We start from the raw sequence: 57671 nt of genomic DNA on the forward strand, positions 1-57671 counted from the left end.
GAAGTGGCTAAACGCGGCGGACTGTAAATCCGCTCCTTCGGGTTCGGCAGTTCGAATCTGCCCCCCTCCACCATTAATGGGCTATAGCCAAGCGGTAAGGCAACGGACTTTGACTCCGTCACTCGTTGGTTCGAATCCAGCTAGCCCAGCCATTTAGAGCCATTAGCTCAGTTGGTAGAGCATCTGACTTTTAATCAGAGGGTCAGTGGTTCGAGCCCACTATGGCTCACTCTATAGCATTTCTCTTATGAGAAATGCTTTTTTTGTGTCGAAAAATAAAATTTCTGAAAACCTTTAAATGCTAATAAAATAAAGAAAACTTAAAATAATTTATATACATTTTTATGCTTAGAATAATATGTAAATGACTATATAAGGACTTTTTATGAATTATAAATCACTATACTGGTTTTATATGTAAAATGACGATTTTATAAAAAAATTATGATATTACATTAACTTGAAACATAAAGCGCTTTCGATTATTCTAGTAACAGATGAAAACAAAGGGGTTTTTAGCATGAATAAAAAAATAGAAATAATTGGAGCACCTTCAACATATGGTCAAAGGAAATTAGGGGTTAACTTTGGTCCCGATGCTATACGATATGCAGGTATTGTTGATCGTATTAGAGCGATAGGGTTATCCGTTGAAGATTCTGGTAACATTGAAGTACCATCAATTGATTTAGATAAGTTTAATTCAGAGCAAGAAGGCTTACGAAATTCAGATGAAATTATTACTGTTTCTAACAACTTAAGTGAAGCTGTGTCAAATAGTATTGAAAAAAATAATTTCCCATTAATTCTTGGAGGAGATCATTCAATTGCTATAGGTTCAATATCTGGCGTAAGTAAACATTATGATAACTTAGGGGTTATATGGTATGACGCACATGGAGATTTGAATGTACCTGAAGAATCACCATCAGGTAATATACATGGTATGCCATTACGTGTGCTTGCTGGAGACGGAGATGAGCGTTTAGTTAACATTTCAAATTATACACCTAAAGTGAAGCCAGAAAATATCGTTCTTATAGGAATGAGAGATTTAGACGATGGCGAGCGTCGTTACATAAAAGAAAATAATATTAAAACTTATACTATGGCGGAAGTTGATAGATATGGTATTAAGCAAGTTATGGATGAAACGGTAGAGTATTTAGAATCCAAAACAGACGGTATACACTTATCATTAGATGTCGACGCGTTGGATCCAGTTGAAACACCAGGCACAGGTACTAGAGTCTTAGGTGGTTTGACATACAGAGAAAGTCATTTTGCATTAGAGTTATTACATAACTCAAAGTGTGTGACTTCTATGGACATAGTCGAAGTTAACCCATTAATAGATCATACGAATGATACAGCTAAACAAGCGGTTTGTTTAGTAGGTAGTTTCTTTGGAGAAACGCTTCTATAATTAGTAACGAAACTAATATGGATTTTATCCATGTTAGTTTTTTTAATTTTTATGATAAAATTAAATACTAAATATGACAGTTGGCTTTATGATTGGTATAATATATAACATGGGAACAGATAACCGGAGGAGATGTTATGGATTTATCCAACTTTTTTGATGACTGGAGTACAGTGAAAATAATTGCTAGTGTACTCGATTTGCTCATAGTATGGTATGTACTTTATCTTCTCATTACAGTTTTTAAAGGTACCAAAGCCATTCAACTATTAAAAGGTATTGTGGTAATAGTTATTGGTCAACAAGTGAGTAAAATGTTAAATTTAACAGCCACAGCCAAATTGTTTGATTTAGTTATTCAATGGGGTGTGTTAGCTTTAATCGTAATATTCCAACCAGAAATTAGACGTGCATTAGAACAACTTGGTCGTGGAAGTCTATTTAAACGCTATTCAACTAATTTAAATAGTGATGAAGGAAAACTTATATCTTCTGTATCCAAAGCAGTGCAGTATATGGCAAAACGACGTATTGGTGCATTGATTGTTTTTGAAAATGAAACAGGATTACAAGATTATATTGAAACAGGTATTGCTATGAACTCGGAAATATCGCAGGAACTTTTAACAAACGTGTTCGTGCCTAACACTCCTTTACATGATGGTGCGATGATTATACAAGAAAATAAAATTGCAAGTGCTGCAAGTTATTTACCATTATCAGATAGTGCCAAGATTGCTAAAAGCTTAGGTACAAGACATAGAGCTGCAGTTGGTATTTCTGAAGTGTCCGATGCTTTTACAGTTATTGTGTCTGAAGAAACAGGATCCATTTCTGTTACATTTGATGGTAAATTAAGAAAAGATATTTCTAACGAAGCTTTTGAAGAATTATTAGCTGAACATTGGTTTGGCACACACTTTAACAAGAAAGGTGTGAAATAATATGTTAGAAAGTAAGTGGGGATTGAGGTTAATCGCACTTGTATTAGCGTTAGTATTTTTCTTATCAGTGAATAATATGTTTGGTAATATTTTTAATGCTGATAACTTAGGACAGAAATCTTCAGAAACGATTGAAGACGTACCTGTTCAAGTGAAGTATGACAACACATCATTGTATGCAAGTGAAGCTCCAAATAAAGTAGATGTTGAAATATCTGGGCCACAATCTCAAGTACTGAAGGCTGAAAATGGAGAAAGTATCAAAGCTGTATTAGACTTGAGTGAGGAAAAAGCAGGTAAGCATACTACACAATTCCAAGTGAATGGGTTAAATAAAGATATTGATTATAATGTAAAACCGAAAGAAGCAACTATAAATCTGGAAAAGAAAGTAAGTAAAACATTAAAAGTAGAACCAGATGTAAGTAATAATGATTTGGATTCTGAATATAAAGTTAGTGAACAGAGCGTGTCACCAGAAACTGTTAAAGTGACAGGCGGTAAAAACCAAATTGATAAAATTGCTTATTTAAAAGCAACATATAAAAATAAAAGTGAAATTTCTAAAAACACGACAGATGTTGCACAAATTACTGCATTTGATAGAAACTTAAATAAAATTGATGTGATGGTTCAACCAAATGAAGTTAATCTAAGTGTGAAAGTAGAAGACTATAGTAAAAAAGTGAAAGTAAAAACTAAAGCAGTAGGCTCATTATCAAACGGTCGTGAAGTAGATAATATCAAATTAGATAATGAGGAAGTTGAAATTTATGGTAATAAAGAAGATCTAGAAGATATTGATGAAATTACAGCCAATATTGATTTGGATAATGTGGCAGGTTCTACTGAAAAAGATATTACGTTTGAAGTACCTGATAAGGTTACTAAAGTAAGTCCTAAAGATACAACTGCAACAATTACAATCAAATAGATTTTTTTAAATAAAGGAGATATATAAAATGGCAAAATATTTTGGAACAGACGGCGTAAGGGGCGTAGCTAATAAAGAACTTACCCCTGAACTGGCATTTAAATTAGGACGCTACGGTGGTTACGTATTAGCACATAATGAAGGGGAAAAGCACCCTAAAGTGCTTGTTGGTAGAGATACACGCGTGTCTGGAGAAATGTTAGAATCTGCTTTAATTGCAGGACTTATTTCAATTGGTGCAGAGGTAATGCGTCTAGGTGTTATATCAACGCCAGGAGTTGCTTATTTAACTCGTGCAATGGAAGCTGATTTAGGTGTCATGATTTCTGCTTCTCATAATCCAGTTCCAGATAATGGTATCAAATTCTTCGGTTCAGACGGTTTTAAATTATCAGATGACCAAGAACAAGAAATAGAAACACTTTTAGATCAAGAAAATCCTGATTTACCTCGACCAGTTGGAGAAGATATCATTCATTGCTCTGACTATTTTGAAGGTAGTCAAAAATATATCAGTTATTTAAAATCAACAGTAGATGTAAATCTAGACGGTATGAAAATTGGCTTAGATGGAGCGAACGGTTCTACTTCATCATTAGCGCCATTTTTATTCGGAGATTTAGAAGCAGATACTGTGACAGTTGGATGTAATCCAAATGGTTATAATATAAATAAAGAGGTTGGTTCAACACATCCTGAAACTTTAGCAAAGGAAGTTGTAGAATCTGAATGTGACTTTGGACTTGCTTTTGATGGTGATGGAGATAGACTTATCGCTATTGATGAAAATGGAGAAATTGTTGATGGTGATCAGATTATGTTTATTATCGGGCAAGCGATGTCTAAGAATCGTGAACTTAACAACAACATGATTGTTTCAACAGTGATGAGTAATTTAGGTTTTTATAAAGCTTTAGAAAATGAAGCTATTCAATCAAACAAAACTAAAGTTGGAGATCGTTATGTAGTTGAAGAAATGAGAAGAGGCAATTATAATTTAGGTGGCGAACAGTCTGGTCATATCGTTCTTATGGATTATAATACGACAGGTGACGGTTTATTAACAGGTGTGCAATTGGCAAGTGTTATTAAAATGACTGGTAAAAGTTTAAGTCAACTTGCAGGCCAAATGAAGAAATATCCTCAATCATTAGTCAATGTGCGTGTTACAGATAAATATCGTGTAGAAGAAAATATTGATGTTCAAGAAGTAATGACAAGAGTAGAAGTGGAAATGAACGGCGAAGGCCGTATATTAGTAAGACCTTCAGGTACAGAACCACTTGTGCGTGTTATGGTCGAAGCTTCAACTGATGAAGATGCACAACGTTTCGCGCAAACAATTGCAGATGTTGTACAAGATAAAATGGGATTAGACGAATAAACAAATTCTAATTTTGATAAAAAACAAAAAAGCTGGCAACAAGAGTTTTAATCTTGTTGCCAGCTTTTTGTGTTGCTATTATACAGCAATTTTAAAATATTAAAGTACGTTGTATGCTTGAACAATTTCTGTAGTTAATTGTTCATCGATTTTAGCATAATCTTTTAAGAATGTTTCAACACCGTGTGCTTTAATATAATCATTTTTTTCTACTGTTTCTGGATCGTTCGTGTCATCATATTTTAATAACAACGCAGCTGCTTTAACTAAACCATCATGCGCTAAATTATTTTGATATAAATAATTTAATGGCTTAATGATACGATCTTGAGGTCCTATTTTACGGATTGTGCCACGACCGACACGTGTAACTTCGTCCGATAAGTTAGGGTTTTTAAAACGACTAATAATTTTTTCAACATACTGTGCTTGTTCATTTTCTGTGAAATCAAATTGACTTGTAATATACTGGCTTGTTTCTTTAAGAACTTTATCTAAATCATGTTTAATATGCTCATCGTTAACAGCATCTAATACTGTAGGTTGATTAAAATATCGACCGGCATATGCTAAGTAAGCATGCCCAGTATTTACAGTTAGCAGTTTTCTTTCAATATATGGTGTTAAGTTATCTACATATTTAATGTGATTTAATTCTGGACCGAACCATGCATCCTTTTCGATAACCCACTCATAAAATGGTTCGACCACGACATCTAAAATATTTTCATTTTTTTGCATTGGTACGATTCTATCAACTGCTGAATTAGCAAAATGGATATGGTCGTCTAAAGGTCCAGTTATATCTAGAATAGCTTTTTTCAAAGTGTTCGTAGCCATAATAGCATTTTCACATGCCACAATATTTACAGGTGTTTCTTTTTCTTTTAAATAGGGCGCAAATGATTTAGCAATAATTGGTAAGATATTAACACCAACTGCAGTTGTAATTAAGTCTGCTCCTAGTACTGCTTCTTTCAAACTGTCGGAAAGGGAACCTGAATCAATTGCATCAACGTTATGCACGCGAGTTGTTGTTTGAGATTCATCAGCTAAAATTACATCATATTCTTGTTTTTCATCTAAAGCATTGATAATATCAGCGTTCACATCTGCAAATGTTACTTTAACGTCATTATCTGCTAAGATGTAACCGATAAAACCTCTGCCTATGTTACCTGCGCCAAAGTGTAATGCTTTCATTATGCATCAGCCTCCTCAAAGACTTGTTTAATTTCTTCTGCAGATGAAGCTTTAACAATACGCTCTACATTTTCTTCTTCACTAAACGTAATTGCAATTTTAGAAAGTAAGTCTAAATGTTCACCGTCTTTACCTGCAATTCCGACCACGACTTTAACTTCTTCGCCATCCCAATCGACACCTTCAGGAATTTGTATTAATGTCAAACCTGATTTTAAGACGCTTGCTTTAGCTTCGTCAGTACCATGTGGAATTGCTAAACCATTACCCATGAAAGTCGTAACGACTTGTTCACGATCTTTCATTGCTTGAATATATGCTTCTGTTACGGCACCACTTGAAACTAAGGCTTGTCCTGCTTTTTCGATTGCTTCGTTTTGGTCTTTCATTGATTGGTTAATAAAAATGTTTTCATTACTGAATAATTCGCTCATTTTCTTCACTCCAAGTTTAATAGATTTTGTAATTGTATAAGATAACTTTGCTTTAAAATATCTAACAATTGTTCTGGATGTTGCATAAATTCATCAATACTGTCTAAATGTTCAACCATTTTTCCTGATATATCACTGACAAGCTGTGACATCGTATCATCATGTGGTACAAACATATTTAATAAATAATTTACTGATAGATCGTCATTTTGATTACTTTTTAGCATGATAGGTTCATTCAAAATCGTAATTAAGATAAAAGGTTTTTGAATTATTTCATTCTTTAAATGAGGTATGGCTATCGGATATGGTTCCAAGACAAATCCTTGAGTGTCCATATGATGCTTAATAAGTTCAGCGAATGACTGACCATCTGTAATAATTTGATGTGATAATAATGTTTCGGTTAAATATGTAGTCCAATTAGAAACGCTTATATAATCAAAACATACTGAATCAATAAGTTCTAAACCTTTCCTGATATAAGATAGTTTAACTTCAGGGTCTGTTATATTTTGATGTGTATAATCTAACGTGTGACTTGGTTGTATATCTTTTTGCATGTTTAGAAATGCAGCAACATGATTAATATCTGAATCAGGCAATAGTGGATTTACAGTGATATAAGGTGTTGTAATGTCCAAATCTACCGTCGTGATAATTGCATCAAATTGTCTTGGATCTAATTCATTTAAATCTCCAACAGAAGCTTGGGTCGTTTTTTGAATCTCACTGAATGTTTGCTGTAACCGCGTAGCTAGTAAGCGGCTTGTACCAATGCCGCTACTACAAACGACTAAGACGCTATAAAATGGACTTCCTTGGTTTTGAATAGCGCCACCAAAGTGCAGCACAATAAATGCAATTTCACTATCTGGAAAATTAAAATTCGGCCAAATATGTGATAAACCTCGATGTACACTTTCAAAAAGTCTAGGGTATTTATGTTTAATCATTTCTGTTAATGGATTATATGTCTCAATGTTTGCGTTCAATCGATTGATCGCGGGGATAAGATGCAATTTCAATCCCTCGCTCAGAGTATCCCAATCTTTAAAGTCTTGTTGTGAATATTTAGCTACAGAGTGGATAAGTTGATCTATACGAGCTTCATCCTTATTATCTTTAAACACTTCTACGGATTCCTTACGTTTTGAACCGCGTAAATGGATCGTAATAAAGGTTATTTCTGCTTGATTGAACTGAACGCCATAAATATGTTCTAAATGTAAGGCGAGTGCAGCAGCTACTTTATGTTCAAACGAATTTTTAACATTATTATAGATATCATTATTTAGAGCAACGTATTCACCATTGAGCATACGATCGATACTTAATACGATATGCACAGTCAATGTAAGATAACTAGATTCAGTCAATGAATAGGGGAGTTGATCTAAATGATCCATAAGTATACGTTCTACTTGGAAAATTTTATCCATATCTACCATCGCCAGTTGAGATTGGTTAATGGATTGATAAACAAAATGATTTTCAATTACTGAATAGACACTCGTACTATTTAAATTATTGACCATAAGTTGACTTAATAATTCACGTTTTTTTGATTCAGCACCACTTAAATGAATACCTTCACCACGTTTTTTCTGTAATTTTAATTGATATTGATCAAGTTCGATGTCTAATTCATCCAAAAGTTTGGTTAACGTCTGTGTAGATACACCAATTTCATGTGCTAAGCCATATTGCTTGATAGGTTCTTTGGCTTGAATCAATGCATATAAAATAATAACTTTTTGTTCTTCTTGAGATAAATCAATCGTATTTTGTTGTGAAAGTACATGTTTCAGTGAGGTAACTGCATGCTCATCTGCATCCAATTGTATACCTCTTTTAGTCACACGTTCTAATTTAATATTAAAGGTATTTATAAAGGACTCAATTGATTTTAACTCTCTATGAATAGTACGAGAGGATACAGCTAGATGTTGAGCAATGTCATAAATCGTGACATATTGACCGTGATATTTAATTAACATTTCGATAATTTCTTTTTCACGTGTACTCAAAAACATAGTCATACCCTCCAGTGTTATTCTATATAATTTTAATTAATTTTCATCTTGCTTAAGATTTTCAAGTAATTCATCATATCTAGGTGAATTTAAGAAGTTGTCTACTGAAATATGAATTGCATTAGGTGCTTGTTTAATTGCTCTATCAGTGAGTTTCTTCTGTGTAATAACAAGTTGTGCATCATCAGATAATTGATTGATTGCTGTATTTGAAACATCCACATCTTGTATACCAGCTTTTTTAAATTTATTACGTAACATACTTGCACCCATAGCACTTGAACCCATACCAGCATCACAAGCGAATATAGCATGGTTTACTTTACTATAATCATGCGCATGTACATTTTCTGTATCATAATTATCTAATAAGTCTTCTTCAGATTGTGCTTCACTGTTTTCAGTATCTGCAGATGTACTAGCAGCACCAGTACCACTTGCTCCAACACTATTATTATCTTTATTCCCTGTTAGTTTAGAAGATACACTTGATTTTTTACCTTTAGTAGATTCCATTTTTTCTGTGGCAGCTTCTAAATCTTCATCAGGTTCTTTTGTGAATTTCAAGATCATGGCAGCAACGATGAATGAAACTAAGGCTGCGAGTAATACACCGATAAGCATGTGTAAAAATTCGCCTTTAGGTGCGTTCAGAACATAAACGATGAATGAGCCAGGTGAAGCGGGACTCTTGAATCCAAAGTCGAATAGTGAATAAGTTGCAACGCCTGTCATACCACCTAAGATTACAGCTATGAATAGTAACGGACGCATCAATACGTAAGGGAAGTAAATTTCATGAATACCACCTAAGAAGTGGATAATACCAGCACCGTAAGATGTTGCTCTTGCAGTTCCGGTACCAAAAATCATATAAGCAACTAAAATACCTAAACCAGGTCCAGGGTTAGATTCAATTGTATATAAAATGGATTGACCAGCAGAAGCTGCCTGATCGGCACCAAGTGGTGTAAATACACCATGGTTGATTGCATTATTTAAGAATACGATTTTTGCAGGTTCTACTATAATACTTACTAATGGAAGTAAATGCGCATGTACTAACGTTTCAACTGCTAATGAAAGGATGTACATAATGAATTCCATAATTGGTGCTAAAAGTTTGAAGCCTAGGATTGTCATTATAAAACCTAAAATACCAGCAGAGAAGTTATTGAATAACATTTCAAATCCTTGTGGTGTTCTCGGTTGAATAAATTCGTCAGTTTTTTTCATTAACCAACCAACGAGAGGTCCCATAATCATTGCACCAAGTAACATTGGTGTATCTGGTAAAGCAACGATAACCCCCATTGTTGCTACAGCAGCAATAATACCGCCACGCATTTCATGAATTAAACGTCCACCGCTATAAGCAATAAGTAACGGAATTAAGTATGAAATCATTGGTCCAGACAATTCACTCAACTCTTTATTTGGCCACCAACCACCATCGATGAAAATAGCAGCGATAAAACCCCATGCGATAAATGCACCAATGTTTGGCATAATCATACTACTAAGAAACGAACCAAATGCCTGGACTTTGCGCCCAATACCTTTGTTTTCTTTAGTCTCTGTTTGTGACATAAATTGCACCTCTTTTTCTCTTTTTATTTATATGTTCATTGTATGGTTGTTCACATTAATAAACAACTTAAAGTAATTTCAATTTTGTCATAGAGTTTTTGACAACTATATGACAGTTATCTATTATGAAAAATCAAGAGGATTACGTAGTGTGGCAACATATAAATAAATTTTTAAGTGGTTGTAAAAATAATATTAATAAATGATTTGCAATAAGTATTGTTTACATTGTACAATAATATTTATTGAGGGAAAGGAGGACAGTTAAATCGTTTGTTCAATTATAGCGCCTGTGCAAGTGAAGGGATGAAATGTTAATTATTTAAGGTTTATAACAGAAATCTTAATAGACATGATATCAGTACTTGTAGACGAGGAGGATAGTTATCGAACCATCGGCGGATGCTATCCCGGATGTGGCTCATTCGTGAACTTATTAAGGAAAACATTAGGGCAACCTAGTGCACAAAGTTAATAAGATAGCCAAAATTAAAATACTATTATAAGGTGTATGGGACTAATATGCCTATCTTAGACATGGATTTGCTTTTAAAAACAAAGGTACTAGTCCGTTTATGATGGCATATACGCAATTGAACAGGTTCGTACACGCTGAACGTTCCTTGCCCATCACCATTACATTGGAGGAAAGTTAAATGTGTGGAATTGTTGGATATATTGGGCATGATAATGCCAAAGAATTGTTATTAAAAGGTTTAGAAAAATTAGAATATAGAGGTTATGACTCTGCCGGTGTTGCAGTAGTAAATGACAAAGGTAATTCAGTATTTAAATCTAAAGGACGTATTGCTGAGCTTAGAAAAGTTGCAGATAGTGATGATACAGACGGTAATGTAGGTATCGGACATACACGTTGGGCGACACATGGTGTGCCGAATCATGAAAACTCACATCCGCATCAATCAACATCAGAACGATTTACACTTGTGCATAACGGTGTAATTGAAAACTATGAAGAACTTAAAAATGAATACTTAAAAGATGTTTCATTTATCTCAGAAACAGATACAGAAGTTATTGTGCAATTAGTAGAATATTTTTCAAATACAGAACTTGCTACTGAAGCTGCATTTACAAAAGTAGTTTCTTTATTAGAGGGTTCTTATGCACTTGGCTTAATCGATAGTGAAGATAAAGATAAAATTTATGTAGCTAAAAATAAATCACCATTATTAATTGGCGTAGGTGATGATTTCAATGTAATTGCATCTGATGCAATGGCTATGTTACAAGTTACGAACCAATATAAAGAAATTCACGACCATGAAATTGTTATCGTTAAACGTGATGAAGTTATTATTAAAGATCAAGACGGCAATGTTCAAGAAAGAGATGCATATACTGCACAAATTGATGCAGCTGATACTGAAAAAGGTGTTTATGACCACTATATGCTAAAAGAAATTCATGAACAACCAGCAGTAATGCGTCGTATTATTCAAGAATACCAAGATGAAGAAGGTAACTTGAAAATGGATGAAGACATCATCAAAGATGTTGCAGCGGCGGATCGTGTTTATATTATTGCTGCAGGTACAAGTTATCATGCAGGTTTAGTAGGTAAAGAATTTATTGAAAAATGGGCTGGCGTTCCTACTGAAGTTCATGTTTCTTCAGAATTTGTGTATAATACACCATTACTTTCTGAAAAACCATTATTTATCTATATTTCACAATCGGGTGAAACTGCAGACAGTCGTGCAGTATTAGTTGAAATGAACAGATTAGGCCACAAATCATTAACAATTACGAATGTTGCAGGATCAACGTTATCACGCGAATCTAACCATACATTACTATTACATGCAGGTCCTGAAATAGCTGTTGCTTCTACGAAAGCCTATACAGCACAAATTGCAGTACTTTCCATTTTTGCAAAAATCGTAGCGAGAGCACGCGGTAAAGAAGTAGATGTAAGTTTATTACGTGAATTAGCTAAAGTAACAACTGCAATCGAAGCCATTGTGGACGACGCAGATGTTATGGAACAAATTGCAACAGATTTCTTAAAAACTACTCGTAATGCATTCTTTATCGGTCGTACAGTAGACTATAATGTGAGTCTAGAGGGTGCTTTAAAACTTAAAGAAATCTCGTATATCCAAGCAGAAGGGTTTGCTGGCGGAGAGTTAAAACATGGTACGATTGCTTTAATAGAAGAAGGGACGCCTGTTATCGCATTAGCAACGCAAGAAAAAGTTAATTTATCTATCCGAGGTAATGTGAAAGAAGTTGCAGCACGTGGTGCAAACCCATGTATTATTTCAATGGATGGCTTAAACAAAGAAGACGATACTTACGTTATTCCAAAAGTGCATGGACTGTTAACACCATTAGTTTCTGTAGTAACGATGCAACTTATTTCTTATTACGCATCATTACACAGAGATTTAGACGTAGACAAACCACGTAACTTAGCAAAATCAGTTACAGTAGAATAAAAAAATTAAATTTTAAATCTTTGTTTATATATTAAAAGGCTGAATTCGTTTGTGATTCAGCCTTTTTATTATGCAATAAACTTAATAAAATATATTGGTCTATTAAAAAAGTATTAGGAACAAAATAATTATAAACAATTGTGACGTAACTAAAACAAAAGTAATGTTATTCTTGTATAATAGAAAATAATAAATATCATACAAAAACACATAAAAAGTTGTAAGTGTTACAATATTTGAATTTATAATTTTGAGGGTTTTGAATGATTAATAAGTAACATAATAGGAGCGTACTAAAATGAAGAAAATAAAATATTTAGTCTTACTTTTAATGTCTGTTTTTATTGTTGGTTGTGCCAACGGAGAAAATACATCTTCTGCCGATAAAGATACAGATGCTAAGGTAGTCACAAATTTAAAAAGTGAAAAAGAAGAAACAACTACCAAGGTAAAGGATGAATCAAAATCAGAGGAACCTCAAGTAGAAGGGGAAACGACAACTGAAGCTAGTGATGATAAGTTCCCGGGCTACGAAAAAATTAAAGTCGATGGTGGTGATTTGTCTGGGAATCGTGAGGCGAACGTCGTTGTTGATATTGGTTATGGCGATCGAAAATATTGGGCATTTACTAACGAACACGGGCAATTGACGCGAGTTACCGCAGATGAAATTAAAGTACAAGATGATGAGACAGAGGATGTGTTATCATCTGGTAGATATTATGCTGATGAGGCAAAGGTGCCTGGTGTTGAAAGTGATGTCTTAGACGAAGGACACATTATTGCTGACTCCCTTGGTGGCGTGTCGAATGCTTATAATATTACTCCGCAAGATAGTACTTTAAACCGACATGGTGATCAAGCTTATCTCGAAAAGACTATCCGAGAAGCGGACGGAGCTACTGATTTTGAAGCTAATATTACCTATCCTAATACCGAAACGCAAATTCCTTCTAGCTATCAATATACTTATACTATAAATGGAAATGAAGTAACTGATTCCTTTGATAATGTGAACCCTGATGAACTAAATGAGTCACTTGGATTAACTGGTAATAAGGAACCTGAGTCCGAACCAGCAACTTCAACTGGTGATGAAGAATCAGTTGCGGACGTTGATTCTGATGGTGATGGACAAGTAACAATTGCAGAAGCAGAAGCTGCAGGGTTCAATATGCCAATAAATAGTGATCATTGGTTATATGCGCATATGGACGATCGAGATAATGATGGGGTCGTAGGTGAATAGTATTACATTGTTTTGTGAAATATTAAATGAATGATGTAAGTTTAATTTTACAATGATATATTAGTGACTATTAAAGAAAATTTTGTTGCTGTAATTGAACGTATTACTTCCTAAAAGGCTGGTTGCATTTGCAAACCAGCTTTTTATTGTTGAAAGGTATATATTAGCCATATTATTTTCAAATTATAAGACGTTCTATTATGCTAAGATTAATACAAAATTTATTAAGAGAAACTAAGAGATGTTTTTAAAATGACGAAACTGAAAATATATACTATGGTATTTGGCGCTGTTTATCCGCATCTGATAAAGAAAGTCAAAAAGATGAAGCAGAGGAAGTCAATTGCTGTATGACAGTATATACGGAAGCACAATTGACAGTGATGGCATTGATTATGAAAGAAATTTGATACTTAGATAAAATGATTGATGAACTTGCTAAAGGTAAAACTTCAGAAAATGTATTTAGCGTTGCTCAATCAGAAAATGATTTACGTAAGTGTTTTAAAAAATCAATTGAAGTATATAGAATAGGGGCGATTTCATGCTTATTGAGTTGAAAAATGTTGCAAGAAGAAAACAAGGGAAAGAAATAATTAAAAATGTGACTTGGCAAATAAATGAAGGTGAGAAATGGATATTATACGGATTAAATGGTGCAGGTAAAACAACACTACTAAACATTTTAAATGCTTATGAACCACATACATCAGGGGGGCTATCATTATTTGGTATGCAACCAGGAAAAAAAGGTTATTCTGCAGATAATGTACGTGATCAAATAGGATTTGTTTCAAGCAGTTTAATGAATCGATTTCAAGATGGAGAAATTGTACTAGATGTAGTCATTAGCGGTATTTTTAAATCGATAGGCGTTTATAAAGAAGTGAAATCGACTCATATTGAAATGGCTAAGCTATATTTAGAGCAAATGGGTATGCTTCAATTTGAAAATCAATATTATGGTTATTTATCAACAGGTGAAAGACAAAAGGTATTGATTGCTAGAGCATTAATGGGTAATCCTAGATTGCTTATTTTAGATGAACCTGCTTCGGGATTAGACTTTATAGCACGCGAAGATTTGCTCAGTGCACTTGATAAATTATATAAACAAAATCCAAAACTTGCGGTGATTTATGTTACACATTTTGTTGAAGAAATCACACAAAATATCCAACGTGGCTTTTTATTGAAGGATGGTACATGCTATAAACAAGGAGAAATACAGTCTGTGTTAAACAGTGACATTTTAAGTGATTTTTTCAATAGAGATGTGAGTGTGGTTTATCAAAATCACCGCTACTCACTATTTTTAAAAGGATAACGCGTTGCGGAAAATGAAATATAATGCCATAATTTAATACGATAACATGTGATGGAGGATTTTTTAAATGGATAATGTGAGAGCAATATTTTTAGATATGGATGGTACGATTTTACATAAAGATAACCGAGTAGATACGGAAACAACTGAAGTGATTCAACAGTTACGAAACCTTGGTTATAAAGTATTCTTAGCAACTGGTAGAGCACATGATGAAATTCATTATTTGGTACCCGAAACTTTTGAAGTAGATGGCATTATAAGTTCGAATGGAACGTTAGGTGTAGTGGAAAAAGAGACTATTTTCAAACATGGACTTTCTTATAATACAGTAAGTGAAGTTATTAAACGTGCAAAACAAGAAGCAATATATTATGAAATCTTCCCATTTGGAAGTGACCGTGTCGTGCTTAAAGAAGACGCATCATGGGCGAAGGCGTTATTTGAATCACCAACACCACCAGGCAAAGTAGGAGAAAGTGAATGGATTTCTAGAAGAGAGTCGTTAAAAGGCAAAGTAGATTGGGAAGACGCCATTCCTAATACGTCATTTTCAAAAATATATTTATTCTCACCTGATTATGAGAAAATTACTAATTTTCGTACTCAATTAATCGAGGATAATGCAGCATTACAAATCAGTGTATCAAATTCATCACGCTTTAATGCAGAGACTATGGCTTTTAATACAGACAAGGGTACAGGCATTAAAGAAATGATTGAACACTTTGGCATTAATCAAGAAGAAACTTTAGTAATTGGTGATAGTGATAATGATAGAGCAATGTTTGAATTTGGACATTATACTGTGGCTATGAGAAATGCGAGACCTGAAATTCAGGCTTTAGCAAACGACATAACATCTTTAACAAATGAAGAAAATGGTGCGGCAGCATATTTAAAAGAACATTTCATAAAAGATTAAGCTGATTAATTTAATTCTAGATATAACAGATTTAACTGTTCATAAAATAATTAACATAAAACTGATAGGTTTTCCTGAAAAGGTTATCTATCAGTTTTTTAACATATTCAAGAATTTTATAATACACGATACAAATAGGAAGTACATAATAGGGCTTTAAAACTCAATGGATAAATAAACGGTATGATTGTATCGAAATATAAAAATTGCCAATGTAGTCATTTTAAATGCTACATTGGCAATTCGTGATTGTGACATATATTATTTATCTGTTTTGTTAATTTGATCTTTTAAATCTGAAGTTTTATCTTTTGTAGTATCTTGAATAGTATTACTTTTATCGTTTAAGTTAGTTTTTGTATTATCTTGGATATTATTACTTTTATCACTTAGATTAGATTTTGTTTTTTCAGTGGTGTTAGTTACACTATTTTCTATTTTTGAATCATTGTTTGATTGTTTTTTAGATTTTTTTTTGTCTTTTTTAATTTCAGCTTTATCTACATCTTCACCATTGCGGTTATAATATTGAATAATCGCTAATATATTCATATAGTAAACGATTAATCTTACGACAATGACTATAACAGATACAATGTAAATTAAAATCGTTGCGATAGTTTGTGAAATGCCACCTGTTGAAATTGAAATTAATTGACTAACAGGGTTCGCAAGGATAATAACAATTAAGTTTAATAGTAATATACCAAGGTAGAATTTAAACCAAGTTTTCTTACCATTTTTAACACCTTTGAATCCACGTTTAACAGCTGCCCAAGCACCGACACTAGGATCTTTAACAAATGCTACAGTAAAGTTAATAATTACAATAGCAAAGAACCAATAAATGAATGATTGGATAAAGACTGTAATCGTTGCTGCAATAACTTGGAATGTTAGTGAAAGACCAAGTGCATGATCAGAACTACTTAATGGACCTTGTAGTGCTGTGAATAATTGCATGATACCTAAATTAAGCACTTTAGATATGAGTAAATTAAGCGCGAATAAAATTAGAATAAATAATAAAGTGAATAAAGCTAATTTTAAACTTTTAAGATATTTACCTTTTTTAAAGACTGAGAATAAATCTTTTAATTTAACCTTGTCTTTATTTAATGCTTTGTCTATAGTGTATATAGTTCCAGCTATTAATGGGTAACCAATTAATAAAAAAAGCAATAGTGGAATCAGAATTGTTAGTATCAACATGAACATTGAACCACCAATTGGTTGTTGCATTGACATCGCCATTGCGAATTTATAAATTGCGGGTTGAACTGGTATAAACGATAAAATTGTTAAAGCAAATAATATGATAAAACTTACAATTGAAAACAGTATTGTTTTAGCATTTTGCGGTTTTACATTTTGCAAAGCTAGTTTATGATATTTAAACAAATTTTAAGCACTCCTTTTTAGTGATAACAATACGATATCAAAAAAATGAAGATTTTAAAATTAATAGGTAACAAATTGGCTATAAAATGTTAAAATATCCTAATGAGAAAAAGTTGAAAGGAGATATCATCATGAAATTTGCAATTATTACTGATGTACATGGAAATTTTGATGCATTGGAAACCGTTTTGGATGATATTGATAGAAGAGAAGGAATCAATAAAATATTTAATCTAGGCGATAATATCGGAGTAGGGCATGAAACAAATAAAGTGCTTGATGAAATTTTCGATAGAGATGATATGGAAATCATTGCAGGTAATCATGATGAAGCGGTTATGTCAATCGTAAATGATACTCCTTATCCAGAAGACTTAAAGCACAAATTCTATGAGCATCATCAATGGATTGAAAGTCATTTAGATGAAGGTTATTATGACAAATTAGATGAATTACCACGCGTAATAGAGAAGGTTTTTAATAATAAAAAAGTATTGTTTATTCATTATGAAATTGCCAATGAGAAATTAAATACATCTATTGATGGGCAACCTTATAGTCCAATCGTTGAGCCAAGCGAAGAAAACGTAAAAGCATTATTTGAAGACAAGGATGCTGATTTAATTGTTTTTGGACATAATCATACAGTGCATTTTTATGACGACAAATCTACTGTGTATTTTAACCCTGGTTCTGTAGGACTTAATAATGGGGCTTATGCAGTTTATGGCATTATAACGATTGATGAAAATGAATTCTCATGTGAACGTGTTAAAATTCCATATGATAATGAAGAATTCATTAGAGGCTTTAGTGAAAAGCAAGTACCAGCAAAAGATCTAATTTTTGATAAGTTTATTTAAAGTATCACCGGTTTATTAAAAAAATATAAGGTTTCATAAGTGAAAAAGTGATTTTCTAATTGTATTTGGAAAATCACTTTTTTAAATATTAAATTTTAATGTGAGTGTGAATGATGTGTTGTTTGCTTTGAATAAATTGCAGAACATAAAATATTATTATCATGCAGATGATCAGTTGTTTCTAGTTGTATGGTCATATGCTGAATATTTAGGTGTTCTAATTTATGTTCTAATCTATTTAAGAGCACTTCACCATCTTCAATAGTCATAGTATTTGGCACCACAGCATGACAACTTAAAGCATTCATTTCGTTTGAAATAGTCCAGATATGACAATCGTGTATATTTTTAATTTTTTCTTCTTCTGTAATCATGGAAAAGACTTGATTCAGATTAACATCACTTGGCGTACCTTCCATCAAGATATTGAGAGAAGATTTTGTTATGCCCCAGCTACTTCTAATAATAAGTACAGATACAATGATACTTGCAATAGGATCGGCAATTGTTAAGTTGAAACTCCAGATAAGCACAGCAGCTATAATTGCACCTACTGAACCTAATAAATCTCCAAGTACATGGAGAAATGCGCCACGCATATTAATATTATGCGATGTGTCTCCACCCTTAAACATTAAATAAGCAACTATAATATTAACTATTAGTCCAGTAACACTAATTATAAACATTTCTGTGGATTGAACCTCTTGGGGATTAAAGAAACGACCGATAGCTTCAACAATAATAATGATACCAATAACGAATAATGTGACACCATTAAATAATGCAGCCAATATTTCAAATCTTTTATAACCAAATGTTTTATGACTATTAGCATGTCTTTCAGCATAAATAAATGCAAGAAGCGCTACACCTAAAGAGATAGTATCACTAAACATGTGTAGGCCATCAGAAAGTAATGCCAAACTATTAGAAACAAAGCCGCCAATAATCTCAACAATCATAAAGGTTCCAATAATTAGAAAACTAATAAGTAATATTTTTTTGTTGTTTGTGTGTACATGACCATGTGCATGATTGTGTCCATGGTGTTCAGATTCAGACATGTCAAACGCCACCTTTCATTACTATTGATGTGTTGCGTGATGTATCGCTTGTTTTAATAAGCTAGTAACATGCGTATCATCCATGGTGTATATCATAGATTGACCATCACGATTTGCTTTCACTAAATGAGCTTGTTTTAGTACACGTAATTGGTGAGAAACATTTGATTGGCTCATATCTAATTTGTGAGCGATATGACCGACACTGTTTTCACCTTGTGATAATAAGTGCATTATACGTAAACGATTGCCTTCACTTAATGCTTTGAAAATTTCAGTCACTTTATCAATTGTTTGTGAATCTAAGGATTCATTCATTATGTAACGCCTCCTTATATTAATGCATGAACATTTATTCATATATTAATATAAATGGATTTAATTGTCAAAGTATAATTCGCTTTAGTTTTAAAATCCTACAGAAGTGGTAGACTTTCAAGTAGTAACTACATTTAAGGAGGCAATAATTTATGAGTATATTAGTAATTGGAGCAAATGGTGGCGTTGGCCAACATCTAGTAAATCAATTAAAAGAACGCGGTGAAAGCTTTACAGCTGCTGTGAGAAAGCAAGAACAAGTAGACGCGTTAAAAGATAAAGGCATAGATGCAACTTTAATAGATGTAGAAATGGATGATATCGAAACATTGACTGAAAAGGTTAAAGGATTTGATAAAGTTGTCTTTTCTGTTGGATCTGGTGGAAACACAGGCGCAGATAAAACAATCAGTGTGGATTTAGATGGTGCAATTAAATCAATTAAAGCAAGTGAAGCCAATAACGTAAAACAATATGTGATGGTTTCAACTTATGATTCTAGAAGAGAATCGTTCGAAGCGAGTGGAGGTTTAAAATCATATACAATTGCAAAGCACTATGCTGACGAATATCTTAAACAAGCAGATGTAGGTTATACAATTGTGCATCCAGGCGGTTTATTAGATGATGCAGCTACGAATAAAATTGAAGTAGGTGCATTTTTTGAAGGTAGAGGATCAATTCCTCGTGAAGATGTAGCATCTGTATTAACTGAGGTTTTGACTTCAGATGATTACTTAAATACTGAGTTCCAAATTGTTAGTGGCAATGAAGCAATTTCAAACGCTTTATCAAATTTTAATAAATAATTATCAATTATAGAGCTGGTTTTAGAAGCCAATTTACATGAAAGTGTAAATTGGTTCTTTTTTTATTTGAAATATATAGCTTATAATATAAATGAATAGCAAAAATTTGATACAATGATAGATATCGTTTGGAGGTAATTATGAAAATTTCAAACACGAAAATCTATGAACAAATCGCTGACATTATTTTAGAAAGTATAAAATCAGGGGAGTATCAAGTAGGTGATAAGTTACCTTCTATACAAAAACTTGGTCAACAGTATGGTGTAAGCGTCGCATCAGTGCGAGAGGCATTAAATGCTTTAAGAACAATTGGCATTATAGAAATGAAACAAGGATATGGCACATTTATTAAGCAAATAGAACCTACCTTTTTTGAATTAGGCGATAAGTTCACGTCGTTAGATCAAATTACAGAACTTTTAGAATTAAGGGAAATCGTAGAAAGTGCTACGGTAGAAAAGGCTGCCATATATCGCAATGAAGCAGATTTAGTGGATTTAAAGAAAGCATTGGATGAAATGGGTGAAGCGGTAACAGATGGCACATCTGGTGAAAAAGCAGATTTACAATTTCATCTTTCAATTGCAAAGGCAGCAAAAAATTCATTGCTAGTTGAGCTATTAAATAACATTTCTGAATTAATGCAAGATTCAATGGAAGAAACAAGGAAGATCTTTATTTATAGCAAACAAAAAACAATGAATAAATTACATGAAGAACATGTGGTTATTTATAATGCAATCATAGAACAAAATGCTACTTACGCAGTTAAATCCATGGAATCTCATTTATTAGAAGTTAAAGAAACTATTTTAGCTAATTTTAAAGAGCAATAATATTTGGTAAGTATTTAGAAGTGAGGCGAAAAGCTAATTTTTAAAATTAGCTTTTGTTGTGTGAATCTAAGTCGGCAAAGATGACTAGAAATAGGAATAAAAGTGCTGAGACTTTATAAAAAGCTTTAATATAAGCGTGTTTTTTAATAGTTAGCTACTGCAAATACAACAATGTGACTGAGACATGTATTTATGTTTCAGCTTTTATTTATATTTATTAAGTTTATTACACATGCTTTTCACTTTAGGTTGTTGTGCAATAATAAAAGTCCAAACTTCCATAGTTTGGACCTTATCGCAAATTTTATATTTTTGAAAAAGTAATCAGCTTTTTCAAGTACATCATAATAAACTTTTAATTACCTTATATGTAAAACAAATAGAGTCTGTTTTCATGACTCTATAGTAATTATAATATTTTTAGGTATATAATGGCAAGTATTTTTGTGAAAATTTTACAGCAATAATATAATTATTCATTACTATGCTAAAACATGTAATTGAGCCAAATAAAACAATCTATTATGCTTTATAAAAAATTGATATAATAACAAGTGGTTTTAGTATCATTGAACGCTGAATTAGGCGTTTATAACGCGTATCGTTATATGATACAATCTTTATAGCTCAAATAAAAAATACAAAACTATACATACAAATTTCCGTTGAAAGTATTTTATATAGAAATACTTAAAATTTAAATGAAGCAACTTAAGAATTTGGAGGTGTGATTAATGCCATTATTTTTAAAACCAATTTTCCATGAAAAAATATGGGGTGGCAATAGATTAAAAGAATTAGGATATGATTTACCAAGCGATTGTATTGGAGAAGCATGGGGGATATCAGCGCACCCAAATGGCAAATGTGAGATATTAAATGGACCCTACCAAGGTCAGACTTTAGACCAAGTTTGGAATGACCATAGAGAATTGTTTGGTGATTTTCCAAGTAAGGAATTCCCGTTAATGACTAAAATTGTTGATGCTAAAGAAGCACTGTCAGTACATGTTCATCCAGATGATGCATATGCTTATGAAAAAGAGAATGGTCAATATGGAAAGTCTGAGTGTTGGTATATAATCGACGCTAAAGAAAATTCAGAAATTATCTATGGACTTACTGCAGAGACGAAAGAGCTGGCCATAGATAAATTAAATGACGAAGCGTTTAATGGATTATTTAATAGAGTTAAAGTTAAACCTGGAGAATTTTATTTTATTCCTGCAGGTACAATCCATTCCATAGGCGCAGGTATTCTTGTGTATGAAACGATGCAATCTTCAGATGTAACGTATCGCGTGTATGATTTCGATCGTGAATATGACTCTGGGAATAAACGCAAACTTGACCAAGGAAAAGCTAAAGATGTCATTGAAATAGCCAATGATAATATAAACATTTCTACAGACACTGAAATCGTAGAAAATCACAAACGTACACAACTCGTATCTAATGATTTTTTCACAATTGTGAAATGGGAAATTTCAGGGACACTAAATTATATGAAACCAAGAGAGTTTGTTCTCGTATCAGTACTTAAAGGTGAGGGACAAGTGATTATTGATGGTGAAGTTTATGATTTAAATCACGGACAAAACTTTATTCTAACTTCAGACGACTTAGATACAATATTTGAAGGAGACTACGAACTAATAGTAAGTTACTTATAGAAAAATGGAGTGTTTTGAAATGTATAAATTTTTGTATATCTCATTAGTTTGTGGAATATTGGCAAGTGCAGGCATATTTTTAAAATTACCAATTTTTCCTTCTATGGCATTTCCAGTCATTATAGGGATAATTGGGATAATTTCAGCATTGGTCACGATTCCTAATAAAGAGATAAGCGGTTTATTAAAGCTAGGCGGGGTTATGATTAACATTATGCCGATTATGGCTGCGTTTGCCGTAGCGCAATAGCTAATAAGTACAGTATCTTTACATTATTGTAGAAGATACTTTTTTTGTGATTTTACAAAAAGTATAAACAGAATAAAATTATTTCGAAATATACTTTACGAAGTATCTTATGATTAATGATTTGTATTTGCTGTAAGTATTTAGCTGAAAAGATTTAAATAAACATTATAAAATATAATCTTTGTTTTTACAGTTTTATGTCAAAAGAAATATGCTAAAATGGAACTAAATTAGGAGGTGGCAAGTGTGAACAAAGTGCGAGGAATCATGATGACCTTGGTAATTGCAATGGTTGCAACAATATTAGGAAGTGAATTTCCAGTCATTGGCGGTGCGATTTTTGCTATTATTATAGGAATTATTATCAATAATATAATTTTAATTCCAAAAAAATATGAAGCTGGTATTAAATATAGTAGCAAAAAGATTTTGCATTACAGCATTATTGTGCTTGGGTTTACATTGAGCTTTCAATCTATTGGAGCAATTGGATGGAAATCTTTACCAATCATTATCATTACTTTACTTGCTGCCTTTATAACTGTGTTCTTCTTAATGAAGATATTTAAAATTAATGAACATTTAAGTATTCTAATAGGGGTTGGAACAGCAATATGTGGGGGATCAGCAATTGCTGCAACAAGTCCTGTAATTAAAGCGAAAGAAAGTGAAGTAGCATTCGCTATTTCTACAATATTTTTATTTAATTTAATAGCAGTATTTATATTTCCACCATTAGGCCATGTATTAAATATGGGGCAAACTGCATTTGGATATTTTGGAGGAACAGCTATTAATGATACTTCAAGTGTGATTGCTGCAACTTCAAACTATGGCAATACGGCCTTAGAAACGGGCGCAGTTGTAAAATTAACGCGTACGTTAATGATTATACCGGTGGTACTCTTTTTTACATATAGAACGATACGTAAAGAAAAAGCGAAACAAACTGATACATCTATCGCTAAAATATTTCCATGGTTTATTGTATGGTTTATCGTAGCATCTTTAATAAGTACTGTTTTTAATTTTTCACCTACAGTGATACATGTATTCCAACAAATTTCATTGTTTTTAATTACAATGGCAATGGCTGGTATTGGATTAAGTGTTGATTTCAAACAATTTAAGCAAGCAGGTATAAAACCGGTAATGCTTGGACTAGTAACATGGATAGTCGTCATTATTTCAAGTTTAATTACAATGAAGTTGATAAACTTATTGTAATATTTGTTTAGAAGGAATTTTTTGCATATAATAGTAAGATAGAATTTTTATATGAGATAAGGAGTATCTAAATGGCAGAGGAAACAAGTTATTTTTGGTTAAACTGCGGATATAATCGCTGGAACCATAATGAACTATTAGTAGGTCAAACGACATTATTTGAATCAGGTGCACAATTTAATCCTTCACAAGGTTTCCGATCATTTAAACAAGCTAAAGCAGGAGACCGTGTTATCTTTTATCAAGTACAAATGGATACTGGTTTATTAGGTTTTGGAGAAATTATAAATGTACAAACAGGTGCTCAAAATAAAATTCGCGTTCATTTTCAATTACAAGAACAGCTTAAACCATTAACTGCAGATTATTTGAAAAGAAGCGAACAATTAGAATTTAGAATGAGAAACATGAAAGAAACTTTATTCAATCAAATTACACAAGATGAATTTGAATTAATTGTGAGTTTAGGTAAAGGAGAAACAAAAATCCCTCGCTACTTTTTTATATCTGAAGAACAAGAGTTTGAACCTGAATCATACAATACAATATATACGCACACATATAACGGTATTAAACGAAATGGTTATCATTTTTACACGCAACTTGAAATAGGTGATCAACTTATTTTTTATAATAAAAATAGAGATCAGTCCGTCATTGGTGTAGGAGAAGTGAGCAAGCATATACATGAAAAAGCACCTATACCTGGAAGAACAAACAGTACTGCAATTGAGATTTATTTTGAAAAAGAAATAGACCCTGTCTCATTGGGTACATTAAACAAACATCCTAAATTAAAAAATTTATATTATCTTCAAGAAAACGCAAAACAAGCTATTGCTAGCATGTCTAAAACACAATTCGATGCGATTCGTGAAATAAGTGAAAATGATGGTATGAAATCACAGTTTGAAGCGGTTAAAAGTGGACAGATGATTGATGAACATACTGAAGATTTAAAGCCGTTGATTTTACTCGTAGTTGATAAAGGCGAAGGCTTAAAGGCTGCTGAAGATTTATTACAAAAAACGAATGCGAAACCAGTTATAACTTCTGGTCATCCTGACTTTTCTGAAGATATGTTGTACGGTAAATATTTACCAAATGAAACAGGTGCACTGTACTATAGAGAAGGATTCATAACGAATCTTATGCCACGTACAGATAAAAGCTATCTTGTTATAGATAACTTTAATCGCATTGATCCAGATATATTCCAAACATATATTAATGTGCTAGAAGGTTATGAAGTAACATTACCACGCTATAATAGAGACGGTAGTATGGTTAAATGGTCTAGAAAAAAAGATTCGTTTTATCATTTTAATCCAAATTGGCATATTGTGGGTATCACATATGATGATTTAAATGAAATTAAACAAAAATATACTGAGCAATTTTTGAAATACACAAGAATCGTGAAAGTAAATCAAGGATAATCTTTAAGTCATAGTGTATTTAAAGTTAAATGATATAACATAAGCTATGGACATAGCCATACTTAAAATAGAAGCACCAATTCATTATGTTTTTTTAGTGGATTGGTGCTCTTTTTTTAATGCTTAGTGTTCATAGTGTTAGTCCTATCGAGTTTAAAATGTCCACATCGGTTATAATTAAAAGATAAATGTCAATCAAACTAGAAAACGAGTGATATAATGATTTGATTTTATAATTTTAGGATATAATAATAATGTGGAGAAATCATATTTACTTATGAAGTGACAATAAATATCTTACTGTTAGGGGTGAAGTATATGCCAATAATATATTATGATGCCAATTGTGTATATTGCTATAATTATGCAATTTGGTTAATACAAAATGGGTTATCAAGACGTTATCAATTTGCGGAATTACAAGGTGAAATAGCGCAAAATTTATTTGAGAATTATCCTAAAACAAAACAATACGACAGTGTTATATTACAAGAAGGGGATTATTTCGAATATAAATCTGATGCAATCACAACTCTAATCACAACACTGACAAATTATAAATGGATCGGGATATTGCTACATTTGACACCTAAACCACTTAGAGATTTAGGATATCAATTCTTTGCTGATAATAGAAATAAAATGTGGAAAACGCATTGGCATCAGCCTAATGCTTATGAAAAATCATTTTTTATTGATTGAATAGACGGAGGAAGCAAATATGGAGAACATTGTTGTAATAGGGAGTTCATCAATTGATTTAGTAGTGAAAACAGACGTTTTACCACAAGCGGGTGAAACAGTTATGGGTAATTCATTTTTTACAACTACAGGTGGTAAGGGTGCTAATCAGGCTGTTGCAGCAGCTCGTTTGAGTGATAAGGTCTATATGATAGGCGCTGTAGGCGATGATGATAATGGGAAAAAGATTATAGAAAATTTAAAACAAAACAATGTAGATACAACTTTCATAGACAAAATCGAAAATGAAACTTCTGGAACAGCGCATATTACACTATTCGAAGATGATAATCGAATCATCGTTGTGCCTGCTGCTAATAATCATGTAACTCCAGAAAAAGTGTTGCCAAAGCTCGATCACTTTGGTGTAGGAGATATTATTTTGATGCAGCATGAAATACCAGAACAAACAATTAAAGAAGTAACTGACTACGCAGTTAAACGTGATATAAGAGTAATATTAAACCCAGCACCATTTCGTAAAATTGATAAAGAAATCATAGACAAAGTGACTTGGATTACGCCTAATGAGTCAGAAAGTGAACTTCTATTTGAAAATAAAGTAGTTGAAGCACTCAAAGCATATCCCCGTAAACTCATTGTAACCAAAGGGGCAGCAGGTGCTATGTTTTATAATGATTCTCAACAGCTTATTAAAGGGTATAAAAAGCAAGTCATTGATACTACAGGGGCTGGAGACACATTCAATGGTGCTTTAGCTGTTGCACTAATTGAAAACAAGACTTTGGAAGAAGCGGTTGATTTTGCTAATTTAGCTGGTAGTTTTTCTGTGACTGGATTAGGTGCTCAAGGGGCAATGCCATACAGAAACGAACTGGATTAATTTCCCTTAACTTGGGTATAATATAGTGAAGTTATGAAACGACAACTCAGATTATAATAATTATAATTTATAAATAAGAATCGCTTTACAGATTGTAATGATTATTATATAATAATATATGTAATCAATGATTTGAGTTGTCATTCTGTAATGATAAATAAACTTAAAGGAGAGATTTTAGCATGGCAAACAGTAATAAAGATGTAGTGAAAGTATTAAATGAACAAGTAGCAAACTGGACAGTAGCATTTACTAAATTACACAATTTTCATTGGTATGTAAAAGGACCTAATTTCTTCTCATTACACACTAAATTTGAAGAATTGTATGATGAAGCAAGTCAGTATATCGATGATTTAGCTGAACGTATTTTAGCAACAGGTGGCAACCCAGTAGCAACATTAAAAGAAAGTTTAGACCTTGCAATCATTGATGAAGCTGGCAAAGGCTATAAAGCTGAAGAAATGGTAGAAGAACTATCTAAAGACTTTGAAAATATTACAAAACAATTAGAAGCAGCAATTGAAATTGCTTCAGCTGCAGAAGATGATGTAACAGAAGATATGTTCATTGGAATGAAAACAAATATAGATAAACATAACTGGATGTTAAAATCTTATTTAGGAAAATAAGATAATACAGTCTTATAAACGATTAAATATTATATTTTGACTGAGTAATAGATTAGCGTATAAATAATCTATTACCTAGCCAAAAGCACTGATCTGTTTTTTAATGGATTGGTGCTTTTTTATTTTATGTTTTTAAAAATGTAAAATAAAGATATATACAAGAAACGTTTTGTCGTTTATCTCCTTTTGACTTTTTCGGTTCAGACTTTGTAGGAACAATAATTGATAAGCGAACATCAGTGAAAGATTTTGATATAGGAGATCGTGTGATTCCCAATTGTGCTTTTCCAGAACAACCTTTTCCTGCTGTAGCTCCAGGAGTAGTAACCAACGAAGCTTCTAAGGGATGGCTAAGGCTACATAAATCTAAATTAATAACTATTCCAAATAAAATGTCAGATGAAATTGCTTCAGGTTATTCTATAGGGGGACAAATTTATACCAGTATGGTTAGAAGAGTGAATTTAAAAGATAATGAACGTGCTTTAGTTTTAAGCGCGCGTTCAAATACTTCTATGTTTATCATAAATAATTTACTTGCTAAAAATAGATAGAAACAACCTAATTGGGAGCACATAGAGGGACTAGGTGATTTTGATGTTGTTTTTGATCCTTTTTTTTAATATTCACTTAGAAAAGGATCAAAAACAACTAAATACTGGAGGACGATATATAACTTGCGGCTATAAAAATCAAAATTAAAATTTTCAAGACGAGTATGATAAATTTAATGTGAATAATCTATATGAAATAATGTTGAAAGTTATGATTAATAATATGTCTATCATAGGAAATTGCATTGGTACTAGTGAAGATTTAGAGAAATCTTTAGATGCTTTTAATCCAGATACTTTTATTATTCCTACATATAGCAAGTACGATATTAAAGAGGGTAATAAGTTTATAGAAAAAACTTACAATGATAATGGGCGATTAGGGAAATCAGTACTTATATATAGTTCATAACCTTGAAAAAAATTTTTATAAATGGTAAGAGTCTGTACAATAGAATGGCTTAACCATATTATTGTATTATTGTAACAATTCTAGTAGAACATTCTATTATTTACTCGGAATTTTTATATCTTATCAATTTTTCCATAAAAAAACAGGTCCTTCAAAACATGCGTTGTTTTGAAGGACCTGTTTTATTGAAATATCAATTACTCAGCCATTTCGAGTGCGACTTCCATCATTTGTGTAAATGAATTTTGACGTTCTTCCGCTGTAGTTGCTTCATCACGTAATATATGATCACTTACTGTGAATATGCCTAAAGCTTTTTTACCGGCGTAAGTTGCATTTAAATATAATGCAGCAGATTCCATTTCTATACCTAAGATGCCCATACGTTGCCATCTTTCGTTAAACGTTGGATCTGCATTGTAGAAAGTATCAGATGATAATATATTTCCTACATGTGTAGTTGCCCCAATTTCATCCGCTTTTTGTTTTGCTTTTAAAACTAAATCGAAATCAGCTAAAGGTGCATAATGACCTGGAATATTATATTGCTCTACATAACTAGAGTTTGTAGAAGCTCCTTGGGCAATAATTATATCGTAAAGATTAACGTTTTCTTGTAATGCACCACAAGATCCAATACGGATAATTGTCTCAACATCAAAGAAATTATATAGCTCATAAGAATAAATTCCAATACTAGGTACGCCCATGCCAGATCCCATTACGGATACTTCTTTCCCGTTATAAGTGCCAGTATATCCAAACATATTTCTAACTTCGTTGAATTGTTCAACATTTTCTAAATAGTTGTCAGCTATGTATTTTGCTCGAAGCGGATCTCCAGGCATTAATACTGTTTTTGCAATTTTAGTTCCATTGGGTTGAATATGAGGTGTGGATTTTGTCATAATCATCTTCTCCTTTATGTTCTTTTATCAATTTAAAGATAACATTTGTTTATTATTTTTGCGAATTTTTGTAGTATAGATAATAAGAGAGTGTTTATAAAGATATCCATTTAATTTTGCTTTATAATAATAAGTGAAATGAATGTTTATTGTAAACAAAAATTAGGAGGATTTAATATGAATTATGCAAAATATATAGATCATACATTACTTAAACCGGAGTCGACTAGAGCTCAAATCGACAAAATTATCGAGGAAGCTAGAGAATTCAAGTTTAAATCTGTGTGCCTTAATCCTACACATGTAAAATATGCAGCTGAAAAACTTAAAGATACAGACGTATTAGTTTGTACTGTAATTGGATTCCCTTTAGGCGCGTCTACTACAGAAACGAAAATGTTTGAAGTTGAAGACGCTGTGAAAAATGGTGCATCTGAACTTGATATGGTTATCAATGTGGGTGCCTTAAAAGATGGACGTTATGAAGATGTACAAAAAGATATTGAAGGCGTTGTAGGCGCTGCGAATGGCAAAACAGTTAAAGTAATTATTGAAACATGTCTATTAACAGATGAAGAAAAAGTTAAAGCAAGTGAACTAAGTAAAGCAGCGGGTGCTAACTTTGTTAAAACATCAACAGGTTTTGCTGGTGGCGGTGCAACTCCAGAAGACGTGAAATTAATGAAAGATACTGTTGGAAATGAACTAGAGGTGAAAGCTTCAGGTGGCGTGAGAAACCTTGAAGATTTCAACAATATGCTTGAAGCTGGCGCAACACGTATTGGTGCGAGTGCAGGCGTTCAAATTATTCAAGGTTTAGAAAGCGATTCTGATTACTAGAATAGTTAACAAGTAAAAAAGGGAATATATTATTGAGTTTGTATTATACACAAACAGGGGAGGCCAACTCATATGAGAATGGTAGATATTATTGAAAAAAAACGTGATGGACAAGTACTTACAAAAGAGGAAATTGAATTTTTTATAAATGGCTATACAAATGGTGACATACCAGATTATCAAGCTTCTAGTTTAGCAATGGCTGTGTTCTTTCAAGATATGAATGATGAAGAAAGAGCTGCATTAACTATGGCAATGGTTAATTCAGGTGATGTCATTGATTTATCAGATATTCACGGTACTAAAGTAGATAAGCATTCCACTGGTGGAGTTGGAGATACAACTACATTAGTACTTGCCCCTTTAGTTGCAGCTGTAGGTGTACCTGTAGCTAAAATGAGCGGAAGAGGACTAGGTCATACAGGTGGTACGATTGATAAATTAGAATCAGTTGAAGGTTTCCATGTTGAAATCAGTGAAGAAAAATTTGTTAAATTAGTTAATGAAGCTAAAGTTGCTGTAATTGGACAAACTGGTAACTTAACACCAGCAGATAAAAAATTATACGGTCTTCGTGATGTTACTGGTACCGTCAATTCTATTCCACTTATCGCTTCATCAATAATGAGTAAAAAAATTGCTGCAGGTGCTGATGCAATTGTACTTGACGTTAAGACAGGTAATGGCGCATTTATGAAGACGCTTGAAGATGCTGAAGCTTTAGCACATGCCATGGTAAGCATCGGTAATAATGTAGGTAGAAATACAATGGCTATTATTTCAGATATGGGTCAGCCTTTAGGACATGCTATTGGTAATGCCTTAGAAGTGAAAGAAGCGATTGAAACACTACAAGGTAAAGGTCCTGTTGACTTAACTGAACTTGTAATGACTTTAGGTTCACAAATGGTTGTAGTGGGTGGTAAAGCGAAAGATTTAGAAGAAGCACGTGAATTGTTAGAAAAAGCAATACAAGATGGTTCTGCTTTAGAAAGTTTTAGAATATTTTTAGAGAATCAAGATGGAGATGGCACAGTGGTAGACGACGTATCAAAATTACCACAGGCTAAATACCAAATAGAATTGCCAGCGGAATCATCTGGTTTCGTGACTGAAATTATAGCGAATGAAATGGGCGTTGCTTCGATGATGTTAGGCGCAGGTAGACAAACAAAAGAAGATGATATCGATTTAAGCGTTGGCCTTGTATTGCATAAAAAGGTTGGAGACAGAGTCGATGAAGGTGAATCGCTATTAACAATACACAGTAATCGCCAAAACGTTGATGATGTAATAGAGAAATTAAAGCAAAGTATCACAGTAAGTGAACAAGGTGCAGAACCAACATTGATCCATAAAATTATTACTGAATAGGAGTTGAGACAATGACTACACCATTTAAACGAGTACACTTAATTGTTATGGACTCAGTAGGCATAGGGGAAGGTCCTGATGCAAAAGCTTTTAACGATGAAGGCAGTCATACATTAAAACACACGCTAGAAGGTTTTAATCAACCATTACCTAATCTTCAAAAATTAGGCTTAGGTAATATTGAGCCACTACCTGTAATTGAAAAAGAAGCAAATCCGCAAGCTTTTCACACTAAAATGAGTGAAGCTTCAGTAGGTAAAGATACGATGACAGGGCATTGGGAAATTATGGGATTAAATATCATGCAACCTTTTAAAGTATATCCTGAAGGGTTTCCTAAAGCATTGATAGATGAAATCGAGTCTATAACTGGTCGCAAAGTAGTGGCTAACCGCCCTGCTTCTGGAACGCAAATTATAGATGAATGGGGAGAACATCAAATGAAGACTGGAGACTTAATTGTCTACACTTCAGCTGATCCAGTGCTCCAAATTGCTGCCCATGAAGATATTATTCCGTTAGAAGAGCTTTATGATATTTGTGAAAAAGTAAGAGAATTGACTAAAGATCCAAAATATTTAATTGGTAGAATTATTGCCAGACCTTATCTTGGTGAACCAGGTTCCTTTAAAAGAACATCTAATAGACATGATTATGCTTTAAAACCTTTTGGTAGAACAGTCATGAATGAATTACAAGATGGTGGCTATGATGTCATTGCCTTAGGAAAAATAAATGATATTTTCGATGGTGAAGGTGTGACTGAAGCGGTTCGTACAAAAGATAATATGGACGGTATGGACAAATTAATAGAAACAGTGCAACGTGATTTTAATGGACTAAGCTTTTTAAATCTTGTGGATTTTGATGCCTTATTTGGACATCGTCGTGATAAAGTAGGTTATGCACAAGCGATTAAAGATTTTGATGAGCGCTTACCTGAACTAATGGAGCATTTGCAAGAAGATGATTTAGTAATTATCACTGCTGACCATGGTAATGATCCAACTGCTGAAGGTACAGATCATACAAGAGAGTACATCCCAGTTTTAATGTTTAGTCCGAAAATTGCTGAATATCATGAATTATCGGTAGATGCTACATTTAGTTCGCTAGGTGCAACGATTGCTGACAATTTTAATGTGAAATTACCAGAGTACGGAAAAAGCTATTTAAAAGAAATGGGCGTTGAATAATGAAAAAAATAATTAGAATTTTATTTGGCATTGGTTTTAGTATAGCTGGCGTACTTCATTTTAAAGATGAAGAAAATTTTAGAAATATTGTACCTGAATATTTACCCTTTAGAAAAGCAGCAGTTTTAATCACAGGTGTGTTTGAAATAGTGTTTGGTTTATTATTATTAATCAAGCAGCCTTCGACATGTTTGAAAAAAATGATAAATGCTTTTTTGTGGGCTGTATTCCCAGCTAATATTTACATGGCACGTAATAATTTACCACTTGCTGGTAAGCAATTACCTAAATGGGCTTTGTATGGTCGTTTACCATTACAATTGATCATGATAAAAATGATTAGTAAGCTGTAATAGTTTAAATAAAGAAAGTGGCTGTTAGTATCCTTATTGGAAAGCTAACAGCCACTTTTTTATGCAATATAATTAAGTTAGGGATTTAAATGATGTCACTGTCACCTTAAGCTTATTTATAGATTCGTATTATTTGTTTTCTCCGTATATATCTTTCCATACTGATTTTTTATCTAAGAAAGTTTGCGCAATTTCTTTGGCACCTTCAAGAGAATGACTTGCTGCCCAGCCACATTGTACTTCATTACAAGCAGGTACTTCTGTAGCATTTAATACATCATTGATTGTTTGTTCGATGATGTTTAAGACATCATCATAATCATCATGATTGATGAATGAGACATAGAAGCCAGTTTGACAACCCATTGGGCTAATATCAACTACTTTATCTGAATGATTTCTAATATTCTCGGCCATTAAATGTTCTAGAGAGTGTAAACCAGGCATCTCCATATGCTTTTTGTTTGGTTGTTTGAAACGGATATCATATTTATGAATAACATCACCGTTAGCCCCCTCCATTTTGCCAGCTAGTCTGACAAATGGTGCAGATACTATTGTATGATCTAAATTGAAGCTTTCAACGTTCATTTTTGGCATGTCATATCCTCCTAATATTTTAAGTAAGTTAATTGTAACAAGACCGCAATGTATTTACAATTTCTGAAACGGGTATAAATATAAAGTGGTAAATGATAATTTATTTTAAAATTCAGAAAAGGAATGACAGAATACGACAAACCCGATAGAATAAATAATAATTAAACACGATATAATTATTAAGCATGATATGTGGTGTTATCTATAAAATTACTTAATGCATAGAGTTTGGAAGTTGACAATGATGTGGTAATTCAGGAGGTAGAGTGCAAACGATGGAGAAAAGACAAATTATTTTAGATTATATAGAAAATGAAAATCATAAATACTTAGAAATGAGTCATCAGATACATCAAAGACCAGAATTAGGTAATGAAGAGATTTTTGCTTCGAGAACTTTAATCGAAGATTTAATAGCGCACGATTTTGATGTAGAAACAGATATAGCAGGACATGCAACAGGATTTATTGCACGATATGACTCAGGTATAGAAGGACCCACAATCGGATTTTTAGCAGAATACGATGCTTTGCCAGGCTTAGGACATGCTTGTGGCCACAATATTATAGGTACTGCGAGTGTATTAGCGGGTATTGCATTGAAACAAGTTATTGATAAAATTGGTGGTAAAATTATCGTCTTAGGTTGTCCAGCAGAAGAAGGTGGTGAAAACGGTAGTGCTAAAGCGACATACGTTAAAGCAGGTGTCATAGATGAGTTGGATGTTGCGCTCATGGTTCACCCTGGAAATGAGACATATAGAACGATTGATACATTAGCTGTCGATGTTTTAGATATAAAATTTTATGGTAAAAGTACGCATGCATCTGAAAATGCAGATGAAGCAAAAAATGCTTTAGATGCGATGATTTCTTATTTCAATGGGGTAGCGCAATTAAGACAACATATCAAAAGACGCCAACGTGTGCATGGTGTGATACTTGACGGTGGTAAAGCAGCGAATATTATACCTGATTTTACACATGCTCGTTTTTATACGAGAGCTACGTCGCGACAAGAGCTCGATGTTTTAACTGAACGTGTTGGACAGATAGCTAAAGGCGCAGCGATACAAACAGATTGTGACTTTGAATTTGGACCAATACAAAATGGAGTCAATGAATTTATTAAAACTTCTAAATTAGATGATTTATTTGCGAAATATGCTACTGAAATGGGTGAAGCAGTTATAGATGATGATTTTGGATATGGATCTACGGATACCGGTAATGTCAGTCATTGTATACCAACGATTCATCCTCATATCAAAATTGGTTCACGAAATTTAGTTGGTCATACACATCGTTTTCGTGAAGCAGCTGGTAGTACTCATGGCGATCAAGCATTAATTAGAGGTGCAAAAATTCTCGCTTTAATGGGGCAAGAACTCATAGAAAATAAACCATTGTTTGAAGAAATTATCGAACAATATCAATATACAAAGGGGCACAAAAAATGACAAATCAAAGTTCTCTAAGACCTACATTAACACTTAGTGATCTTTATGATTCACATATTGTTTATACTTCTAGACCATCTTATATATCAAACCCGTGGTTGGAACCCGAAGTACATCAATCTAATTTTTTGACTGGTAGAGAGCTGATTATTGCTAATGAGATGCCTGTAATCGTACATGAAGCAAGCGTAACTGATAAATTAAAAATGCTATTTGAAGCAATTGGTAAACCTATGCCTACAAATATTCTTAAGTTTCAAGATCAAAGCAGCTATGAACAATTAATACAAGATTTGGCGCATGATTATAAAAAAGTTTACTTTCAGTACATTCATGGTGAAGATATTTTGGATAAAAAGTATTATGCGTTGGATAAAGATGTTTTCGTAGCTTTAAATAATAAAGCACGTATACCAGAATGGACAAATCATAAATATCTACCTACTAGAGAAGTTGTTGATATAGATAATTTCGTAGAAGCTGTAGCAAAATGGGAGTATCCATTTGTATTGAAACCTGGAGATGACCTGCCAACAGCGGGTGGGTATGGTGTGATGATTTGTTATAATGATGATGATTTAGAACAAGCAAAGTTGCGAATTGAAAATGCTAAAAGCGAAACCGATACGATAATCATCGAACAAAAAGTAGAAGCAATTGCAAATTATTGTGTTCAATATGCATATTCAAAGTATACTGGCGTGCGTTATATTGGTACTTCTGAACAGTTAACCAATGAATATGGATATTATAATGGAAACGAAAATGTACAAGATGTACCTGATGCTGTAATTCAAGCGGGTAAAGAGATTATGGAAGTCGGTGTATCGAAAGGTTATTTTGGAATAGCTGGTTTTGATCTATTGTTAGATAGCAATGGTGGCATTTACGCTATAGATTTGAATTTTAGACAGAATGGTTCAACAAGTATGTTGTTGCTAGAACCGTTTCTTCAAGAAGGTTATCATAAATTTTATAGTTATTTGTCACATGTTGATAATTCAAAATTTTTTAACACAATTATGAAGTATGTTAATAAAGGTGTATTATTACCATTATCTTATTATGATGGAGATTGGTTCGATAAAGAAGTTGTTAAATCAAGGTTTGGTTGCATATGGCATGGGGAAAATAAAGCATGTGTGGAAAAAATGGAGCAGCAATTTTTAAAAGATTTAGAAGCAAAATAGAACAACGACTAACAAATATAATGAATATCTCTAGTGACTTACATTAGCCGTTAATTGACTAGAGTATAAGAGTCATTTATATTTTAAGTATAGGTAAATATTATAAATGAATTGAAGGTGCTATGATGTCTTATAAACAAAATTCATTTTTTCAAGAAATTTTAGTCAATGAAGTCTTTTACGTAGCTACAAAATCAAAAGAATTAATTAGACATAAAGTATTGGGAAAAAATGTAGTATGTGCATGGTCAGAAAAATCTAAAGCAGAAACTTTTTTGAAGAAGCTTAATATCGACTATGATAATGTAAAGAAAATTGATATAGACCGTTTTGTAACATACGAAATGGATAACTTATTTGAAGAAGGCGAAGAAGTACTCACTGACCCTACGGGTAGTACGGATGGGGAATTAATTAATATTGTAGAAATTGCAAATGAGTTAATGTCTGATTTAGACAATATTCGTTTGAAAGAATTCGTAAAAGATGTTGCTAAAGAGGATGCAGTATTTGGTTTATCTAATCAAAAAGAAAAGCATTTTATATTGATTAGTGATGATGAACATCAAAGACCACAAATTATGCCTGTATGGAGCATTAAAAGTAGAGCTGAGAAGGTAAGGGACGAAGACTTTGAAGAATGTGAAATTATCGAAATCGAAGGTGAAGTATTCGCCGAATGGTTAGATGACTTACGAGATGATGATAAAGCTGTAGCGATAGACTTGAAATCAGGTGTCATAGGCACAGTTGTATCTGCTCAAAAAGTAATTAATCAACTTACATTTTAATTATTTCTAAATGCGTTTCATTACGCTAGTATTTTGTTTTTATATTATTTGAATAATGGTAATTATGATGAGTTGTTTTGAAAATATAGATAGGAATTTGAAACATGAATAGTTTAAATTAAGAGTAAAAGCAGTTTTCTACTAAAAACGTAGAAAACTGCTTTTTCATATTCATAAATGAATTGCACCTAATGCACCGGAGAATGCACCATGCTCAATATAATAAGGTTTAAACCCGCGAAGTATTGTGTAATCTGTAACAACTTTTTTTAATAGATCGTTATTATGAAAAGATGAGCCAATATAAGCTACATTTTCAGTATTATTTTCTCTAGCAACAGTAATAGACATTGTGGTAATAACTTCCCCAACAACACCTATAACAGAGGCTAATTTATCAGCATCTGTAAAATCGGAGTCCAAATTATGTAGGACATGGCCAAAGTTTGCTGCTGTAAGGTCACCTGAAATAGGTGGCTCGCTGTCCTTATAAATATGTTTAACCTTCAAATCGATAATATCTCTATTTCCATTTTGGGCTGTATCAGTTAATTGTTTATAATCTTTAATACCAGTTAATAAATACCCAAGTCCTTGAATCATTCCGCCACCAGCACCGACGCCCCCTACACGTTGTTGATGATTACCATCTGAAAAATGTAATGAAGTGCCAGTACCGACGTTAGTGAAGATGTAATCATCTAATAAGTGCTCTTGTTCTACTAAAAGTATTTTTAACCCTTTTGCAGCCGCATCAAATTCGACAAAAATACGCGAAGGACAAGTTAAGTGTTCTTGTATTACTGCAGCTTGTCCACCAGTTAAACTAATGCTTTCACAATCTTGTTGATTTAACCATGAGATAACATCATCAATTTCAGTAGTTGATTTTGTTGTGTATACACGTTCTCCGTTATTGTCTTGAACTATCTTAATTAGAGTTCCACCAGCATCAATGCCAATCTTCATTTCTATTTCCCCCCAATTTTATTATTACATTATAACTAATATTATAATAAAATTGGGGAAAATCAAATATGAAATTAAAAGGAGGGTTCTTTTATGATGCAATTAAGCCCGTTTATTAAAGTAGACGACGTTGATGAAGCTGTAAAAATTTATAAAAATGCGTTTAGTGGAGAAGTGAAAATATTAAACGAAACAAGTGGACGACGACTGCATGTAGAATTGCATGTGAATGCAAAAGTGATATTACACATATCAAGTACCTACGGAAAAGAATGTCATAATGATAATACTAATATTATTTTGACCTTTGATGATTTAGAAGCGCAACAACAAGCGTATGAAGCTTTGAGTAAATCAGGTGACCCTCATATGCCGCTTCAAAAAACATTTTTCAATGCAATACATGGTCAAGTTAAAGATCAATTTGGCGTGAATTGGCTCATGAATTGCTTTTTAAACGAAACTGTTTAATATAGGTTATAATTAGTTAGAAAGTGGTATTAATAAATAATTACTAAGTTTTTAAATAGGGGATTAGATATGTTTATTAAAAAACAATTTGAAGGAATTACAGTTCAAGTGTATGAAGATAAATATAAAGATGCACTTTATAATTTTAAATTGAATGAGCGCCAACAAATTTATTCATCTTTACCGAGTGAAGTATTAGAAGATGCATTGCACGATAAAGATAGAATTGCAAACATTGCATTGAATAAAAAAGGGGAAGTTGTAGGATTCTTTGTTTTACATCAGTATTATCAACATGAAGGGTACGATACACCAAAGCAAGTGATTTATGTTAGATCATTATCTGTTAACCAAAATTTTCAAGGTTATGGTTATGGCACTAAAATGATGATGTATCTTCCGCAATATGTACAATCTTTATTTCCAGATTTCAATCACTTATATTTAGTAGTAGATGCAGAAAATGAGAGTGCTTGGAATGTTTATGAACGTGCCGGTTTTATGCATACTGCAACGAAAGAAGAAGGACCACTAGGAAAAGAAAGATTATATTATTTAGACTTAGATTCAAATCATGTATCATCATTAAAGTTAAAACCAAATACGGAAGATGTGCCTTTTAACATTCATATTATTGACTTATATAAAGATGGAAACAAAGTAGGGTTTATAGCAGTAGAAAAACATGAGCAACGTATGAATATTTCTTCTGTAGAGGTTAATAAATCAGAAAGGCATCATGGTATTGCGGAAAGTGCTTTGAGACAACTTTCAACATATATTAGAAAATATTTTGACGATGTCAGTCTTTTGACAATTACGCTATATGGTGAGAATAATGAATTAAAACCGTTATGTATCAATAGTAATTTTGTTGAAATTGAGTCTGCGGATGATTTTAAAGTATTTGAAAAGCATATAAATTATTAATAGAGATTGCGAAATCACGAATTGTCATTTATAATTTACATTTGTTATTATTACTTAAGATGAACTTAGTACCGATTTGGATAAATGCCTTTGAAAGGAAGAATAAATAATGAGAATTCAAGATTATACAAAAGAAATGGTTGATGAGAAATCATTTATCGATATGGCCTATACGCTATTAAATGAAAAAAATAGTAATATGAATTTATACGATATCATCGATGAATTTAAAGCACTTGGACATTATGAAGACAATGAAGTAGAAAATAGAATTGTACAATTCTATACAGACTTAAATACTGACGGTCGATTTTTAAACGTTGGAGAAAATATTTGGGGTTTACGCGATTGGTATTCAGTAGACGATATTGAAGAAAAAATTGCGCCAACGATTCAAAAATTCGATATTTTGGATGATGATGCAGAAGAAGATAAAAACTTAAAATTACTTGGTGAAGATGAAGCTGCTGATGATGATGACATCCCAGCTGTAACTGATGATCAAGAAACTTTAAATGATCCTGAAGAACCTAAAGAAGAAGAAGTTGAAGAAGAAGGCATTGTTATTGATGAAGATGAAGATGATGACTTCGATGATGATGACGACGAAGAGGAAGAAGCCGAAGAAGAAACTAAATAATAATTATTTGAGATTTAATTGACTTTTCTCGTGAAAATGATAAAATTTTATTCGGGCTCCTTTAATTAGGACGACGTGTATAAATATTATACGCTCCCCCTTACAACGATGTGAGAGGGAGCGATTTTTTTATTTAAATGACTATAAAAATTTTTATAAGTGCTTTGAAATTTGGTAGTTGCATAGAGTAACAATTTATACATATGAAAATAATAAATGATAATTATAATATGTAAAACACGCTATTACACAAAAAATTAAGAAATTGCGTTTAAAAATTTGATGTCAATATCGGTATTGATTGAAAAAACTGTTTTAATAACTAGGAGGCAGAACATGACAAAATTTATTTTTGTAACTGGTGGAGTTGTTTCTTCATTAGGAAAAGGTATCACAGCAGCATCTTTAGGACGACTATTAAAAGATAGAGGATTAAAAGTAACAATCCAAAAATTCGACCCATATTTAAACGTAGATCCTGGTACGATGAGTCCATATCAACATGGTGAAGTTTTTGTTACTGATGATGGTGCAGAGACAGACTTAGACTTAGGACACTATGAACGATTTATCGATATTAACTTAAATAAATATTCTAATGTGACAGCTGGTAAAGTGTATTCTCACGTATTGAAAAAAGAACGTCGTGGTGATTATTTAGGAGGAACAGTACAAGTTATTCCTCATATCACAAATGAAATTAAAGAACGTTTACTTTTAGCAGGAGAAAGCACAAATGCTGACGTTGTTATCACTGAAATCGGTGGGACAACAGGGGATATAGAATCATTACCATTTATTGAAGCTATTAGACAAATTCGCAGTGACTTAGGTCGCGAAAATGTAATGTATGTACACTGTACATTATTACCTTATATTAAAGCTGCAGGAGAAATGAAAACGAAACCAACACAACACAGTGTTAAAGAATTACGCGGTTTAGGTATTCAGCCTGATTTGATTGTGGTTCGTACAGAATATGAATTAACACAAGATTTAAAAGATAAAATCGCTTTATTCTGTGATATCGACAAGGCAAGTGTAATAGAGTGTCGTGATGCAGAATCACTATATGAAATTCCTTTACAGTTAAGCAAACAAGATATGGAAAACATCGTGATTGATCGTTTAGAGCTAAATCCAAAATATGAAACACATTTAGATGAATGGCAATATTTACTAGACACAGTGAATAATTTAGATGGCAAAGTGACAATTGGCTTAGTGGGTAAATATGTAAGTCTACAAGATGCTTATTTATCAGTGGTTGAATCATTAAAACATGCAGGTTATCCATATAAAAAAGATATTGAAGTAAGATGGATTGATTCTAGTGAAGTGACAGATGATAATGTCTCAGAAATATTATCAGATGTAGATGGCATTTTAGTGCCAGGTGGATTTGGCTTCCGTGCAAGTGAAGGGAAAATTTCTGCGATTAAATATGCACGTGAAAATAACGTGCCGTACTTTGGTATTTGTCTAGGCATGCAATTAGCAACTGTTGAATTTGCTAGAAATGTACTTAACCTTGAAGGTGCACACTCAGCAGAGTTAGATCCAAACACGCCTTATCCAATCATTGATTTACTACCTGAACAAAAAGATATTGAAGATCTAGGCGGTACATTACGCTTAGGACTTTATCCTTGTCATATTAAAGAGGGCACATTAGCACACTCAATATATAATGAAACTAACATTGAAGAAAGACATCGTCACCGTTATGAATTTAACAATGAATATAGAGAACAATTAGAAGCAAACGGTATGGTATTCTCAGGCACAAGTCCTGATGGTCGCTTAATTGAAATGGTAGAAATTCCTGGAAATGACTTCTTCATAGCTTGCCAATTCCATCCTGAATTCTTATCAAGACCGAACCGTCCACAGCCAATTTTCAAAGCGTTTATTGAAGCTTCTTTAAAAAATAAACAATCTAAATAAAAACATAAAATAAAAATGACGCATGTTAGCTAAGTAATTAAAGATTACAGTTAGCAATGCGTCTTTTTTATAACACTTAATTGTTAAATAGCATTATGCATAAATAATAATTGAAGTTTTTATAAATGTTTCAAAATTCATGTTATCTATTTTTGAATGATTTTATAATTACTGCAAAAATAGATGTAAACTATAACAAATTTACAATAATCAGTAAAAAAACAGCTATTTTAAAGGTTTTAAAAAGAAAAAATGATTTAAAACGCTTACAATTGTTTAGAAGAATGCAAAAGGTTTCTAATTTTGATATAATTAGATTGTAAAAATATGTGCTTAAAGCACCAAGGAGGAACTTTCATGCCTTTAGTTTCAATGAAAGAAATGTTAATAGACGCAAAAGAAAATGGTTACGCAGTTGGTCAATACAATTTAAATAACTTAGAATTTACACAAGCTATTTTAGAAGCTTCACAAGAAGAAAATGCTCCAGTTATTTTAGGCGTATCTGAAGGTGCTGCTCGCTATATGGGTGGTTTCTACACTGTAGTTAAAATGGTTGAAGGATTAATGCATGACAAAGAAATCACTGTCCCTGTAGCAATCCACTTAGACCACGGTTCAAGCTTTGAAAAATGTAAAGAAGCAATTGATGCTGGATTTACATCAGTAATGATTGATGCTTCTCACGGTTCATTTGAAGACAATGTTGAAATCACTTCAAAAGTGGTTGAATATGCACATGAACATGGCGTATCAGTTGAAGCTGAATTAGGTACTGTAGGTGGACAAGAAGACGATATTATCGCTGAAGGTGTTATCTATGCAGATCCTAAAGAGTGTCAAGAACTTGTTGAAAGAACAGGCATTGATACATTAGCACCAGCATTAGGTTCAGTACATGGACCGTATAAAGGTGAACCTAAATTAGGCTTTAAAGAAATGGAAGAAATTGGTGCTTCTACAGGATTACCGTTAGTATTACATGGTGGTACTGGTATCCCAACTAAAGATATTCAGAAAGCTATTCCTTTTGGAACAGCGAAAATCAATGTTAACACAGAAAACCAAATCACTTCTGCTAAAGCAGTACGTGAAGCATTAGACAAAGATCAAGAAGTGTATGATCCTCGTAAATATTTAGGACCAGCACGTGAAGCAATCAAAGCGACAGTTATTGGTAAAATTAAAGAGTTTGGTACATCTAACCAAGCAAAATAATTTAACCTTTATTAAAAATGAGACTGGGACATGTATTTATGTCCCAGTCTCATTTTTTTATGTTATAATTGCTATCGTTTGGTATAGAGGTTATTATTAAATCCAAACTATTTACATAAATCTCAAAAAAAATATATATAATTATGATTTAAAACATAAAATAATGGGAATTAAAAAACTATAGTAAATAATTTATATGTAACTTGCATCACTTAATTTTAATTTGAAAAAAGTTTTAGTAGACTGATGTACTTTGCAAACTGGAAAAAGTAATTTATAATGCAAATAATGATTGCAAGTCAAAGGAGAACAAGCGAATGGCTCAAGAAGTGATAAAAATTAGAGGTGGACAAACACTGAAAGGCGAAGTGGATATCCACGGTGCTAAAAACAGTGCAGTAGCAATTATACCTGCAGCAATCCTAGCTGAAGACAAAGTAACAATTGAAGGTCTTCCAGAAATTTCTGATGTAGAAACATTGGTTAGTTTATTAGGTGATTTAAATATTAAAACCGAATTAGATGGTATGACGTTAAAGATTGATCCTACTGACATTGAAAATGCGCCATTACCTAATAATAAAGTCGAGTCTTTACGTGCCTCTTATTATATGATGGGTGCAATGTTAGGTAGATTTAAAAAATGTGTCATTGGTTTACCTGGAGGTTGTCCATTAGGACCAAGACCTATTGATCAACATATCAAAGGTTTTAAAGCTTTAGGCGCGAAGATTGACGAATCTAGTGAGACTTCTATGAAAATTGAAGCTGACAAATTAACTGGCGCAAATATATTTTTAGATATTGTGAGTGTTGGTGCCACAATTAATATTATGCTTGCAGCTGTACGTGCTGAAGGTCATACGGTCATTGAAAACGCAGCTAAAGAACCAGAAGTTGTAGACGTAGCAACATATTTAATTGGTTTAGGTGCTGATATTAAAGGCGCAGGTACAAGTACGATTAAAATTAATGGTGTGGATCATCTTCATGGTTCTCATCATCAGGTCATTCCAGATAGAATAGAAGCTGGTACATATATGTGTATAGCTGCAGCTTGTGGTGAGGATATTCAAATTAATAATATTATCCCGACACATGTTGAGCCACTAACTGTAAAGTTAAAAGAATTAGGCGCTGATATTCAAGTTGGAGATGATAGTGCCAAAATTAAACGTAGTACGCCTTATTCAAGCGTCGACATTAAGACTTTAGTTTATCCTGGATTTGCTACAGACTTACAACAACCTATTACGCCGTTATTATTTATGGCAGACGGTGTATCATTTGTGACTGAAACAATATACCCAGCGCGTTTTAGACACGTTGATGAATTAAAAAACATGGGTGCCAACATCAATGCAGATGATGGTACAGCAACTATTAAGCCATCTAAATTAACAGGAGCAGAAGTATATGCGAGTGACTTACGTGCAGGCGCATCTCTTATCGTTGCTGGTTTATTAGCAGAAGGTGTTACCACAATTTACAACGTAAAACATATTTATCGTGGCTATACTAACATTGTGAATACCTTAAAATCATTAGGTGCAGATATTTGGACTGAAGAAATTTAGGAAATGTGGTATACTTAATATACTAGGAACTTGAAATATTTTTTGTAACTCAGATTATAGAATAAAAACGATATGAGGTGATGACCATGGAGGTTTGCCCTTATCTTGAAGAAACCTTTAAAATAGTAGGTAGAAGTTGGAATGGTCTTATTATTAATTATTTGTCTAGGTGTCCAGAAAAATATGCTCATTTTTCGGATATGAAACGTGACTTGAAAACTATTACACCACGTGCACTTAGTATAAAATTAACAGACCTAAGTGAATGGGGACTTGTAGAGAAAAAAATAGTATCTACAAGCCCGATGAACATATTATACCAACTTACAGATAAAGGTGACGCACTAGCGGCAGCATTAGTCCCAATGGAAAAGTGGGCGCAAGATTTTATTGAACTTGAAAATCAATAATATCAAAGCCTATGAATAAATTTTTTAAAACGTTATGTTTAAGCATAAAAAGAGAAGAAGTCTATGTCATAGACTTCTTCTCTTTTTTTATCTCAAAAAAATACAAAACATGCATTGTGTAACTTATAATATGCGAGATGGAAGTATTTTATCAATTTTATTCATTAATGAAAAACGATTAGAAAACGTTTAATAACAACGTTTGTAGTCATATAGAGTGAGCATTAATGTTTAAAAATATAGAATCTCGGTTAGAATGTAATTATCAATACAAATTAGGGAGTGAATTATAGATGAGAAATTTCACTAAACAATATATTAACGGAGAATGGATTGAAAGTAATAGTGGAGAAACACTAGAAGTTATTAATCCAGCAACAGAAGAAGTAGCAGGTACAATTGCGAAAGGTAATAAAGAAGATGTTGATAAAGCAGTAGACGCTGCAGAAAATGTTTATCTAGAATTTAGACACAGCTCGATAGAAGAAAGAACAACATTATTAGATAAAATAGTACAAGAATATAAAAATAGAAAAGATGATCTCGTAGATGCAATTACAGATGAATTAGGTGCGCCTTTATCAGTATCTGAAAATGTACATTATCAAATGGGACTAGATCACTTTGAAGCAGCACGTGATGCATTAGATAATTTTGAATTTGAAGAACGTCGTGGTGATGATTTAGTTGTGAAGGAAGCAATTGGTGTTTCTGGCTTAATCACACCTTGGAATTTCCCAACAAACCAAACTTCATTGAAATTGTCTGCCGCTTTTGCAGCAGGTAGTCCAGTCGTATTAAAACCATCTGAAGAAACGCCATTTGCCGCAATTATTTTGGCTGAGATTTTTGATAAAGTAGGCGTGCCAAAAGGTGTGTTTAACTTAGTGAATGGTGATGGACAAGGTGTAGGTAATCCATTAAGTGAACATCCGAAAGTAAGAATGATGTCATTCACTGGCTCTGGCCCAACGGGTTCAAGCATTATGAAAAAAGCAGCTGAAGACTTCAAAAAAGTATCACTTGAATTAGGTGGTAAATCACCATATATTATTTTAGATGACTCAGATATTGATGGTGCAGCAAGTGCAGCAACTGGTAAAGTTGTTAACAACACTGGTCAAGTTTGTACAGCAGGTACAAGAACATTAGTACCAGCAAATCTAAAAGAAGAATTTTTAACAGCTGTAAAAGAAAAATTCAGCCAAGTTAAAGTTGGTGACCCACGCGAAGAGGGCACTCAAGTTGGTCCAATCATAAGTAAAAAACAATTTGACCAAGTACAATCATATATTGATAAAGGTATTGAAGAAGGTGCAGAATTACTTTATGGGGGACCTGGCAAACCTGAAGGTATAGAAAAAGGTTTCTTTGCACGCCCAACAATATTTAATAACGTTGATAATAGTATGACAATCGCGCAAGAAGAAATTTTTGGCCCAGTAATGTCAATTATCACTTATAATGATTTAGATGAAGCAATTAAAATTGCAAACGATACTAAATATGGCTTAGCTGGATATGTTTACGGTAATGATAAAGATACGTTACAAAAAGTAGCACGTTCAATTGAAGCTGGTACAGTAGAAATTAATGAAGCTGGTCGCAAACCAGACTTACCATTTGGTGGTTATAAACAATCTGGTATTGGACGCGAATGGGGCGACTATGGTATCGAAGAATTCCTAGAAGTTAAGTCTATCGCTGGCTATTATAAATAATAAAATTTAGCAGTAATTAAATAATTTAAATGAAGCAAGGCAGTTTAACTGTCTTGCTTTTATAATTTATGAAAACTGAAATACATTTTGTAATTAAATAAGAAATTTGCTATAGTTATAAAAGTAAGTAGCGTAGTACGTTGCGTTATTTAAAAACTTATTTATGAAATGGGTGCAAGATAATGCCTGATAAAGTACGAACATCACCTCAGTATGAATCGTTCCACGAATTATACAAAAATTACACTACAAAAGATCTCACTCAAAAAGCAAAATCTCTAAAACTAACAAATTATAGTAAACTTAATAAAAAAGAACTTGTTCTTGCAATTATGGAAGCACAAATGGAAAAAGACGGTAATTATTATATGGAGGGTGTATTAGATGACATCCAACAAGATGGTTATGGTTTCCTCAGAACAGTTAATTATTCAAAAGGTGAAAAAGATATTTATATCTCTGCCAGCCAAATACGTCGTTTTGAAATTAAACGCGGCGATAAAGTTACTGGTAAAGTAAGAAAACCAAAAGATAATGAAAAGTATTATGGTTTGCTACAAGTTGATTTTGTAAACGATGAGAATGCAGAAGAAGTTAAAAAAAGACCTCACTTTCAAGCGTTAACACCATTATATCCTGAAGAGCGAATCGTATTAGAAACAACGAAACAAAATTTTTCGACTCGTATTATGGATTTAATTACGCCAATTGGTTTGGGCCAACGTGGACTTATTGTTGCACCACCAAAAGCCGGTAAAACGTCTTTATTAAAAGAGATTGCTAACGCTATAGCTATCAACAAACCAGATGCAGAATTATTTGTGTTATTAGTCGGAGAACGTCCAGAAGAAGTAACAGATATTGAACGCTCTGTTGAATCTGCTGAAGTTGTGCACTCTACATTTGATGAGCCACCACAACACCATGTTAAAGTTGCAGAGCTTTTATTGGAACGTGCAAAAAGACTCGTTGAAGTAGGGAAAGATGTCATTATATTAATGGATTCAATTACAAGGTTAGCTCGTGCATACAACCTTGTCATACCACCAAGTGGACGTACATTGTCCGGTGGTTTAGATCCTGCATCATTACACAAGCCAAAAGCATTTTTCGGTGCTGCTAGAAATATTGAAGCTGGTGGCAGCATGACGATATTAGCTACAGCTTTAGTTGATACGGGGTCACGTATGGACGATATGATTTACGAAGAATTTAAAGGTACAGGTAACATGGAATTACATCTAGACCGTAAATTGGCAGAGCGCCGTGTATTTCCAGCTATTGATATCGGTCGTAGTTCAACGCGTAAAGAAGAATTACTTGTTTCTCCAAAAGATTTAGAATCATTATGGCAATTACGTAATATGTTTACTGATTCAACTGATTTTACAGAAAGATTTGTACGTAAATTAAAACGTACAGAAAATAACAAAGAATTTTTTGAGCAATTACAAAAGGCTGCTAAAGAAAGCACTAAAACAGGCAAACCAATTATTTAAGTTAAAATTAGCGAAGGCTGATCAGGTTAATATATGATTTAGGGTTGCGTTTTGGTTTTAAAGCAATTATAATTATCAAGTATTGGGTAAAACTCACAAACAACTCTGTTCCAGATGGTTCAGGGCAAAGGAGCTGAAAATAATGAGAAAAAATATTCATCCTGAATATCACAATGTAATCTTTTTAGATACGACTACGGATTTTAAATTCCTAAGTGGTTCAACAAAATCTTCAAAAGAGACTATGGAGTGGGAAGATGGTAACGAATACCCAGTTATTCGTTTAGACATTTCATCTGATTCACATCCATTCTACACAGGACGCCAAAAATTCGCTGCTGCGGATGGCCGTGTGGAACGTTTCAACAAAAAATTCGGAATCAAATCAAGCGACGAGTAATCGTTGTTATAAGGCATTCTCATTATATGAGAATGCTTTTTTGTTTTAGTTAGCGTTTTATAAATATAAGTGCCTAATTGAGAACATTACAATTTTAATAATTTTTATACATAAAATAACTCAATATCTTGAAGAAATAGCATATTTCAATTAAAAAAATATGCTATAATGAATCGATTATGTTTTGAAAAAGGTGGAACGCATAATGTATGAAACTTATCATTCCGGCTGGATTGAATGTATTACTGGAAGCATGTTTAGTGGTAAATCTGAAGAGTTAATTCGTCGATTAAGACGAGGCCTTTATGCTAAGCAAAAAGTAGTTGTATTTAAACCGGCTATAGATGACCGCTATCATAAAGATAAGATTGTTTCTCATAATGGCAATGCTATTGAAGCAATTAATATTTCAACAGCGGCTGAGATACTTAAGCACGATTTGTCAGATACAGATGTTATAGGCATCGATGAAGTGCAGTTTTTTGAAGAAAGTGTAGTTAATATTGTTGAACAATTAGCTAAAAAAGGCCATAGAGTCATTACAGCGGGATTAGATATGGATTTCCGAGGGGAACCGTTTGAACCTATTCCACACCTACTAGCAGTAAGTGAAGAAGTGACTAAACTACAAGCTGTTTGTGCTGTTTGTGGCGCATCTTCAAGCCGCACACAAAGGTTGATTGATGGTAACCCAGCAAAAATAGATGATCCAGTTATATTAGTTGGTGCAAATGAAAGTTACGAACCAAGATGCAGAGCGCATCATATTGTTGCACCAAGTAATAATATGAAGGAGGAAATGTAGTGTTTGATCAATTAGATATTGTAGAAGAAAGATATGAACAATTAAATGAATTGTTAAGTGATCCAGATGTAGTAAGTGATCCAGATAACTTAAGAAAATATTCAAAAGAACAATCAGATTTACAAAAAACTGTAGAAGTATATCGCAATTATAAACAAGTTAAAGAAGACATTGTTGAAATAGAAGAAATGTTGAAAGAAACAAAAGATAGTGATGAAATTGAGATGTTAAAAGAAGAGTACCAATCACTTAACAATCAAGTTCCTACACTAGAAGAGAACCTTAAAGTTTTACTTATCCCTAAAGATCCTAACGATGAAAAAGACGTTATCGTAGAAATACGTGCTGCTGCTGGTGGAGATGAAGCTGCAATTTTTGCAGGAAATTTATTTAGAATGTATTCTAAATATGCTGAAGCACAACGCTATAAAATAGAAATCGTAGAAGCGGCTGAAAGTGACCATGGTGGTTATAAAGAAATCAGTTTTTCAATTTCAGGATCAGGTGCATATAGTAAGTTGAAATATGAAAATGGCGCCCACCGTGTACAACGCGTACCTGAGACCGAATCTGGCGGACGTATCCATACATCAACTGCTACTGTCGCAGTACTACCAGAAGTTGAAGATGTAGAAATTGAAGTGCGTAACGAAGATATTAAAGTAGATACTTACCGTTCAAGTGGCGCAGGTGGACAACATGTCAATACTACGGATTCAGCTGTACGAATTACACATATTCCGACTGGAATCATTGCGACGTCTTCAGAAAAATCGCAAATTCAAAACCGTGAAAAAGCTATGAAGGTTTTGAAAGCACGTTTATTTGATATGAAATTACAAGAAGAACAACAAAAATATGCAGCCCAACGTAAATCAGCAGTAGGTTCCGGTGATCGTTCGGAGCGTATTAGAACATATAATTATCCTCAAAGCCGAGTGACTGACCACCGTATTGGTTTAACGATTCAGAAGTTAGATCAAGTAATGGAAGGGAAATTAGACGAAGTGATAGATGCATTAACATTAGCTGAACAAACTGATAAATTGAAAGAACTTAATAATGGTGAATTATAAAACACGACTGACTAATGCAAAAACAAAATGCATTGAACTAGACATTGAAACTATTCGAGCAGAATGGTTAATGTTAGATTTATTGCAATGGAGTAAAGCGGATTATTTGATGCATAAGGATGAGGTAATGTCGGATATACATTTAAAATTATTTAACGACGCTGAAATTAGAATGTTAAAAGGTGAACCGATTCAATACATTGTTGGAAGCCAATCATTTTATGGTGAAACATTCAAGGTGACAAAAGATTGTTTAATACCTAGACCTGAAACTGAGGAAGTCATGTTACACTTTTATAATGAGATTCATTCGGATGATATAATTGTTGATATTGGTACAGGTAGTGGCAATATTCCCATTACACTCAAAAAGATGAATCGTTCATTAACTGTCTATGCTACAGATTTATATGATACCGTATTAGCTGTAGCGCAAGAAAATGCGCTTAACCATCAAGTAGATATTAACTTTTTGCAGGGTGATGCGTTAGAACCTTTAATAGAACAAGATATAAAAGTGAATGGCTTAATTTCTAACCCGCCTTATATTGATGATAGTGAAGCTGTACTGATGGATGACACAGTATTGAAATATGAACCACATTCTGCATTGTTTGCAGAAGACAATGGGTATAAGGTTTATGATGCAATATTAAATCAATTACCAAAAGTACTTCTGCCGCATGCAAAGGTCGTTTTTGAAATTGGTTATAAACAAGGTCAAACATTGAAACAAAAAATACAATCTAAATATCCTTCATTAGATGTTCAAATTATAAAAGATATTAATAATAACGATAGAATTATTTCTTTCGAGTGGTGATAAGAAGTTATGTACTGAACATGGTAAATCATGAGAGTGCATAACTTTTTATTTTATTCTAAAATGAATAACGAGAAGAAAGGGCGGGACTGAATGGAAACGAAGATTTGGGATTTACGACAGTATAAAAATGAAATCAATCAATTTCCGGATATAAATGAAATCAAGCACATCTTCGAACAAGGAGGCTTGATTGCAATACCAACAGAAACAGTATATGGTCTTGGTGCAGACGCGAGAAATGCTGAAGCAATCAAAAAGATATATGAAGCAAAAGGTAGACCTTCAGATAACCCGTTGATTGTGCACATACATGACTTAAAACAAATAGAGCATTTTACACATGATATAACAGACGAAATTAAATTATTGATGAAACATTTTTGGCCTGGACCAATTTCTTTTATATTACCGCTTAAAAAAGGATATTTATGTGAAAGTGTAAGTGGTGGTTTATCTTCAATTGCTGTTAGAATGCCAAGCCATTCAATCGGTAGACAAATTTTACGATTCGTAGATATACCAATAGCGGCACCGAGCGCAAATTTAAGCGGTAGACCTTCGCCTACTACATTTGAACACGTTTATTCAGATTTAAAAGGTCGTATTGATGGCATGGTGAACGGTGATCAAAGTGAAGAAGGATTGGAAAGTACTGTATTAGATTGTACACAGTTTCCATTTAGAATTGCTAGACCTGGTTCAATAACGAAACCGATGATTGAAGCGGTGCTACCTCATAGTGTTTCTGCAGCTAAGACTTTGGATAACGATAAACCAATCGCACCAGGAATGAAATATAAACATTATGCGCCAGATACACCGCTACAAATTGTTCAAGTATTCAATGTAAAGCCTTCAGCAGAAAAAGATTGGAGTCAAACAGCATTTATCGTTCCAAGTGATAAGCGGGATTTTGTGCCAGAGGGGTCCATTTTTATAGAATTATGTAAAAATGAGAATGATATTAAAGGTGCGAATCATAACCTTTATAAAATATTGCATCATATTGACCAAGATGAACGAATTAAAACAGCATTTATTTATGGATTTGAAATCAACGATCATACCATAGCGATTATGAATAGAATGATGAAAGCTGCAAGCCAAACCATTGTTAAAGGAGATCAACTATGAGAATAATCTTTGTTTGTACTGGTAATACGTGTAGAAGTCCAATGGCTGAAAGTATTGCCAAAGCAAAAATGCCAGGATATATCATAGAATCACGAGGTGTTTTTGCTCAAGATGGTCAGCCTACGTCTCAAAATACAATGAGCATTATAAATAAACACCATTTACCCTTACCGAATAATGCTAAACGTTTTACAGTTGAGGATTTAAATGCAGATTTAATATTAACAATGTCACAATCCCACAAAGAAACTATACGACAAACATATGGAGAAACAAAAAAAGTTTTTACTATCACTGAATATGTTCAACGAGAGGGAGAAATCACTGATCCATACGGCGGAACTTTATATGATTATAATAAAATATATAATAAATTAAATCTGTTGATAGATACTTTAAAAAATAAAATATTAAAGTAATAATTTTGTTAAATTAGTATGAGTGAGTAGCTAAATACGTTATAATAATATACGTATAGCAAAATTGCTATCGTCTAATCTTGTATGTCTCATAGCATCAAGGTGTTTAAATACTTTTTTAAAATCGTTATTTTAAAAGGGGTGGGAGAATGGAAGATCTAAAGTTATTGTTAAATGAGTTAAAGACTAAATCTTTCTTTAAAGCAGATGAATTATGTGTGATTGGTTGTTCTACATCTGAAGTAATTGGTGAGCGTATAGGTAGTGTAGGTTCTATGGATGTAGCACAAGAAATATTTGAAGCATTAAAGCAAATTGAGAATGACACAAATGTTTCTTTTGTGTTTCAAGGCTGTGAACATATTAACAGGGCAATAACGATTGAAAGGTCTAAGTTCAATCCCCTTACGATGGAAGAAGTGTCTGTTATACCAGATGTTCATGCAGGTGGTAGCTTAGCAACTTTCGCTTACCAACATATGCAAGATCCAATGGTCGTTGAACAAATAACAGTGCCAAAAGGTATTGATATTGGTCAAACATTAATTGGCATGCATATTGCGCATGTAGCCATCCCAGAACGTACAAGTATTAAACAGATTGGTGAGGCAGTTGTTACAATCGCTTCTTCAAGACCTAAGAAAATTGGTGGCGAAAGAGCAAAATATAACTAATACAGAACGAGGGGGATTTACCTATGTCATTTATTCAAGAGCAAGATAAAGAAATATATGAAGTGATTCAAAATGAATTTAACCGTCAAAATAACAATATCGAGCTAATTGCTTCGGAGAACTTTGTTTCAGAAGCAGTTATGGAAGCGCAAGGTTCAGTATTAACGAACAAATATGCTGAAGGCTATCCAAACAGAAGATACTATGGTGGATGTGAATACGTGGATGTGTCTGAAACATTAGCTATCGAACGTGCCAAACAACTTTTTGGTGCTGAACACGTTAACGTACAGCCTCACTCTGGGTCACAAGCAAATATGGCTGTTTATCTAGTCGCATTAGAACACGGTGATACTGTATTAGGTATGAATTTAAGCCATGGTGGTCACTTAACACACGGTTCACCAGTTAACTTTAGTGGACAATTTTATAACTTTGTTGAGTATGGCGTAGACAAAGAAAATGAACAAATTGATTATGATGAAGTGTTAAGAGTAGCTAAAGAAAATAAACCTAAATTAATTGTCGCAGGTGCATCTGCTTATTCTCGAACTATTGATTTTAAACGATTCAAAGAAATTGCAGATGAAGTAGGGGCAAAATTAATGGTAGATATGGCGCATATTGCAGGTTTAGTTGCAGTTGGTTTACATCAAAACCCTGTTGAATATGCAGATTTTGTAACTACTACGACACATAAAACATTACGCGGTCCTCGTGGTGGAATGATTTTATGTAAAGAAGAGTACAAAAAGCAAATTGATAAAAAAATCTTCCCTGGTATTCAAGGCGGACCGTTGGAACACGTTATTGCTGGGAAAGCAGTTGCTTTTGGTGAAGCACTACAAGACGACTTCAAAACATATCAGCAACAAGTAATTAATAATGCTAAAACATTAGCAGATACTTTAACTAAAGAAGGCTATAGAGTCGTTTCAGGCGGCACAGATAATCATTTAGTATCCTTAGATGTTAAAGGCTCAGTAGGTATTACAGGTAAAGTAGCTGAAGAAACATTAGATGCTGTAGGTATTACATGTAACAAAAATACAATTCCATTCGATCAAGAAAAACCATTTGTAACAAGTGGTGTTCGTTTAGGTACACCTGCTGCAACAACACGTGGATTTGATGAAGCTGCTTTTGAAGAAGTTGCAAAAATCATCAGTTTAGTTTTAAGAAATCCAGAAGATGAAAAAGTATTAGAAGAAGGAAAAGAAAGAGTTAAAGCATTAACTACAAAACATCCTTTATATAATTAAAATTGGAGGAAGTAAATTATGGGCAAAGTACATGTTTTTGATCACCCACTTATTCAACACAAATTAAGTTACATTCGAGACGTACATACAGGGACTAAAGAATTCAGAGAATTAGTAGATGAAGTAGGTATGTTAATGGCCTACGAAGTAACAAGAGATTTAGAATTACAAGACGTAGAAATAGACACACCGGTAACTAAAATGGTAGCTAAAAGATTAACGGGTAAAAAATTAGCATTTGTACCAATTTTAAGAGCTGGCTTAGGTATGACACAAGGTATTTTAAACTTAGTACCAGCAGCGAGAATAGGTCATGTGGGTCTATATAGAGATCCTGAAACACTTGATGCAGTTGAATATTTTGTGAAATTACCACAAGATATCGAAGAAAGAGAAATTGTAGTCGTAGATCCAATGTTAGCGACTGGTGCTTCAGCAATTGAAGCAATTAATTCTCTTAAAAAACGTGGTGCGAAAAATATTCGTTTTATGTGCTTAGTTGCTGCACCTGAAGGTGTAGAAAAATTACAAGAAGCACATGAGGATGTAGATATTTTCATAGCTGCATTAGATGAAAAATTAGATGATCATGCATATATTACACCTGGTTTAGGTGATGCTGGAGACCGTTTATTCGGAACAAAATAGTTTTACCCAGGAGTGGAGTAGAATGAAGAAGATAATGACTGTATTCGGGACACGTCCTGAAGCAGTGAAAATGGCGCCGCTTGTATTAGCATTGCGAGATGATGCTGAGTTGGAACCGATAGTAGTAGTTACTGCGCAGCATAGAGAAATGTTAGATTCTGTACTGGAAAGCTTTCATATCACACCAGATTACGATTTGGATATTATGAAGCAAGGCCAATCATTATCTGAAATTACTTCTCGTATTTTGACTAGACTAGAGGACGTTATTAAGGAAGAACAACCAGATATGATACTTGTGCATGGTGACACCATGACAACTTTCGCTGGAAGTTTGGCAGCATTATATAATCAAATTCCTATTGGCCATGTGGAAGCAGGCTTAAGAACTTGGGATAAGTATGCTCCATTTCCTGAAGAAATGAATAGACAAATGGTAGGGGTAATGGCAGATTTGAATTTTGCCCCTACTAATAATGCTGCAGAAAATCTTATTGCGGAAAATAAACCGTCAGATACTGTAGTTGTAACTGGAAATACTGCAATTGATGCTATGAAGACTACCATACATGAACATTATCAATCTGATATTATCGACAGACATAAAGATAAACGTATTATTTTACTAACTGCTCATAGACGTGAAAATATTGGGGAGCCAATGGAGCATATTTTTAAAGCAGTAAGAGATATTGTCAATAAATATGAAGATGTAGTAGTCGTTTACCCTGTACATAAAAATCCAAAAGTAAGAAGAATTGCAGATTTATACTTATCTAATCATGATCGAATTGAATTGATCGAACCATTAGAAGTAGTTGATTTTCATAATTTTGCGCATCAGTCTTATTTGATATTAACGGATTCAGGTGGAGTTCAAGAAGAAGCACCATCTCTAGGTAAACCGGTATTAGTTTTAAGAGAAGCAACTGAAAGACCAGAAGGTGTAGAAGCAGGCACACTGAAAATTGTTGGTACAAATGCGCAAATGATTTTTGATGCTACGCAATCATTATTAGAAGACAAGCAATTGTACAAATCAATGAGTGAAGCACGCAATCCTTATGGTGATGGCAATGCATCAAATAGAATTTGTGAAAATATAAAGTATTATTTTCACTTAATTCCCAAAAAGCATAGTTTTTTTAAATATTAATTGTGGTAAATGTGTCGTTTCTGTGACAAATGTGCAAAAAATTAAACTACATTTTGAATAGAATTGACACCTTTACCGCCCTATATTATTATTAAAACTGTATGATTGAAATGGTTTTCATCATTGAATGAAAAAATGAAGTGAGGCACAGTAATGAAACGTTTCAACATCATTTTTCAACAGTATATACAATT

General features: G+C 33.1%; 58 protein-coding genes and 2 tRNA genes (1 of these 60 running past the window's edge). 50 read left to right on the forward strand and 10 right to left on the reverse strand.

Translation table 11 applies throughout. From position 1 onward, the window contains the following. Nucleotides 1–77 precede the first annotated feature (77 nt). The 6 genes from ACA31_RS06585 to glmM all read left to right on the forward strand — a co-directional run bounded on the left by ACA31_RS06585 (nucleotide 78) and on the right by glmM (nucleotide 4688). A tRNA-Gln gene (locus ACA31_RS06585) sits at nucleotides 78–152 on the forward strand. 4 nt (nucleotides 153–156) lie between these two features. Beyond that, nucleotides 157–229 (forward strand) — tRNA-Lys (locus ACA31_RS06590). A 291-nt stretch (nucleotides 230–520) separates the two neighbouring features. Beyond that, the gene (gene rocF / locus ACA31_RS06595; protein ID WP_057512555.1) at nucleotides 521–1426 is read left to right on the forward strand and encodes an arginase; all 906 of its coding nucleotides are present in this window, start codon (nucleotides 521–523) and stop codon (nucleotides 1424–1426) included. 137 nt (nucleotides 1427–1563) lie between these two features. Continuing rightward, entirely contained in the window at nucleotides 1564–2370 is an 807-nt protein-coding gene (gene cdaA / locus ACA31_RS06600; protein ID WP_002507018.1) for a diadenylate cyclase CdaA, read from the forward strand. Between the two features lies 1 nt (nucleotide 2371). Continuing rightward, nucleotides 2372–3304 carry a CdaR family protein gene (locus ACA31_RS06605; RefSeq protein ID WP_057512556.1) on the forward strand — a complete coding sequence of 311 codons (933 nt, stop codon included), beginning with the start codon at nucleotides 2372–2374 and terminating at the stop codon, nucleotides 3302–3304. Nucleotides 3305–3332: 28 nt separating this feature from the next. After that, nucleotides 3333–4688 (forward strand): phosphoglucosamine mutase, encoded by a 1356-nt coding sequence (gene glmM, locus ACA31_RS06610; protein ID WP_057512557.1) that lies wholly within the window; start codon nucleotides 3333–3335, stop codon nucleotides 4686–4688. Nucleotides 4689–4787: 99 nt separating this feature from the next. Here the strand turns inward: glmM and ACA31_RS06615 are convergent, their stop codons facing one another. The 4 genes from ACA31_RS06615 to ACA31_RS06630 are packed head-to-tail and all read right to left on the reverse strand — an operon-like array spanning nucleotide 4788 to nucleotide 9951. Then, nucleotides 4788–5891 (reverse strand): mannitol-1-phosphate 5-dehydrogenase, encoded by a 1104-nt coding sequence (locus ACA31_RS06615; RefSeq protein WP_057512558.1) that lies wholly within the window; start codon nucleotides 5889–5891, stop codon nucleotides 4788–4790. Further along, nucleotides 5891–6325: a PTS sugar transporter subunit IIA gene (locus ACA31_RS06620; protein WP_046466182.1), complete on the reverse strand. Its 435-nt coding sequence runs from the start codon at nucleotides 6323–6325 to the stop codon at nucleotides 5891–5893. Before ACA31_RS06620 ends, ACA31_RS06615 begins: the two co-directional genes overlap by 1 nt. A gap of 5 nt (nucleotides 6326–6330) precedes the next feature. Then, nucleotides 6331–8361, reverse strand: coding sequence for a BglG family transcription antiterminator (locus tag ACA31_RS06625; protein WP_057512559.1), 2031 nt, complete (start codon nucleotides 8359–8361; stop codon nucleotides 6331–6333). 36 nt (nucleotides 8362–8397) lie between these two features. Beyond that, a complete protein-coding gene (locus tag ACA31_RS06630) occupies nucleotides 8398–9951 on the reverse strand; it encodes a PTS mannitol transporter subunit IICB (protein WP_057512560.1) in 1554 nt (517 codons plus the stop codon). A gap of 656 nt (nucleotides 9952–10607) precedes the next feature. Between ACA31_RS06630 and glmS the strand changes: the two genes are divergently transcribed. The 5 genes from glmS (at nucleotide 10608) to ACA31_RS06650 (ending at nucleotide 15914) form a co-directional block, all read left to right on the forward strand. After that, nucleotides 10608–12413: a glutamine--fructose-6-phosphate transaminase (isomerizing) gene (glmS, locus tag ACA31_RS06635; protein WP_057512561.1), complete on the forward strand. Its 1806-nt coding sequence runs from the start codon at nucleotides 10608–10610 to the stop codon at nucleotides 12411–12413. 298 nt (nucleotides 12414–12711) lie between these two features. Beyond that, entirely contained in the window at nucleotides 12712–13662 is a 951-nt protein-coding gene (locus tag ACA31_RS06640; RefSeq protein WP_057512562.1) for a DNA/RNA non-specific endonuclease, read from the forward strand. 422 nt (nucleotides 13663–14084) lie between these two features. After that, entirely contained in the window at nucleotides 14085–14222 is a 138-nt protein-coding gene (locus ACA31_RS13425; RefSeq protein WP_216634271.1) for a hypothetical protein, read from the forward strand. After that, entirely contained in the window at nucleotides 14207–14989 is a 783-nt protein-coding gene (locus tag ACA31_RS06645) for an ABC transporter ATP-binding protein (protein WP_057512563.1), read from the forward strand. Before ACA31_RS13425 ends, ACA31_RS06645 begins: the two co-directional genes overlap by 16 nt. A gap of 67 nt (nucleotides 14990–15056) precedes the next feature. Further along, on the forward strand, nucleotides 15057–15914 hold the full coding sequence (locus tag ACA31_RS06650; protein WP_057512564.1) for an HAD family hydrolase: 858 nt from the start codon (nucleotides 15057–15059) through the stop codon (nucleotides 15912–15914). 261 nt (nucleotides 15915–16175) lie between these two features. Here ACA31_RS06650 and ACA31_RS06655 read toward each other — a convergent pair whose 3' ends face one another. After that, nucleotides 16176–17315, reverse strand: a complete 1140-nt coding sequence (locus ACA31_RS06655) for a hypothetical protein (RefSeq protein ID WP_057512565.1) — start codon at nucleotides 17313–17315, stop codon at nucleotides 16176–16178. A gap of 131 nt (nucleotides 17316–17446) precedes the next feature. Between ACA31_RS06655 and ACA31_RS06660 the strand changes: the two genes are divergently transcribed. Then, on the forward strand, nucleotides 17447–18178 hold the full coding sequence (locus ACA31_RS06660; RefSeq protein WP_057512566.1) for a metallophosphoesterase family protein: 732 nt from the start codon (nucleotides 17447–17449) through the stop codon (nucleotides 18176–18178). 95 nt (nucleotides 18179–18273) lie between these two features. On the opposite strand, the gene czrB is transcribed toward ACA31_RS06660, so the two are convergent. Next, complete coding sequence (gene czrB, locus ACA31_RS06665; RefSeq protein ID WP_057512567.1) at nucleotides 18274–19245, reverse strand: CDF family zinc efflux transporter CzrB; 972 nt, start codon at nucleotides 19243–19245, stop codon at nucleotides 18274–18276. Between the two features lie 21 nt (nucleotides 19246–19266). Continuing rightward, nucleotides 19267–19563 (reverse strand): ArsR/SmtB family transcription factor, encoded by a 297-nt coding sequence (locus tag ACA31_RS06670; protein ID WP_057512568.1) that lies wholly within the window; start codon nucleotides 19561–19563, stop codon nucleotides 19267–19269. Nucleotides 19564–19715: 152 nt separating this feature from the next. Here ACA31_RS06670 and ACA31_RS06675 point away from each other — a divergent pair, with 152 nt between their 5' ends. The 11 genes from ACA31_RS06675 (at nucleotide 19716) to ACA31_RS06725 (ending at nucleotide 28983) form a co-directional block, all read left to right on the forward strand. Then, complete coding sequence (locus tag ACA31_RS06675) at nucleotides 19716–20372, forward strand: NAD(P)-binding oxidoreductase (RefSeq protein ID WP_057512569.1); 657 nt, start codon at nucleotides 19716–19718, stop codon at nucleotides 20370–20372. A 140-nt stretch (nucleotides 20373–20512) separates the two neighbouring features. Next, nucleotides 20513–21211 (forward strand): FadR/GntR family transcriptional regulator, encoded by a 699-nt coding sequence (locus ACA31_RS06680; RefSeq protein ID WP_057512570.1) that lies wholly within the window; start codon nucleotides 20513–20515, stop codon nucleotides 21209–21211. Nucleotides 21212–21945: 734 nt separating this feature from the next. Next, the gene (manA, locus tag ACA31_RS06685; protein WP_057512571.1) at nucleotides 21946–22884 is read left to right on the forward strand and encodes a mannose-6-phosphate isomerase, class I; all 939 of its coding nucleotides are present in this window, start codon (nucleotides 21946–21948) and stop codon (nucleotides 22882–22884) included. 19 nt (nucleotides 22885–22903) lie between these two features. Beyond that, nucleotides 22904–23134 carry a hypothetical protein gene (locus ACA31_RS06690; RefSeq protein WP_057512572.1) on the forward strand — a complete coding sequence of 77 codons (231 nt, stop codon included), beginning with the start codon at nucleotides 22904–22906 and terminating at the stop codon, nucleotides 23132–23134. Nucleotides 23135–23380: 246 nt separating this feature from the next. Beyond that, a complete protein-coding gene (locus ACA31_RS06695; RefSeq protein WP_057512573.1) occupies nucleotides 23381–24361 on the forward strand; it encodes a YeiH family protein in 981 nt (326 codons plus the stop codon). 71 nt (nucleotides 24362–24432) lie between these two features. Next, nucleotides 24433–25800, forward strand: coding sequence for an EVE domain-containing protein (locus ACA31_RS06700; protein ID WP_057512574.1), 1368 nt, complete (start codon nucleotides 24433–24435; stop codon nucleotides 25798–25800). 318 nt (nucleotides 25801–26118) lie between these two features. Continuing rightward, entirely contained in the window at nucleotides 26119–26502 is a 384-nt protein-coding gene (locus ACA31_RS06705; protein ID WP_057512575.1) for a thiol-disulfide oxidoreductase DCC family protein, read from the forward strand. 19 nt (nucleotides 26503–26521) lie between these two features. After that, complete coding sequence (rbsK, locus tag ACA31_RS06710; RefSeq protein WP_057512576.1) at nucleotides 26522–27385, forward strand: ribokinase; 864 nt, start codon at nucleotides 26522–26524, stop codon at nucleotides 27383–27385. Nucleotides 27386–27567: 182 nt separating this feature from the next. After that, nucleotides 27568–28017, forward strand: a complete 450-nt coding sequence (locus tag ACA31_RS06715; RefSeq protein ID WP_057512577.1) for a Dps family protein — start codon at nucleotides 27568–27570, stop codon at nucleotides 28015–28017. Between the two features lie 239 nt (nucleotides 28018–28256). After that, a complete protein-coding gene (locus tag ACA31_RS06720) occupies nucleotides 28257–28571 on the forward strand; it encodes a hypothetical protein (RefSeq protein ID WP_156393432.1) in 315 nt (104 codons plus the stop codon). Between the two features lie 223 nt (nucleotides 28572–28794). After that, nucleotides 28795–28983: a hypothetical protein gene (locus ACA31_RS06725; protein ID WP_172793159.1), complete on the forward strand. Its 189-nt coding sequence runs from the start codon at nucleotides 28795–28797 to the stop codon at nucleotides 28981–28983. A gap of 197 nt (nucleotides 28984–29180) precedes the next feature. Here the strand turns inward: ACA31_RS06725 and deoD are convergent, their stop codons facing one another. Further along, nucleotides 29181–29891 (reverse strand): purine-nucleoside phosphorylase, encoded by a 711-nt coding sequence (deoD, locus tag ACA31_RS06730; protein WP_002507045.1) that lies wholly within the window; start codon nucleotides 29889–29891, stop codon nucleotides 29181–29183. A gap of 177 nt (nucleotides 29892–30068) precedes the next feature. On the opposite strand from deoD, the gene deoC reads away from it, so the two are divergent. From deoC to ACA31_RS06750, 4 genes are all read left to right on the forward strand, one after another. Then, nucleotides 30069–30731, forward strand: coding sequence for a deoxyribose-phosphate aldolase (gene deoC, locus ACA31_RS06735; RefSeq protein WP_057512580.1), 663 nt, complete (start codon nucleotides 30069–30071; stop codon nucleotides 30729–30731). Nucleotides 30732–30803: 72 nt separating this feature from the next. After that, nucleotides 30804–32105 carry a pyrimidine-nucleoside phosphorylase gene (locus ACA31_RS06740; RefSeq protein WP_057512581.1) on the forward strand — a complete coding sequence of 434 codons (1302 nt, stop codon included), beginning with the start codon at nucleotides 30804–30806 and terminating at the stop codon, nucleotides 32103–32105. Nucleotides 32106–32116: 11 nt separating this feature from the next. Then, nucleotides 32117–33301, forward strand: a complete 1185-nt coding sequence (gene deoB / locus ACA31_RS06745) for a phosphopentomutase (protein WP_057512582.1) — start codon at nucleotides 32117–32119, stop codon at nucleotides 33299–33301. Next, a complete protein-coding gene (locus ACA31_RS06750; protein ID WP_057512583.1) occupies nucleotides 33301–33654 on the forward strand; it encodes a DoxX family protein in 354 nt (117 codons plus the stop codon). The genes deoB and ACA31_RS06750 overlap by 1 nt, the downstream gene beginning before the upstream one ends. A 129-nt stretch (nucleotides 33655–33783) precedes the next feature. Here the strand turns inward: ACA31_RS06750 and ACA31_RS06755 are convergent, their stop codons facing one another. Continuing rightward, a complete protein-coding gene (locus ACA31_RS06755; protein ID WP_057512584.1) occupies nucleotides 33784–34254 on the reverse strand; it encodes an S-ribosylhomocysteine lyase in 471 nt (156 codons plus the stop codon). A gap of 275 nt (nucleotides 34255–34529) precedes the next feature. Here ACA31_RS06755 and ACA31_RS06760 point away from each other — a divergent pair, with 275 nt between their 5' ends. The 3 genes from ACA31_RS06760 to ACA31_RS06770 all read left to right on the forward strand — a co-directional run bounded on the left by ACA31_RS06760 (nucleotide 34530) and on the right by ACA31_RS06770 (nucleotide 37695). After that, nucleotides 34530–35714 carry a M20 family metallopeptidase gene (locus ACA31_RS06760; RefSeq protein ID WP_057512585.1) on the forward strand — a complete coding sequence of 395 codons (1185 nt, stop codon included), beginning with the start codon at nucleotides 34530–34532 and terminating at the stop codon, nucleotides 35712–35714. Beyond that, nucleotides 35711–36904, forward strand: a complete 1194-nt coding sequence (gene ldmS, locus ACA31_RS06765; protein WP_057512586.1) for an L-aspartate--L-methionine ligase LdmS — start codon at nucleotides 35711–35713, stop codon at nucleotides 36902–36904. The genes ACA31_RS06760 and ldmS overlap by 4 nt, the downstream gene beginning before the upstream one ends. Before the next feature lie 125 nt (nucleotides 36905–37029). Beyond that, on the forward strand, nucleotides 37030–37695 hold the full coding sequence (locus ACA31_RS06770) for a DUF2750 domain-containing protein (RefSeq protein ID WP_057512587.1): 666 nt from the start codon (nucleotides 37030–37032) through the stop codon (nucleotides 37693–37695). 171 nt (nucleotides 37696–37866) lie between these two features. Here the strand turns inward: ACA31_RS06770 and coaW are convergent, their stop codons facing one another. Then, entirely contained in the window at nucleotides 37867–38664 is a 798-nt protein-coding gene (coaW, locus tag ACA31_RS06775; protein WP_057512588.1) for a type II pantothenate kinase, read from the reverse strand. Between the two features lie 93 nt (nucleotides 38665–38757). On the opposite strand from coaW, the gene ACA31_RS06780 reads away from it, so the two are divergent. The 20 genes from ACA31_RS06780 to ACA31_RS06875 all read left to right on the forward strand — a co-directional run. Further along, nucleotides 38758–39135 carry a VOC family protein gene (locus tag ACA31_RS06780; RefSeq protein ID WP_057512589.1) on the forward strand — a complete coding sequence of 126 codons (378 nt, stop codon included), beginning with the start codon at nucleotides 38758–38760 and terminating at the stop codon, nucleotides 39133–39135. Nucleotides 39136–39204: 69 nt separating this feature from the next. Further along, complete coding sequence (locus tag ACA31_RS06785; RefSeq protein WP_057512590.1) at nucleotides 39205–40065, forward strand: GNAT family N-acetyltransferase; 861 nt, start codon at nucleotides 39205–39207, stop codon at nucleotides 40063–40065. A 109-nt stretch (nucleotides 40066–40174) separates the two neighbouring features. Continuing rightward, nucleotides 40175–40705, forward strand: coding sequence for a DNA-directed RNA polymerase subunit delta (gene rpoE / locus ACA31_RS06790; RefSeq protein ID WP_057512591.1), 531 nt, complete (start codon nucleotides 40175–40177; stop codon nucleotides 40703–40705). Nucleotides 40706–41041: 336 nt separating this feature from the next. Then, nucleotides 41042–42652, forward strand: a complete 1611-nt coding sequence (locus tag ACA31_RS06795; protein ID WP_057512592.1) for a CTP synthase — start codon at nucleotides 41042–41044, stop codon at nucleotides 42650–42652. A 357-nt stretch (nucleotides 42653–43009) separates the two neighbouring features. Further along, nucleotides 43010–43870 carry a class IIb fructose-bisphosphate aldolase FdaB gene (gene fdaB / locus ACA31_RS06800; protein ID WP_057512593.1) on the forward strand — a complete coding sequence of 287 codons (861 nt, stop codon included), beginning with the start codon at nucleotides 43010–43012 and terminating at the stop codon, nucleotides 43868–43870. A 317-nt stretch (nucleotides 43871–44187) separates the two neighbouring features. Beyond that, nucleotides 44188–45447: a UDP-N-acetylglucosamine 1-carboxyvinyltransferase gene (locus ACA31_RS06805; RefSeq protein WP_057512594.1), complete on the forward strand. Its 1260-nt coding sequence runs from the start codon at nucleotides 44188–44190 to the stop codon at nucleotides 45445–45447. A gap of 86 nt (nucleotides 45448–45533) precedes the next feature. Beyond that, entirely contained in the window at nucleotides 45534–45857 is a 324-nt protein-coding gene (locus tag ACA31_RS06810) for a winged helix-turn-helix transcriptional regulator (protein WP_057512595.1), read from the forward strand. A 293-nt stretch (nucleotides 45858–46150) separates the two neighbouring features. After that, nucleotides 46151–47578, forward strand: coding sequence for an aldehyde dehydrogenase family protein (locus ACA31_RS06815; protein ID WP_057512596.1), 1428 nt, complete (start codon nucleotides 46151–46153; stop codon nucleotides 47576–47578). A gap of 182 nt (nucleotides 47579–47760) precedes the next feature. Beyond that, nucleotides 47761–49077: a transcription termination factor Rho gene (rho, locus tag ACA31_RS06820; protein ID WP_057512597.1), complete on the forward strand. Its 1317-nt coding sequence runs from the start codon at nucleotides 47761–47763 to the stop codon at nucleotides 49075–49077. A 142-nt stretch (nucleotides 49078–49219) separates the two neighbouring features. Then, nucleotides 49220–49477: a type B 50S ribosomal protein L31 gene (locus ACA31_RS06825; protein ID WP_057512598.1), complete on the forward strand. Its 258-nt coding sequence runs from the start codon at nucleotides 49220–49222 to the stop codon at nucleotides 49475–49477. A 205-nt stretch (nucleotides 49478–49682) separates the two neighbouring features. Next, complete coding sequence (locus tag ACA31_RS06830) at nucleotides 49683–50282, forward strand: thymidine kinase (protein ID WP_057512599.1); 600 nt, start codon at nucleotides 49683–49685, stop codon at nucleotides 50280–50282. Further along, a complete protein-coding gene (prfA, locus tag ACA31_RS06835; RefSeq protein ID WP_057512600.1) occupies nucleotides 50282–51358 on the forward strand; it encodes a peptide chain release factor 1 in 1077 nt (358 codons plus the stop codon). Before ACA31_RS06830 ends, prfA begins: the two co-directional genes overlap by 1 nt. Continuing rightward, entirely contained in the window at nucleotides 51345–52181 is an 837-nt protein-coding gene (prmC, locus tag ACA31_RS06840; protein ID WP_057512601.1) for a peptide chain release factor N(5)-glutamine methyltransferase, read from the forward strand. Before prfA ends, prmC begins: the two co-directional genes overlap by 14 nt. Nucleotides 52182–52274: 93 nt before the next feature. Then, nucleotides 52275–53318, forward strand: a complete 1044-nt coding sequence (locus tag ACA31_RS06845) for an L-threonylcarbamoyladenylate synthase (RefSeq protein ID WP_057512602.1) — start codon at nucleotides 52275–52277, stop codon at nucleotides 53316–53318. After that, nucleotides 53315–53737, forward strand: a complete 423-nt coding sequence (locus ACA31_RS06850) for a low molecular weight protein arginine phosphatase (protein ID WP_057512603.1) — start codon at nucleotides 53315–53317, stop codon at nucleotides 53735–53737. Before ACA31_RS06845 ends, ACA31_RS06850 begins: the two co-directional genes overlap by 4 nt. Nucleotides 53738–53886: 149 nt before the next feature. Continuing rightward, nucleotides 53887–54411: a TIGR01440 family protein gene (locus ACA31_RS06855; protein ID WP_057512604.1), complete on the forward strand. Its 525-nt coding sequence runs from the start codon at nucleotides 53887–53889 to the stop codon at nucleotides 54409–54411. 23 nt (nucleotides 54412–54434) lie between these two features. After that, nucleotides 54435–55673, forward strand: coding sequence for a serine hydroxymethyltransferase (glyA, locus tag ACA31_RS06860; protein WP_057512605.1), 1239 nt, complete (start codon nucleotides 54435–54437; stop codon nucleotides 55671–55673). A gap of 18 nt (nucleotides 55674–55691) precedes the next feature. Next, the gene (gene upp / locus ACA31_RS06865; protein ID WP_002507072.1) at nucleotides 55692–56321 is read left to right on the forward strand and encodes a uracil phosphoribosyltransferase; all 630 of its coding nucleotides are present in this window, start codon (nucleotides 55692–55694) and stop codon (nucleotides 56319–56321) included. A gap of 22 nt (nucleotides 56322–56343) precedes the next feature. Continuing rightward, on the forward strand, nucleotides 56344–57477 hold the full coding sequence (gene wecB / locus ACA31_RS06870; protein WP_057512606.1) for a non-hydrolyzing UDP-N-acetylglucosamine 2-epimerase: 1134 nt from the start codon (nucleotides 56344–56346) through the stop codon (nucleotides 57475–57477). Between the two features lie 153 nt (nucleotides 57478–57630). Next, a protein-coding gene (locus tag ACA31_RS06875) for an ATP synthase subunit I (protein WP_057512607.1) crosses the window boundary here: on the forward strand, nucleotides 57631–57671 show its 5' portion. Its footprint extends 310 nt past the window's final position; 41 of the gene's 351 nt are visible here — the first part of the coding sequence; it begins with the start codon at nucleotides 57631–57633; its stop codon lies beyond the right edge, outside the window.

Origin of the sequence: Staphylococcus sp. NAM3COL9, assembly GCF_001431205.1 — a bacterium.
Classification (GTDB): Bacteria; Bacillota; Bacilli; order Staphylococcales; family Staphylococcaceae; genus Staphylococcus.

Coding starts and splice junctions, on each gene's coding strand:
- ACA31_RS06725 (WP_172793159.1), top strand. CDS start 28,795: ATGTCTATCATAGGAAATTGCATTGGTACTAGTGAAGATTTAGAGAAA.
- rocF (WP_057512555.1), top strand. CDS start 521: ATGAATAAAAAAATAGAAATAATTGGAGCACCTTCAACATATGGTCAA.
- ACA31_RS06640 (WP_057512562.1), top strand. CDS start 12,712: ATGAAGAAAATAAAATATTTAGTCTTACTTTTAATGTCTGTTTTTATT.
- deoC (WP_057512580.1), top strand. CDS start 30,069: ATGAATTATGCAAAATATATAGATCATACATTACTTAAACCGGAGTCG.
- ACA31_RS06740 (WP_057512581.1), top strand. CDS start 30,804: ATGAGAATGGTAGATATTATTGAAAAAAAACGTGATGGACAAGTACTT.
- ACA31_RS06750 (WP_057512583.1), top strand. CDS start 33,301: ATGAAAAAAATAATTAGAATTTTATTTGGCATTGGTTTTAGTATAGCT.
- cdaA (WP_002507018.1), top strand. CDS start 1,564: ATGGATTTATCCAACTTTTTTGATGACTGGAGTACAGTGAAAATAATT.
- ACA31_RS06650 (WP_057512564.1), top strand. CDS start 15,057: ATGGATAATGTGAGAGCAATATTTTTAGATATGGATGGTACGATTTTA.
- ACA31_RS06680 (WP_057512570.1), top strand. CDS start 20,513: ATGAAAATTTCAAACACGAAAATCTATGAACAAATCGCTGACATTATT.
- ACA31_RS06620 (WP_046466182.1), bottom strand. CDS start 6,325: ATGAGCGAATTATTCAGTAATGAAAACATTTTTATTAACCAATCAATG.
- ACA31_RS06815 (WP_057512596.1), top strand. CDS start 46,151: ATGAGAAATTTCACTAAACAATATATTAACGGAGAATGGATTGAAAGT.
- ACA31_RS06780 (WP_057512589.1), top strand. CDS start 38,758: ATGATGCAATTAAGCCCGTTTATTAAAGTAGACGACGTTGATGAAGCT.
- ACA31_RS06690 (WP_057512572.1), top strand. CDS start 22,904: ATGTATAAATTTTTGTATATCTCATTAGTTTGTGGAATATTGGCAAGT.
- ACA31_RS06715 (WP_057512577.1), top strand. CDS start 27,568: ATGGCAAACAGTAATAAAGATGTAGTGAAAGTATTAAATGAACAAGTA.
- coaW (WP_057512588.1), bottom strand. CDS start 38,664: ATGAAGATTGGCATTGATGCTGGTGGAACTCTAATTAAGATAGTTCAA.
- ACA31_RS06615 (WP_057512558.1), bottom strand. CDS start 5,891: ATGAAAGCATTACACTTTGGCGCAGGTAACATAGGCAGAGGTTTTATC.
- ldmS (WP_057512586.1), top strand. CDS start 35,711: ATGACAAATCAAAGTTCTCTAAGACCTACATTAACACTTAGTGATCTT.
- rbsK (WP_057512576.1), top strand. CDS start 26,522: ATGGAGAACATTGTTGTAATAGGGAGTTCATCAATTGATTTAGTAGTG.
- ACA31_RS06795 (WP_057512592.1), top strand. CDS start 41,042: ATGACAAAATTTATTTTTGTAACTGGTGGAGTTGTTTCTTCATTAGGA.
- ACA31_RS06670 (WP_057512568.1), bottom strand. CDS start 19,563: ATGAATGAATCCTTAGATTCACAAACAATTGATAAAGTGACTGAAATT.
- ACA31_RS06825 (WP_057512598.1), top strand. CDS start 49,220: ATGAGAAAAAATATTCATCCTGAATATCACAATGTAATCTTTTTAGAT.
- manA (WP_057512571.1), top strand. CDS start 21,946: ATGCCATTATTTTTAAAACCAATTTTCCATGAAAAAATATGGGGTGGC.
- czrB (WP_057512567.1), bottom strand. CDS start 19,245: ATGTCTGAATCTGAACACCATGGACACAATCATGCACATGGTCATGTA.
- ACA31_RS06605 (WP_057512556.1), top strand. CDS start 2,372: ATGTTAGAAAGTAAGTGGGGATTGAGGTTAATCGCACTTGTATTAGCG.
- ACA31_RS06810 (WP_057512595.1), top strand. CDS start 45,534: ATGGAGGTTTGCCCTTATCTTGAAGAAACCTTTAAAATAGTAGGTAGA.
- deoD (WP_002507045.1), bottom strand. CDS start 29,891: ATGACAAAATCCACACCTCATATTCAACCCAATGGAACTAAAATTGCA.
- ACA31_RS06660 (WP_057512566.1), top strand. CDS start 17,447: ATGAAATTTGCAATTATTACTGATGTACATGGAAATTTTGATGCATTG.
- glmM (WP_057512557.1), top strand. CDS start 3,333: ATGGCAAAATATTTTGGAACAGACGGCGTAAGGGGCGTAGCTAATAAA.
- rho (WP_057512597.1), top strand. CDS start 47,761: ATGCCTGATAAAGTACGAACATCACCTCAGTATGAATCGTTCCACGAA.
- ACA31_RS13425 (WP_216634271.1), top strand. CDS start 14,085: ATGATTGATGAACTTGCTAAAGGTAAAACTTCAGAAAATGTATTTAGC.
- prmC (WP_057512601.1), top strand. CDS start 51,345: ATGGTGAATTATAAAACACGACTGACTAATGCAAAAACAAAATGCATT.
- upp (WP_002507072.1), top strand. CDS start 55,692: ATGGGCAAAGTACATGTTTTTGATCACCCACTTATTCAACACAAATTA.
- ACA31_RS06770 (WP_057512587.1), top strand. CDS start 37,030: ATGTCTTATAAACAAAATTCATTTTTTCAAGAAATTTTAGTCAATGAA.
- ACA31_RS06850 (WP_057512603.1), top strand. CDS start 53,315: ATGAGAATAATCTTTGTTTGTACTGGTAATACGTGTAGAAGTCCAATG.
- ACA31_RS06805 (WP_057512594.1), top strand. CDS start 44,188: ATGGCTCAAGAAGTGATAAAAATTAGAGGTGGACAAACACTGAAAGGC.
- rpoE (WP_057512591.1), top strand. CDS start 40,175: ATGAGAATTCAAGATTATACAAAAGAAATGGTTGATGAGAAATCATTT.
- ACA31_RS06675 (WP_057512569.1), top strand. CDS start 19,716: ATGAGTATATTAGTAATTGGAGCAAATGGTGGCGTTGGCCAACATCTA.
- deoB (WP_057512582.1), top strand. CDS start 32,117: ATGACTACACCATTTAAACGAGTACACTTAATTGTTATGGACTCAGTA.
- glyA (WP_057512605.1), top strand. CDS start 54,435: ATGTCATTTATTCAAGAGCAAGATAAAGAAATATATGAAGTGATTCAA.
- wecB (WP_057512606.1), top strand. CDS start 56,344: ATGAAGAAGATAATGACTGTATTCGGGACACGTCCTGAAGCAGTGAAA.
- ACA31_RS06830 (WP_057512599.1), top strand. CDS start 49,683: ATGTATGAAACTTATCATTCCGGCTGGATTGAATGTATTACTGGAAGC.
- ACA31_RS06855 (WP_057512604.1), top strand. CDS start 53,887: ATGGAAGATCTAAAGTTATTGTTAAATGAGTTAAAGACTAAATCTTTC.
- ACA31_RS06700 (WP_057512574.1), top strand. CDS start 24,433: ATGGCAGAGGAAACAAGTTATTTTTGGTTAAACTGCGGATATAATCGC.
- glmS (WP_057512561.1), top strand. CDS start 10,608: ATGTGTGGAATTGTTGGATATATTGGGCATGATAATGCCAAAGAATTG.
- ACA31_RS06705 (WP_057512575.1), top strand. CDS start 26,119: ATGCCAATAATATATTATGATGCCAATTGTGTATATTGCTATAATTAT.
- ACA31_RS06845 (WP_057512602.1), top strand. CDS start 52,275: ATGGAAACGAAGATTTGGGATTTACGACAGTATAAAAATGAAATCAAT.
- ACA31_RS06755 (WP_057512584.1), bottom strand. CDS start 34,254: ATGCCAAAAATGAACGTTGAAAGCTTCAATTTAGATCATACAATAGTA.
- ACA31_RS06625 (WP_057512559.1), bottom strand. CDS start 8,361: ATGTTTTTGAGTACACGTGAAAAAGAAATTATCGAAATGTTAATTAAA.
- ACA31_RS06630 (WP_057512560.1), bottom strand. CDS start 9,951: ATGTCACAAACAGAGACTAAAGAAAACAAAGGTATTGGGCGCAAAGTC.
- ACA31_RS06645 (WP_057512563.1), top strand. CDS start 14,207: ATGCTTATTGAGTTGAAAAATGTTGCAAGAAGAAAACAAGGGAAAGAA.
- fdaB (WP_057512593.1), top strand. CDS start 43,010: ATGCCTTTAGTTTCAATGAAAGAAATGTTAATAGACGCAAAAGAAAAT.
- ACA31_RS06760 (WP_057512585.1), top strand. CDS start 34,530: ATGGAGAAAAGACAAATTATTTTAGATTATATAGAAAATGAAAATCAT.
- ACA31_RS06785 (WP_057512590.1), top strand. CDS start 39,205: ATGTTTATTAAAAAACAATTTGAAGGAATTACAGTTCAAGTGTATGAA.